41 protein-coding genes, 2 tRNA genes and 1 pseudogene are annotated in these 45,672 nt (G+C 34.8%); 18 read left to right on the top strand and 26 right to left on the bottom strand.

Annotated features, from left to right (window positions below):
• From AACZ92_RS10570 to tsaB, 3 genes are all read left to right on the top strand, one after another.
• Positions 1–976, top strand: a 976-nt coding sequence (locus tag AACZ92_RS10570) for a TolC family protein (protein WP_339700893.1), incomplete at its 5' end; no start/stop codon positions are given.
• 2 nt (positions 977–978) lie between these two features.
• On the top strand, positions 979–2,256 hold the full coding sequence (locus AACZ92_RS10565) for an efflux RND transporter periplasmic adaptor subunit (protein WP_339700890.1): 1,278 nt from the start codon (positions 979–981) through the stop codon (positions 2,254–2,256).
• A 3-nt stretch (positions 2,257–2,259) separates the two neighbouring features.
• Positions 2,260–2,928 (top strand): tRNA (adenosine(37)-N6)-threonylcarbamoyltransferase complex dimerization subunit type 1 TsaB, encoded by a 669-nt coding sequence (tsaB, locus tag AACZ92_RS10560; protein WP_339700887.1) that lies wholly within the window; start codon positions 2,260–2,262, stop codon positions 2,926–2,928.
• Positions 2,929–3,011: 83 nt separating this feature from the next.
• Here tsaB and AACZ92_RS10555 read toward each other — a convergent pair whose 3' ends face one another.
• From AACZ92_RS10555 to AACZ92_RS10530, 6 genes are all read right to left on the bottom strand, one after another.
• Positions 3,012–3,728 (bottom strand): hypothetical protein, encoded by a 717-nt coding sequence (locus tag AACZ92_RS10555; protein ID WP_339700884.1) that lies wholly within the window; start codon positions 3,726–3,728, stop codon positions 3,012–3,014.
• Between the two features lie 351 nt (positions 3,729–4,079).
• A complete protein-coding gene (locus tag AACZ92_RS10550; protein WP_339700881.1) occupies positions 4,080–4,781 on the bottom strand; it encodes a hypothetical protein in 702 nt (233 codons plus the stop codon).
• 28 nt (positions 4,782–4,809) lie between these two features.
• Positions 4,810–5,673: a mechanosensitive ion channel domain-containing protein gene (locus AACZ92_RS10545; protein ID WP_339700878.1), complete on the bottom strand. Its 864-nt coding sequence runs from the start codon at positions 5,671–5,673 to the stop codon at positions 4,810–4,812.
• 6 nt (positions 5,674–5,679) lie between these two features.
• Positions 5,680–7,776 (bottom strand): thioredoxin domain-containing protein, encoded by a 2,097-nt coding sequence (locus AACZ92_RS10540; RefSeq protein WP_339700875.1) that lies wholly within the window; start codon positions 7,774–7,776, stop codon positions 5,680–5,682.
• Between the two features lie 21 nt (positions 7,777–7,797).
• Positions 7,798–7,998: a dodecin family protein gene (locus tag AACZ92_RS10535; protein ID WP_339700872.1), complete on the bottom strand. Its 201-nt coding sequence runs from the start codon at positions 7,996–7,998 to the stop codon at positions 7,798–7,800.
• A gap of 119 nt (positions 7,999–8,117) precedes the next feature.
• Positions 8,118–9,029: a NifU N-terminal domain-containing protein gene (locus AACZ92_RS10530; protein WP_339700869.1), complete on the bottom strand. Its 912-nt coding sequence runs from the start codon at positions 9,027–9,029 to the stop codon at positions 8,118–8,120.
• A 119-nt stretch (positions 9,030–9,148) separates the two neighbouring features.
• Here AACZ92_RS10530 and AACZ92_RS10525 point away from each other — a divergent pair.
• Positions 9,149–10,113, top strand: a pseudogene (locus AACZ92_RS10525) (type IX secretion system membrane protein PorP/SprF).
• On the opposite strand, the gene murI reads toward AACZ92_RS10525, so the two are convergent.
• From murI to AACZ92_RS10485, 8 genes are all read right to left on the bottom strand, one after another.
• Positions 10,110–10,901 carry a glutamate racemase gene (gene murI, locus AACZ92_RS10520; RefSeq protein WP_339700866.1) on the bottom strand — a complete coding sequence of 264 codons (792 nt, stop codon included), beginning with the start codon at positions 10,899–10,901 and terminating at the stop codon, positions 10,110–10,112. The pseudogene AACZ92_RS10525 and the gene murI overlap by 4 nt on opposite strands.
• Before the next feature lie 74 nt (positions 10,902–10,975).
• Positions 10,976–11,485 (bottom strand): OmpH family outer membrane protein, encoded by a 510-nt coding sequence (locus AACZ92_RS10515; RefSeq protein ID WP_339700863.1) that lies wholly within the window; start codon positions 11,483–11,485, stop codon positions 10,976–10,978.
• A 42-nt stretch (positions 11,486–11,527) separates the two neighbouring features.
• On the bottom strand, positions 11,528–12,370 hold the full coding sequence (locus tag AACZ92_RS10510; RefSeq protein WP_339700860.1) for an OmpH family outer membrane protein: 843 nt from the start codon (positions 12,368–12,370) through the stop codon (positions 11,528–11,530).
• A 38-nt stretch (positions 12,371–12,408) separates the two neighbouring features.
• Positions 12,409–14,976, bottom strand: coding sequence for an outer membrane protein assembly factor BamA (gene bamA, locus AACZ92_RS10505; RefSeq protein WP_339700857.1), 2,568 nt, complete (start codon positions 14,974–14,976; stop codon positions 12,409–12,411).
• 10 nt (positions 14,977–14,986) lie between these two features.
• Positions 14,987–15,727, bottom strand: coding sequence for an isoprenyl transferase (locus AACZ92_RS10500; protein ID WP_339700854.1), 741 nt, complete (start codon positions 15,725–15,727; stop codon positions 14,987–14,989).
• Positions 15,728–15,731: 4 nt separating this feature from the next.
• On the bottom strand, positions 15,732–16,424 hold the full coding sequence (locus AACZ92_RS10495) for a DUF6089 family protein (RefSeq protein ID WP_339700851.1): 693 nt from the start codon (positions 16,422–16,424) through the stop codon (positions 15,732–15,734).
• A gap of 100 nt (positions 16,425–16,524) precedes the next feature.
• On the bottom strand, positions 16,525–17,412 hold the full coding sequence (locus AACZ92_RS10490) for an NAD kinase (RefSeq protein ID WP_117158694.1): 888 nt from the start codon (positions 17,410–17,412) through the stop codon (positions 16,525–16,527).
• A 4-nt stretch (positions 17,413–17,416) separates the two neighbouring features.
• Positions 17,417–18,073: an acetoin utilization protein acuB gene (locus AACZ92_RS10485; protein ID WP_339700849.1), complete on the bottom strand. Its 657-nt coding sequence runs from the start codon at positions 18,071–18,073 to the stop codon at positions 17,417–17,419.
• An 87-nt stretch (positions 18,074–18,160) separates the two neighbouring features.
• On the opposite strand from AACZ92_RS10485, the gene AACZ92_RS10480 reads away from it, so the two are divergent.
• The 8 genes from AACZ92_RS10480 to clpX all read left to right on the top strand — a co-directional run bounded on the left by AACZ92_RS10480 (position 18,161) and on the right by clpX (position 26,439).
• A complete protein-coding gene (locus AACZ92_RS10480) occupies positions 18,161–18,874 on the top strand; it encodes a pyridoxine 5'-phosphate synthase (protein ID WP_339700847.1) in 714 nt (237 codons plus the stop codon).
• Positions 18,874–19,638 carry an alpha/beta fold hydrolase gene (locus AACZ92_RS10475; RefSeq protein ID WP_339700844.1) on the top strand — a complete coding sequence of 255 codons (765 nt, stop codon included), beginning with the start codon at positions 18,874–18,876 and terminating at the stop codon, positions 19,636–19,638. Before AACZ92_RS10480 ends, AACZ92_RS10475 begins: the two co-directional genes overlap by 1 nt.
• Positions 19,639–19,732: 94 nt before the next feature.
• Positions 19,733–20,983: an outer membrane protein transport protein gene (locus AACZ92_RS10470; protein ID WP_339700841.1), complete on the top strand. Its 1,251-nt coding sequence runs from the start codon at positions 19,733–19,735 to the stop codon at positions 20,981–20,983.
• Positions 20,984–21,003: 20 nt separating this feature from the next.
• Positions 21,004–22,530 carry a G-D-S-L family lipolytic protein gene (locus AACZ92_RS10465; protein WP_339700838.1) on the top strand — a complete coding sequence of 509 codons (1,527 nt, stop codon included), beginning with the start codon at positions 21,004–21,006 and terminating at the stop codon, positions 22,528–22,530.
• 88 nt (positions 22,531–22,618) lie between these two features.
• A complete protein-coding gene (locus tag AACZ92_RS10460) occupies positions 22,619–22,963 on the top strand; it encodes a phage holin family protein (RefSeq protein WP_339700835.1) in 345 nt (114 codons plus the stop codon).
• A 120-nt stretch (positions 22,964–23,083) separates the two neighbouring features.
• Positions 23,084–24,409 carry a trigger factor gene (tig, locus tag AACZ92_RS10455; protein WP_339700832.1) on the top strand — a complete coding sequence of 442 codons (1,326 nt, stop codon included), beginning with the start codon at positions 23,084–23,086 and terminating at the stop codon, positions 24,407–24,409.
• 83 nt (positions 24,410–24,492) lie between these two features.
• On the top strand, positions 24,493–25,167 hold the full coding sequence (clpP, locus tag AACZ92_RS10450) for an ATP-dependent Clp endopeptidase proteolytic subunit ClpP (RefSeq protein ID WP_117158702.1): 675 nt from the start codon (positions 24,493–24,495) through the stop codon (positions 25,165–25,167).
• Between the two features lie 36 nt (positions 25,168–25,203).
• Positions 25,204–26,439, top strand: a complete 1,236-nt coding sequence (gene clpX / locus AACZ92_RS10445; protein WP_339700828.1) for an ATP-dependent Clp protease ATP-binding subunit ClpX — start codon at positions 25,204–25,206, stop codon at positions 26,437–26,439.
• 90 nt (positions 26,440–26,529) lie between these two features.
• On the opposite strand, the gene AACZ92_RS10440 is transcribed toward clpX, so the two are convergent.
• Positions 26,530–26,715 carry a hypothetical protein gene (locus AACZ92_RS10440; RefSeq protein ID WP_339700825.1) on the bottom strand — a complete coding sequence of 62 codons (186 nt, stop codon included), beginning with the start codon at positions 26,713–26,715 and terminating at the stop codon, positions 26,530–26,532.
• Positions 26,716–26,885: 170 nt separating this feature from the next.
• Positions 26,886–28,400 carry a GH3 auxin-responsive promoter family protein gene (locus tag AACZ92_RS10435; protein ID WP_339700822.1) on the bottom strand — a complete coding sequence of 505 codons (1,515 nt, stop codon included), beginning with the start codon at positions 28,398–28,400 and terminating at the stop codon, positions 26,886–26,888.
• A 44-nt stretch (positions 28,401–28,444) separates the two neighbouring features.
• Here AACZ92_RS10435 and AACZ92_RS10430 point away from each other — a divergent pair, with 44 nt between their 5' ends.
• Positions 28,445–29,239, top strand: a complete 795-nt coding sequence (locus AACZ92_RS10430; protein ID WP_339700819.1) for a DUF2797 domain-containing protein — start codon at positions 28,445–28,447, stop codon at positions 29,237–29,239.
• A 110-nt stretch (positions 29,240–29,349) separates the two neighbouring features.
• On the opposite strand, the gene AACZ92_RS10425 is transcribed toward AACZ92_RS10430, so the two are convergent.
• The 7 genes from AACZ92_RS10425 to AACZ92_RS10395 all read right to left on the bottom strand — a co-directional run bounded on the left by AACZ92_RS10425 (position 29,350) and on the right by AACZ92_RS10395 (position 36,806).
• Entirely contained in the window at positions 29,350–30,366 is a 1,017-nt protein-coding gene (locus AACZ92_RS10425) for a DUF4421 family protein (protein ID WP_339700816.1), read from the bottom strand.
• A 39-nt stretch (positions 30,367–30,405) separates the two neighbouring features.
• The gene (locus tag AACZ92_RS10420; protein WP_339700813.1) at positions 30,406–31,248 is read right to left on the bottom strand and encodes a hypothetical protein; all 843 of its coding nucleotides are present in this window, start codon (positions 31,246–31,248) and stop codon (positions 30,406–30,408) included.
• A gap of 143 nt (positions 31,249–31,391) precedes the next feature.
• Positions 31,392–31,961, bottom strand: coding sequence for a hypothetical protein (locus AACZ92_RS10415; protein WP_339700810.1), 570 nt, complete (start codon positions 31,959–31,961; stop codon positions 31,392–31,394).
• Positions 31,962–32,173: 212 nt separating this feature from the next.
• Positions 32,174–32,824: a LysE family transporter gene (locus tag AACZ92_RS10410; RefSeq protein ID WP_339700807.1), complete on the bottom strand. Its 651-nt coding sequence runs from the start codon at positions 32,822–32,824 to the stop codon at positions 32,174–32,176.
• 174 nt (positions 32,825–32,998) lie between these two features.
• Positions 32,999–33,343: a hypothetical protein gene (locus AACZ92_RS10405; protein WP_339700805.1), complete on the bottom strand. Its 345-nt coding sequence runs from the start codon at positions 33,341–33,343 to the stop codon at positions 32,999–33,001.
• A gap of 15 nt (positions 33,344–33,358) precedes the next feature.
• Entirely contained in the window at positions 33,359–36,007 is a 2,649-nt protein-coding gene (locus tag AACZ92_RS10400) for an AsmA-like C-terminal region-containing protein (protein WP_339700802.1), read from the bottom strand.
• 67 nt (positions 36,008–36,074) lie between these two features.
• Positions 36,075–36,806 carry a queuosine precursor transporter gene (locus tag AACZ92_RS10395; RefSeq protein ID WP_339700799.1) on the bottom strand — a complete coding sequence of 244 codons (732 nt, stop codon included), beginning with the start codon at positions 36,804–36,806 and terminating at the stop codon, positions 36,075–36,077.
• A 104-nt stretch (positions 36,807–36,910) separates the two neighbouring features.
• Here AACZ92_RS10395 and folK point away from each other — a divergent pair, with 104 nt between their 5' ends.
• On the top strand, positions 36,911–38,038 hold the full coding sequence (folK, locus tag AACZ92_RS10390; protein ID WP_339700896.1) for a 2-amino-4-hydroxy-6-hydroxymethyldihydropteridine diphosphokinase: 1,128 nt from the start codon (positions 36,911–36,913) through the stop codon (positions 38,036–38,038).
• 140 nt (positions 38,039–38,178) lie between these two features.
• Here the strand turns inward: folK and AACZ92_RS10385 are convergent, their stop codons facing one another.
• Positions 38,179–38,718, bottom strand: a complete 540-nt coding sequence (locus AACZ92_RS10385; protein WP_339700796.1) for an RNA methyltransferase — start codon at positions 38,716–38,718, stop codon at positions 38,179–38,181.
• A 155-nt stretch (positions 38,719–38,873) separates the two neighbouring features.
• Between AACZ92_RS10385 and mutS the strand changes: the two genes are divergently transcribed.
• The 3 genes from mutS (at position 38,874) to AACZ92_RS10370 (ending at position 41,791) form a co-directional block, all read left to right on the top strand.
• Positions 38,874–41,498, top strand: coding sequence for a DNA mismatch repair protein MutS (mutS, locus tag AACZ92_RS10380; protein WP_339700793.1), 2,625 nt, complete (start codon positions 38,874–38,876; stop codon positions 41,496–41,498).
• 95 nt (positions 41,499–41,593) lie between these two features.
• Positions 41,594–41,666: transfer RNA gene (locus AACZ92_RS10375), tRNA-Gly, on the top strand.
• A 39-nt stretch (positions 41,667–41,705) separates the two neighbouring features.
• Positions 41,706–41,791 (top strand) — tRNA-Leu (locus AACZ92_RS10370).
• A gap of 96 nt (positions 41,792–41,887) precedes the next feature.
• On the opposite strand, the gene AACZ92_RS10365 is transcribed toward AACZ92_RS10370, so the two are convergent.
• On the bottom strand, positions 41,888–42,379 hold the full coding sequence (locus AACZ92_RS10365) for a hypothetical protein (RefSeq protein WP_339700790.1): 492 nt from the start codon (positions 42,377–42,379) through the stop codon (positions 41,888–41,890).
• Positions 42,357–42,479 carry a hypothetical protein gene (locus AACZ92_RS10360; RefSeq protein ID WP_339700787.1) on the bottom strand — a complete coding sequence of 41 codons (123 nt, stop codon included), beginning with the start codon at positions 42,477–42,479 and terminating at the stop codon, positions 42,357–42,359. Before AACZ92_RS10360 ends, AACZ92_RS10365 begins: the two co-directional genes overlap by 23 nt.
• Before the next feature lie 547 nt (positions 42,480–43,026).
• On the opposite strand from AACZ92_RS10360, the gene AACZ92_RS10355 reads away from it, so the two are divergent.
• Positions 43,027–45,672: Ig-like domain-containing protein (locus AACZ92_RS10355; RefSeq protein WP_339700784.1), on the top strand; the 2,646-nt coding region annotated here is incomplete at its 3' end.

Here is a 45,672-nt window from a genome sequence, read left to right as displayed (position 1 = left end):
TTCTAAATTAGCAAGCCAGTATCGTTTAGACAAAATGAAAGACGATATTTCCTTAGCCGTGGCAAATGCTTATTTACAAGTGTTGCTTAATAAGGCCAACCTAGAAGTGGCAAAAGCTCAAAATGAAGTTACTTTACAGCAAATAGAGCGTACTAATAACTTAGTAGATGCCGGAACGCTGCCAAGAGGTGATCTTTTAGAAATACAAGCTACAGATGCAGGTGAAAAGCAACGAATAGCCGAAACTGAAAATATTGTGACCATTTCATTGATAAATTTGGCACAATTGCTTTTAATTAAAGATTACGCAACGTTTGATATTGCCGATGAAGGATATAATATCGTGGGAGACGAAATTATTGAAAAACCGGTACAAGAGGTAATCAATGCTGCTGAAGAAAACCGAAATGAAGTTAAAATAGCTCAGAAAAATGTAGAGTTGGCAGAGAAAGATTTACAACTAGCACGTGGTGCTTATTATCCAACGCTTTCGGCCTTTTTCGGATATAATACACGGTATGCAGATAATGATTTTCTAAACCGATCTTTTACAGACCAATTATACCAAAACGATGGTCTAGGATATGGGTTGCAGCTAAACGTACCTATTTTAAACGGGTTTTCAACAAGAGGCAGTGTAAACAGAGGTAAAATTAACCTAGAACGTAATAGATATCAACTGGAGCAAGCTAAATTAGATTTAGAGTCTAATGTCTATCAGGCATATGTAGATGCTAAAGGAGCTCTTAAAGCTTATGAGGCTTCTTTGGTGGCATTAGAATCTCAAGAATTGGCATACGATTATGCAAAAGATAGATATGATGTTGGCTTAACGAATGCTTTCGATTTTAGTCAATCTAAACTTCGGTACGATAATGCCAGTATTGAAGTGAACCGAACCAAATATGATTATATTTTTAAATTAAAAGTATTGGAATTGTATTTTGGAGTTTCAGCTACTGAATTAAAATTCTAACTATGAAGAAAAAAACCATCATTTGGATTGTTGCTATTGCTGTGCTGCTAATTATTTTACTTCTAGTAGGTAAAAAAGCAGGTTGGTTTGGTAAATCAGGCAATTTTAAACAAGTTGAAATTACTAAAGTTGAACCCATCGATATTGCTGAAACCGTTGCAGCTACTGGTAAAATACAGCCAGAAGTAGAAGTGAGTTTATCTTCTGAAGTTTCTGGAGAAATCATAGAACTTCCTGTAAAAGAAGGTCAACAAGTAGAAAAAGGAGATTTATTGGTGAAAATTAATCCCGATTTAATTCAGTCTGCCCTAAGCCAATCGCAAGCAGGATTGCAAAACGTTCGAGCGCAGCTGTCACAATCTGAAGCAAATCTGAAAAATGCGGAAGCCACCTATAACCGAAACAAAACTCTTTTCGAAAAAGGTGTAATTTCAAAATCAGAGTGGGATCGTTCAGTTGCAGATTACGAAGTTGCACAAGCTAACAAACAAGCGGCCTATTACAGTGTGCAAAGTGCTGCTGCAAGTGTAAAACAATCTAGAGATAATTTATCTCGTACCTCGATTTATGCGCCAATGAGCGGTACTATTTCAAAACTAAGCGCCGAGTTGGGAGAACGTGTTGTGGGTACGGCACAAATGGCTGGTACTGAGATTATGCGTGTAGCTAACCTTAGTAATATGGAGGTTGAAGTAGATGTTAATGAAAACGATATTGTAAAAGTCTCTGTAGACGATTCAACCATTGTAGAGGTAGATGCTTATTTAAAACGAGAGTTTAAAGGTGTGGTTACTGAAATAGCCAATTCACCCGAGACCGCCTTAACCGCAGATCAGGTAACCAATTTTAAAGTGAAAGTGCGTATCTTACCAAGTTCCTATACAGATTTAACCGAAGGAAAGCCTGAAAGTTATTCGCCTTTCCGACCTGGAATGACTGCAACTGTTGATATTTTAACCAATAAGAAAAGCAATGTAATAGGTGTGCCTATTAGCGCCATTGTTATAAAAAGCGACACTTCGTCAACTAAAAAGTTTAAGGCAAAAGAAGCAACTTCAGATACCGACCAACGGTTTGAATGTGTATTTGTTAAGGACGGAGACGAGGCTAGGCTTAGAGTAATTTCAACCGGAATACAAGATGATAGTAATATTGAGATTACCAAAGGCCTTGAAGAAGGGGAAACGGTAATAACTGGTCCTTACACAACTGTTACTCGATCGTTGGGTAATGGTGATAAAATTGAAGTATCTAAAGAAGAAGAAAATACTGAAAAATAGCATATGGCTACTATTCTGTGTATAGAAACAGCAACAACTAATTGTTCAGTAGCGCTTTCGGTAAACGGAAGCGTTGCTGCTTTTAAGGAAGATAACCCTAATGGGGAGCAAAAAGGATATTCTCATGCAGAAAAACTACATGGATATATAGAAGAAGTGCTAGCGTTCGGAAATGTCTCTAAGAGTAATTTAGATGCTATAGCGGTAAGTAAAGGACCAGGATCTTATACTGGATTACGAATAGGTGTTTCGGCGGCTAAAGGGCTTTGTTACGCCTTAGAAATACCTTTAATTTCAATTTCTACTTTACAATCGCTCTCGCTTCAGGTTAAAGAAGAAGACACATTTGTTATTCCGCTACTAGATGCACGACGAATGGAAGTATACTCAGCAGTATTTTCTTCAGAAGAAAGAATTAGAAAAACTAAAGCTGAAATTGTAACAGAAGACTCGTTCTTGGAGTATATAAATAAGAAGAAAACAATTTTTATTGGTGATGGGGTTTCAAAATTTGAACCTCTTTGTAAACATCCAAACACGATTTTTATTACAGACAAACTTCCTTCAGCAAAGCAAATGGCTCCTCTTTCTGAAAAAAAGTTTAAGACAACTGACTTTGAAGATGTTGCTTATTTTGAGCCTTATTATTTAAAGGATTTTATTACAGGGTAATTCTAAAACCGTTAAAATAAATGTATACAAAAAAGCGGTATCCAATTTATGGTACCGCTTTTTGTATCGAATAAGAGTTAAAGTTATAGTATTGAGTTGAAATAAGTAACAAGTTTTGATAAATCTTGTTCTTCATCAAGATCTATATTTTGCTCTTTAATATATTTTTTAACCTCTTTTTTCTTTTTATTCATTACATCCAGTACCTTAGGTCTTTTAGTGGGAAGCTCATAAAAAGAACCGTCTTTTCCTACTAAATAATAAATTATAGTATTTTCCCATTTAGCAGGTCTATCTTTTTGGTATGAGGTTTCAGCAAAGTAAGGTTCTTTGTATGTGACTGTGGTTTTTTTATAAAGATCAAATTGATTTCCTTCGGTCACAACATTAAAATAGCCTCCTTTTTCTTTTGAACCATTATAGGGCACAAAAACATATATGTCTTGAAATATCTTAACATATATATTTGGGTCTTTAATAAGTGCGTTATACTCTTTAGATTCTTTGCTTTTTGATATCTCTATCTCATCAGCAAGAGCATTATAGCGTAATAAAACGTTTTTGGTTGCCAACTCTTTTCCTTGATAAATATTACCCTTTAGAAAAGTTTCATTTGCATAAGGAGAGCCTTCCATGCTTTCAAACTCTTCTTTAGATACATTAAAAGAGGTATAGAGTTGTTCAACATTTATCTTTGTACTTTGGAGTTTTTGCAAAGCATTTTCATAGCCGCCGACAGGTTCTTGAGCGAAAAGAAATGTACAGCTAATCAAGCAAGTTATTAGTAGATGTTTTTTCATGATTAATATTTTGAATCATTATAAATATACGAATTATTATCTTATTTAGGTGTTTATCTATAATTTGAGTTAAAATATTGCGGATTATGCATCTAAAATGAGGGGTTCCTTTTTACAATTCCTTTCTGTAATTAGATACTATTTTATTTGCTCAAAAGCCCCACTTTTACCCCGATACTTTAAATAGCTTCAGTAATAAAGTTAAACTTAGAGAAACAATTAAATAAGGCTTTAATGGGGTGTTGAACTTTAAATTTGTGTGCTTCACTTAGATTCAACTGTTAATATAAAAGCAAAAAACAAAGCGGTACTTAATGAAAAATACCGCTTAGTTGAGAAAATAGGCTGAGTTTATAATATTGAATTAAAGTAAGTAACTAGCTTTGCTAAATCTTGTTCTTCATCAAGATCAATATTTTGCTCTTTTATATATCTTTTAACTTCTTTTTTCTTTTTGCTCATCACATCCAGTACCTTAGACCTTCTAGTAGGAAGCTCATAAAAAGAACCATCTTTACCTACTAGATAATAGATTTTTGTTTTTACCCATGCTGCAGGTCTATCACTTTGGTAAGAAGTTTCGGCGAAATAAGGTTCTTTGTAAGTAACTGTTGTTTTTTTGTAAAGATCAAATTGAGCTCCTTCAGTCACGATATTAAAATAGCCCCCTTTCTCATTAGAGCCATTATAAGGAACAAATACGTAAACATCTTGAAATATTTTAACATATACATCTGGATTTTTAATGAGTGCATTATATGTTTCAGATTGTTCATGTTTTTTTATTTCAATCTCGTCGGCAAATGCATTATAGCGTAACAGAATATTTTTGTTGGATAATTCTTTTCCTTTATATATGTTTCCTTTTATAAAATTTTCATTTGCATAAGGAGAACCTTCCATACTTTCAAACTCTTCTTTTGAAATATTAAAAGACTCATAACGTTGTTCTGCATTTATTTTTTTGTTTTGAAGATCATAGAGACCTTGGTCTTGTGCCGCCCCCCCAATAGTAATAATTAAAAATACTAATGGTAATATATAATTTTTCATAATAAGTGTTTTAATTAATTTAAATATACTATTTATTATCTTTTTTTGCTATTTGCACAGGATTTAAATTATAATGATGTATATCTCTTTGAGGGAAAGGTATGCTTATTCCGGCAGCTTCTAACCGTGCTTTTCCTTCTTCAAGAGTATGCCATTTTATACCCCAAAAATCCTCATTCTTCGCCCAATAACGCAAAGAGAGGTTAACTGAACTATCACCTAAATCACCCACGACAATCATTGGTTTTTTATCTTCATCTTGCATAACAGTCTCTTGTTCATTAACAAGATTGAGTAATATCTCTTTGGCTTCCTTTATGTTATCATCATAACCTATGCCAAAAGTTAAAGCTGCTTTCCTAATTCCTTGTGAGGAATAGTTGATAATGTTATCATTAGATAATTTTCCATTAGGTACAATGGCTTCTTGATTACCAAAAGTTAGAATACGCGTATTGAAAATAGAAATCTCTTTTACGCTACCTTCTACGCCTTGAGCTGAAATCCAATCGCCCACACGAAAAGGTTTTATCAATAAAATTAAGACTCCTCCAGCAAAATTTGCAAGTGAACCTTGTAAGGCTAGGCCAATTGCCAACCCTGCGGCACCAATAACAGCAACTAGCGATGCAGATTCAACGCCTAATTGAGTTATGACTAACACAAAAAGTAGAATTTTTAATCCCCAACTTATTAAGCTCGCTATAAAATTTTCTAATGTGACATCGTACTCCTTTTTGTCAAAGAACTTACGTACAAATCTGTTGATGATTTTAATAACCCATAGGCCCACAATCAACATTACGATTGCTCCAATTAATGTAGGTAGAAAATCAATTAATTTTTCTCCGTATTCTTCAGCGTATGTTTGCCAATCATTTAGTTTGTCCATGTAATTCTAATTTTTTTTAATTGTTTTAATAGCTTTTTTTATTTCTGAAACAGGTAATTTACACGTGTTGTCAATGCAAACGTATATCAATGTTTCATCTTTTACAAACCTGTTTTGCAATAAAAACAAATTTGATTCTCTTGTACTGCCAGCAAGTAGCATATTAGGCAGATAGTTTTTACTTATTTCTTTTATTTTTTCTAGTGCTTTATCGCCTATAATAACTGTTTCATAAAAGTTTGATTGGTAGTTGGTAAGCAAATCTAACCAATTGGAAAACCCTATTGGGTATGATGATAACTCTTTCAAAACATTGTTTAACATTTGCTTTGCTGTTTTAGCATATCGTTCGTCATTATAGTATCGAGATAATTTAAACAGGTTTTTAGCCATAATGGAATTTGAAGCAGGGATTACATTGTCTCGATATTCAAACAAGCGTGTCATTAATTTATCATCTTTTGATGAAGTAAAGTAAAACATCTGCTTCTCATTATCGTAAAAATACTGGAAGGTATACTCTGTTAGCTTCTTCGAAATATGTAACCAGCTTTCATCTAAAGTAATTTGATGTAAAGCGATAAAAGCCTCAATTACCGCAGCATAATCTTCTAAATAGCCATTAATAGTGCTCTTTCCGTTTTTATAGTTATGAAACAATGCGCCGTCTTCTTGCAGTTGCTTTTCCCTTATAAAATGAGCATTTTTTAAGGCAATGTCTAAATATTCTTTTTTCTGAAATACTTTATACGCATCTACATAGCCCTTTAGCATCATTCCGTTCCAAGAAGTTAGTGTTTTATCATCTAGACGTGGTTTTGGCCGTTTATTCCGGTAGGTGAGTAATATTTGTTTCCAGGCTTTCTTTTTTTTCTGAAGTGTTTCTACTGAAATTGAAAATGTTTCAGCAATTTTGGCATTACTTTTATCGCGAATCAACACATAATTTCCCTCCTCCCATATTCCGAAGTCATTTACATTATAATATGCTTTAAAAATTTCAAAATCTTCTTTTAAAAGTTGCTGTAACTCTTTTTCTGAATAGATATAGTAAGCTCCTTCCTTCAATTGTCCAGATGTGGTTTCACTATCTGCATCCAAAGATGAATAAAAAGCGCCTTCGTCATTAGTAAAGGTTTCTGAAATAAATTGCAATGTTTCTTCAACAACTTCTTTATACAATGAATTTTTAAATTGGGCATATGCTTTACTATACAAACTTACCAGTTGTGCATTGTCGTATAGCATTTTTTCGAAATGTGGTACGTGCCATTTTTGGTCCACACTGTAGCGTGAAAAACCACCGCCCATAGCATCGTAAATTCCGCCATACGCCATCTGGGTTAAAGTTTTTTCTACATATTGCAGTAATGATTCATTGTTATTTTGAACAGCATATCGTAATAGAAATAGATAATTGTTAGGCATCATAAACTTTGGCGCCTGTTTGTAACCGCCAAAACGATGATCGAAATTTCGACTCCATTTATCAATTAAGGAGTTAGTATCAAAATTTGAAAAATCTGTTTCTTCAGTATTCAACTGAATTAGATCCATACTTTTTACGCCCTCCTCTAACCTTTTCGCGTACTCTTCCAATTTTTCCGGAGATTCCTTATATACCTGTTGTATTTGCTGCAACGCTTCAATCCATTGTTCTTTTTTAAAATAGGTTCCGCCCCATACTGGTCGTCCATCAGGTAGGGTAACCACATTCAGAGGCCATCCAGCGCCACCAGTCATTAATTGTACTGCGTTTATGTATATTTGGTCAATATCGGGGCGTTCTTCTCTATCTACTTTAACCGAAATGTAATCTTTGTTCATTACATTGGCCACAGCTAGGTCTTCAAAACTTTCATGCTCCATAACATGGCACCAATGGCAAGCGGCATACCCAATGCTAACAATCATCAACTTGTTTTCGGACTTTGCCGATGCAATCGTTTCTTTATTCCACCCTTTCCAATATACTGGGTTGCTCGCATGTTGCAGCAAGTAGGGGCTAGTTTCGGTATGTAACTGGTTTTTATTTTGTTCCAAACGTATAGTTGTTTGTTTCAGAAAAAAGAAAATACGCTCTTGATTATACCAAAAGCGCATTTGTTTTTTATAAAATGTATTTTAACTTACTTCAAAAGTAATTTTTACATTCACCCTAAATTGAGCTACATCGTCTCCGTTTACTGTACAACTTTGTTCGTTTACGTAAACTGATTTAATGTTTTTTACTGTTTTGCTGGCGTGCTTTACCGCTTTTCTGGTTGCATCTTCCCAACTATTGTCAGAGTTTGCTAACACTTCTATAACCTTTAATACTGCCATAATTTTTAGTTTTTAGATTAGATTACTCAAGATACGTATTTACAGTCGCTTACACTCTCAAATAATCGTTAAAACCTTGTTATAATAGCGGCAAAAGTTGGCTTGTGTATAGTGGAGATTTATCCGTTAATAGCTTCAACAGTTTGTACCCGACCGTTCATCATATCTTTTAGCATCGTTTCAATACCATTTTTTAAGGTAACGGTAGAGGAAGGGCAACCACTACATGCTCCTTGTAAGATTACGCGAAGGGTTTTGGTGTGTTCATTAAAAGAATCGAACGCAATATTACCACCATCACTAGCGACAGCGGGTTTTATATATTCATCGAGAATAGAAATAATTTCTTTATCAATATCTTTCAGGTCTTTATTTGAAATAGATTGTTGTGAAGTTGCTTCTTCTTTTTCCTCTTTCTGAAGAATTTCATCCGTTAACACAGGTTTGCCTTCTTCGATATATTTTCTAATAAATTCGCGCACTTCCATAGAAATTTCTTGCCATTCAGCCATATTGTATTTTAATACAGATACATAATTGGCACTGATAAACACTTCTTTTACAAAAGGAAATGCAAACAATGCTTTTGCTAACGGAGCATGGACGGCTTCATCAATATTTTTAAACTCAAACGTCCCGTCTACCAATGGTTTATTGGCTACAAATTTCATAGCTGCTGGGTTTGGTGTACTTTCAGCATATACGGTAACCGGTACTTTTTTTTGCGTTTCAGCAGCTTCGGTGATAACTTCTTTTCCGCTATTTAGATATTCTGTAATGGATTCAGAAACTTCCTCTTGAACATCTTCCCAAGTTACTATGTCATACTTTTCAATCGCAATAAAGTTTTGAGAAATATAAACAGTCTTCACAAAAGGAAGATAGAATAATTGCTGTGCAATAGGACTTGGCTTTGCATCATCAATATTTTTAAACTCGTAACTGTTGGAACGTGTTAAAAATGAATTGGCTACAAACTTTACAATGCTTTCGTTATTTGTAGGTTCTATAGAAATAGTGTAATTAGACATACAATCTTTTTTTGCAAAATTAAGGAAAGAAAATCAATACACTTAATATATTTGGCGATTTACACTATAAAAACAACTATTTATAAACAATTGTTTTTCAGGTTTTTGGGTTTTCCTTTATGAAGAAATTTTATGCTTTTCTTTTTTTTATCTTTTTATTTCACACTGTTTTTGGCCAAGAGGGTATTCCTGTCTATTCAGATTTTTTTTCAGATAACTATTATTTAATATACCCTTCTAAGCCGCATCATCTAATAAATTTTGGTTAACTGCAAGGCAGCAATGGTTTGGAGAAGAAGAGGCGCCTAATTTACAAACTTTAAGTTTCAATGCACGAGTTGGAGAGCAATCAGGACTTGGTGCGATTATATTTAATAATAAAAATGTATATCATCTGCAAAAAAGTGGATACTTGACATATGCTCATCATCTGCTATTTTCAAGATCCGAAATAGACTTAAATCAATTATCCTTTGGGTTGAGTGCTGGTTTTGTTTAATCAAGTTTAGATGAAATCGAATTTGATATTTCAGATTTTGATCCGGTTATATCGGGATTGTTCAAAGCAGTGCTTATTTTAATATAGATTTTGGTCTTTCTTATAACTTTTTAAATTTTTCCGGACATTTCAAAGATTTGTATACCGAAGAATTTGAATCTGCCAATCAGCGAAATTATCCATTGGGAGGTTCCTATGTCTTTGGAAACAATGCAGACTTATGGAATTATGAGCCTTCTGTTTTGTTTCAGTTAAAAGAACGAACCGGTGAAAAAGGAATTGTTGTAAATTTTAAAGCATACAGAAAAATGAACTTCGGGAAGCTCTGGGGGAGGCGTATCATACCGTCGCGGCTTTGAAAATACTGAATATTTAAACGGGCAAACTATAGAAAATCAAGTGATGCAATACATCACACCAGTTTTGGGAGTAAACTACAACCAATTCTTAGTTGCGTACCTCTATTCATGTCAAATTGGAAATATAAAGTTTAATAATGGTGGCTTTCACCAAATAACACTTGGATATGATTTTCCAATCAAAAGAAAAGAGCCTTATGATTGTGAATGTCCAGCAATTAATTAAAAGTCTAAGGTTTCTACAGTTATCTTTTGGGAATATGCTTTTAATAGGCTTTTTAAAGTTTCAGTTTTAGTGTTGATAAAAAATTGAAGCGTTACTTCTTTGTTACTTTCTTTAAGTAGGCCTTGTTGATGTAATACATGTTGAGTTTGTTTGGCAACCGCTTCGCCAGAATCAATGATCGATACATGGCTAGGCAATATTTTTTGTAACTGTGGTATAAGATAGGGGTAATGTGAACACCCCAAAACCAAATAATCAATATTGGCTGCAACCATAGGGGCTGTGTATTTTTTTAATAGTGTTTCCATTTCATTGGTTGCTAACTCATCATTTTCAATTAAAGGCACCAACCCTTCGCCAATAATTTCTACTACTGAAATTTCCTTGGTGAATTCTTTTGCTGTTTTATGAAATAAGGCGCTACTTAACGTACCTCTTGTTGCTAGGATACCGATGCTTTTATGTTTTGTTTGTAGCGCAGCGGGTTTTATGGCCGGCTCAATGCCAATGATAGGAATATTGTATGTGGAGCGTAATATGTCAATAGCATTTGTAGTTGCAGTATTGCAGGCTACCACAATTATTTTACAGCCCATATTTATTAGAGCTTCTGTATTTTTTATACTTAATGAAACTATTTTGTCCTTTGCTTTGTTTCCGTAGGGAGCATTTTTACTGTCCGCTAAATAAATAGTATTTTCCTTAGGCATTAATTGATGAATTTCTTGCCATATAGAAGAACCGCCAACGCCAGAATCGAAAATACCAATGGGACTGTTTTTGTTCATATATGTAAAAATAAAAACTGCCTACAATATATGTAGGCAGTTTTATAAAAATTTTCAGGAGTAATTAGTATTACTTAGATTCCTAATTCTTTTTTAACATCAATCATAAGGTCTTTACCGTCGGCTAATAGTATGCCGCTACCCGTTGTAGAATCCATTACGTATTGAAATCCTTGAGCACGGCCTACTTTTTGAATTGCTGCACGAGCTTTCTCCAATACTGGCTTTAAGATATCCTCTTGTTTTTTCTGAAGATCTTGCATGGCTTGTTGTCTGTATGACTGGATATTTGACTGCATACCTTGTACTTCTTGAAAACGTTTTTCGTTTTCCTCATCGGTTTTAGTAGCAGCTTCTTGGTCGTACTGAGTCATTTTCGTTTGAAGTTCTTTCGCCATTGCCTTAATCTCAGTATCGTATGTTTTCTGTATTTTATCAAGTTCGCTTTGTGCCGCTTTCATTTCGGGCATAGACTCAACTAAAGCTTGCGTGTCTATGTGTGCAACCTTAGTTTGTGCGTTTACAAAACTTGTAGCTCCTACAAAAATAGCTAAAGCTACCATTACTGATTTTAAATGTTTCATTGTATTAAATTTAAGTGTTATGATTTATTGATTTGTAATTTTTTAATTTTCTTCGTCACCAGTATTGTTTTCCTGGTTGCGTTCTTTTATTCTTTGTTCCCTTACTTCTTGGATAGAGTCTATTCTTTGTTGTCTTTCTTCTAGAATGCGCTGTCTTCTTTGTTCAATTTCAGCTTTTCTAGCATCGCGGATTGAATCACGTTGTTTTCTACGCTCTTCCATCATCTTCTCACGTTCATTCTTTTTGTCTTCAATTTCTTGCTCCCTCTCCGTAACAGCACCTTCTTGTTCTGCACTTAACTCTTCTTTACGCTCTATTTCTTTTTCTTCACGCTTGGTCTGAGCTTCTTCTCTTTTAGCTGCCCGGTTTATACTTCTTAAAACAACATCGCTTATGTCGTTTCGCTCAGCTGCAAACAACATTACTACGTCTGCAGATTTGTCAAAGATAAAATCGTACTTTTTATTTTCGGCGATTTCTTGTACGATATTGAAAACCTGATCTTGGATGGGTTGCACTAGTTGACGCCTTTGTATCATTAAATCACCATTAGGACCAAAACGATCCTGTTGATAATCTAGCATTTCGTCTTCTAGTATTTTTATTTCTTCTTCTCGCTCTTCAATAAGTTCGTTTGTTAATAGAACACGTTCATTGCTTAAATTAAGCTTCATTTGTTCTACTTCTTTGCTTTTTTTCTCGATGTCTTTTTTCCATCGTTGTACTTTTCCTTCTAATTGGGTCGAGGCTTCTTTATATTCAGGAACATTCTCAAGAATATATTCCATGTCTATATACCCAATCCGGGCTCCACGTTGAGCTTGAGCAGCAAACCCAAAACTTAATAAAATGAATGTTAAAAAAAGTAGCTTGTTCGTTTTCATAATCTTTGGTTGTTGTTTAAGAAAATATCGTGCCAAAATTAAAATTGTTGTCCAAGAATAAAGTGTGTTTCCCATCCATTGGGCTGTGTGCCCCCTAGTACAGGGTCAAATCCATACCCGAAATCAATCCCCAATAATCCAAATGCCGGCATAAATATACGTAATCCTACTCCAGCAGATCGCTTAAGCTCAAATGGATTATAATCCCTAAAGCCATTAAAAGAATTTCCACCTTCAGCAAAACCTAATACAAATATAGAAGCAACTTGCTTTAATGTTACTGGATAGCGTAATTCTAACGAAAATTTATTAAAAATGGTATTTCCATCTTGATCGGATAGCGATTGGTTAGGATATCCACGTAATTGTATTACTTCACGACCATCTAAACTAAATGATCCTAGACCATCACCTCCCACGAAAAATCGCTCAAATGGAGGGATTCCTCTTTCTTGGTTATAAGCTCCTAAGAAACCAAATTCAGTACTACTTTTCAATACTAACTTATCGATGAGGTTTGTGTACCAATCTCCTTTAAACTTTAATTTGTAGTATTCAAGAAACTTAAAACGTTCTTGGTCAATATCAGCAATTCTGTTTTGAGCTGCTCTAAAGTCTGAACTAGTTGATGGCACATCAAATAAATCGGCTCTTTCATTTGCTAAGGCATCATAATCTACACCATTAAAAAGAGAGTATGGAGGGGTTAATTTTGCCGTTATACTAAATTCTGAACCGCTAACTGGGTAAATAGGGTTGGTGGCGGTGTTGTTACGACTAAGGCCGATTGTGTAAGCCAAGTTGTTTGAATACCCATCACCAAACGTAAATAATGATGTGTTATAGTTTTGTAAGTTGTAATGCTGAAAACTGATGGCTTGAGATAACTGGAAAAAGTCATCTGGCCATTTTAATCGCTGCGCAATTCCTATGGAACCTCCTGTAATTAAAAAGCTGCGACTTTTATCCACATCTCTATCAGTATAGTCGTAAAAATATTGAATGGTATGAGAAAAAGAAGTGCTTAACTGCACTGGTTTTTTACCTCCCAACCAAGGCTCAGTTAAAGAAAGACTGTAGGTTTGGTAAAAACTACTCGCTTGTGCTCGTAACGAAAGTTTTTGACCATCACCCATAGGTAAAGGCTTGTAGGCGTCTTTATTAAATATGTTACGCAGAGAGAAATTGTTAAACGATAGTCCTAGTGTACCCACAAAGCCGCCGCCGCCGTAACCTCCTTGCAATTCTATTTGGCTGGCTCCTTTTTCAACTACTGAGTATTCTAAGTCAACAGTACCGCTATTAGGGTCCACATTTTTAAAATTAGGAGCTAATTGTTCGGCATCAAAATAGCCTATTTGCCCTAATTCACGAATGGTACGCACCACGTTTCGTTTACTGTACTTTTGCCCAGGACGAGTTCTAAGTTCACGGTAAATTACATGGTCATTGGTTTTATCGTTCCCTACTACGGTTACGTGATCAAAATAAGCCAGTTTCCCTTCACGAATTCTAACTTCAAAATCGATGGTGTCGTTTCGTACGGCTACTTCAACCGGGTTGATTTTTGAAAATAAATATCCGTTGTTTTGGTATAAGTTGGTGAGGTCCTGTGCTTCAGGATCTTCAACATCGGCTATACGTTCTTGGAGTAATACCCCATTGTAAGTTTCGCCTTTTCCAATACCCAATACCTGTCGTAATTGACTATCTGTATAGACACTATTACCGATAAAACGAATATTTCCGAAGTAATACTTATCGCCTTCTTCAACCTTCAGTTTTAGCGCTACATTATTATCATCTTTGGTTATTAAGGTGTCGCTGATAATTCGCGCATCACGGTATCCGCTTGCTTTGTATTTGTCTATAATGGAAACTTTATCCTTTTCAAACCCTTCTTTGGTGTATTTTGAACGTTTGAATAATCTTAGAAAGAATTTTTGTTTGGTTTCTTTCATAGACCTACGCAGTTTTACATCTGAAAACTTCTCATTACCTTCAAACTCGATATCGGAAACTTTTACACGTTCGCCTTTATCAATTTTAATGGTCATATTTTTAGCAATTTCCTGCCCAGTAGAATCAATATGAGGGGTTTGGGAGATAATTACCTGAGTATTGAGATACCCATCTTCTTTGTATTTATTCCTTATTTTATTTTTAGTAGTGGTAAGAAGGTTTTTGGTAATTTTAGTACCCGGGTCTAGCTTGTTTTCTTTAAGAATGTCTTTTTTCTTGCCTTTGCGAATACCTTCTATTGTAACTTCATTTAGCTTGGGAAGTTCAACTATATAAAGCTCTAAATCTGCTTTTTCTCCATCTATATTGGTTACGTAAAAAGCAATATCACTAAAGAGGTTCTGCTCCCAAAGTTTTTTGGTTACAGCACTTAGTTTTTCGCCAGGAATATAAATACGATCTCCAACTTTAAGACCTGTAAAGGCAATTACGGTTTGTTCGTTAAAGCTTTGCGCTCCTGTAACTTTTATATCGTTTATGGTATATTTTTTACCACTGTCCAGATCCCTTTGCTGTGCAGAGAGGGAAAAAACCGTAACTACTGTAAAAAGAACGATACAATATAGTTTTTTGTAGGATTTCAATAATAAGCTTTTATTTAAGTTGTTCACTTGTCTTTCCAAATCTTCTTTCTCTGTTTTGATAATTTAATATTGCTTCAAAAAGATGGTTTTTTCTATAATCTGGCCAAAGGGTATCTGTAAAATACAATTCGGCATAGGCTATTTGCCATAATAAAAAGTTACTGATACGTTGTTCACCGCTGGTTCGTATCAATAAATCAACATCTGGCAAATTTTGCGTGTAAAGATGATTATTTATAACCGTTTCGTCAATATTTTCCGGCGAAATTAGGTTATTTTTAACTTTATGACTAATCTCTTTGATGGTTTTTATAATTTCTTCCCTAGAACCATAGCTAAGAGCTAGCGTTAAGGTCATTCTGGAGTTTTCCTTGGTTATATTAATGACGTCGTTTAATTCACGCTGGGCCTTTTTAGGTAGCGCTTCCAGATTGCCAATGGCATTGAGTTTAATATTGTTGTCTTGGAGGGTTTTTATTTCTTTTTTTAAAGAAGAAACTAGTAGTTTCATCAATAATTCTACTTCTAGTTTAGGTCGATTCCAGTTTTCAGTAGAGAAAGCATATAAAGTTAAATAGGGTATGTTTAATTCAGCACAGGCTTCAACAATTTCACGAACAGCTTTGGTGCCATTTTCATGACCTATGGAGCGAAACAATCCTTTTTGTTTGGCCCACCTACCATTACCGTCCATAATAACAGCCAAGTGTTTGGGTAGTTTGTCTATATCTATTTGTTGTTTTGTACTCATTGGATTAAAAGTTACAATAACATGGTTTTCGGCCAAAGGTAACAGTTAATGTTATCCCAGTAAAAACATACCAATCATCACTATTTGTATTACCGAATTTTAAATTTTGAAAATCTTCTTTGTCATTAACTGGATTACTACCGTCTAGGTCGTCTGTAAAGGTATATCGAGCACCAATTTCAAAACCCAGAACAAACCTATTTGCCAAACTTGTTTTATAGCCCACCACCATAGGTATTGCTACACTTGATGCTCCGCCATAGCTGGTAATAACATCATCACTTGTTTTATAAAGGGAGTCATACCAAAAATAAGTAAGGCCAGTATACAAATAAGGCGTGCTAGCGGGTTTGCCACTGTACATATTAAATTCCCAAAAGGTATATTCCATTCCTACTGAAATTTCACTTACAGTATTTGAAAATGACAAGCCCCTTTGTTGTCTCCGTTCTTGGCTGGAGTCTGCATCATCTCCTTTAATATTAGCGACTAATATAGAGGCTCTAAAGGAGTGTCTTGGACTTCGGTTCCACTTAAAGATACCGCCAAAAGCCAAACTGTTGGGAGCTATGTAATTAGTGCGTCCCACATCGCCTATATAATTAGCGCCGCCAATCATTCCACCTACTTCATAGGTTTGTGAATGTGCTAAAAATGTGGATGTTACTACTAAAATTATGGTCGCGATATACCTCATATACCTTAAAAGTTTGCAAATATAATAATAAACTTCGCTTTATTGGATAATTAGCGAATTACTCTTGGACAGTTAACAAAGTTTACGGCTTTTTATTGTTTTAGTTACGTTTGTCTTCACCCCATAACAATTTTTTTCGGAGCGTTTTAATAAAACTATCCTCGGCTAATTGAACTAGCTTAATGGTGAAAGATGCTTTACTTATGTGAATAGTAGTGTTGTTTTCCAATGTAGCAATACGTGAATCTAAAGAAACTAAATATGATTTTTCCCTTCCTGAAACTTTTAAAGTAAGTTTACTGTCGTCTGGTAAAACCAACGGTCGTGCGTTAAGATTATGTGGAGCAATTGGAGTAATGATAATATTTTTTGCACTTGGTTCTATCACTGGACCTCCACAGCTTAAGGAATAACCCGTAGATCCTGTTGGTGTAGCTACTATTAATCCATCAGACCAATACGATGTAAGATGTTTTCCGTTTACATCGGTTTCCACTTTAATCATGGAAGTTGTGTTTTTTCGGTTTACAGCAATCTCGTTTAGGGCAAAGTTTAAAGTGGGTTTTATTTCTGTGTTTTTTGGAGAGGTAGCAATGGTGAGTAGGCTTCGTTCAGAAATTAAATAATCCCCATCGAGTATTTGAGATAAACTTTGAGTGATTTCTTCTTTTTGAATTGTTGCTAAAAAACCTAATCGCCCTGTATTTATACCAACAATGGGAATATCAAGATCTTTCACAAACGTGACGGATTTTAAAATGGTTCCATCACCCCCGATACTAAAAAAAAGGTCGTAGGATTCATCTAACTCTGTAAAGGTTTCAAAGTTGGAGAAATTCCTTGTAATTTCATTATTCAGATTAATGATGTCTAAGAAATTTTCTTCAATAAAAACAGATACATTTTTATTTTTCAGCACATCAAGAATTAACTGAATGTAGGTTTCAGAATTTTTATGATAGAATTGACCGTAGATACCTATTTTCATCAATTTACATATTTAAATATTTGTCTAAATAGTCAGACCGTTCTTGTAAGTCCTTTAAAAACTTGTCTTCTTCATGATTGCTTATCACCGTGTAATTGTACCTTCTAAATGTTTGCACAATCTCGTTCATACCAGTGTGACCAATTTTAATGGTAGCTTGCATTTTGTCATTCTCAATCTTTGAAACAAAGGCTCCAAAAATTCGGGTTCCATTGCTCTCTACAATTTGGCAAATTTCACTAAAGGAATAATCATTAATTCCTTTTTCAACTACAATAATAGCTCCAGCTTCGTTTAAAAAAGGTGTATTGTTGAATAGGCTCATAATGTCGCCTAATTCATAATATCCTATATAATTGTTTTCTTCGTTTAAAATAGGCATAATATTACTGTTATGAAGCGCAAAAGCCTCTAGTATATCTAGCCAATTAGCGTTTTTTCTAACAAAAAAGCCCTCTAAAGCATATTGATAATCGCTTAGTTTTTTCTCGGTTTCAAAGCAATGAGCATCGGTTTCAGAAACACAGCCTATGTATGTTTCTCCTTTTTTTACTGGAATATGAGTGTAAGTAAGGTTGTTGAAAGCCTTTTGTATATCTTTTATGTTCGAAGAAATATCAAAAGGTGAAACATCGTCCAATATGTAATTCAATGTATCCAAAATAGCTATTTTAAGTGCAAATTACTTAAAATATAAATGGAAAAGCCACCCGAACCTTTGTATTTTTGTTAATCTTAAACTAAGAAAATGACAAAATTAAGCGTAAATATTAACAAAATAGCGACCCTTAGAAATGCTCGTGGCGGCAATATGCCTAATGTATTACAAGTAGCAAAAGATGTTCAGGCTTTTGGAGCAGAAGGAGTCACTATTCACCCAAGACCCGATGAGCGTCACATTCGATATCAAGATGCTTACAACCTTAAGCCTATAGTAACTACTGAATACAATATTGAGGGAAACCCGATCCAGAAATTTATGGATATGGTACTGCAAATTAAACCTACCCAAGTAACGTTGGTGCCAGATTCGGTAGATGCTATCACCTCAAATGCAGGTTGGGATACTGTAAAGCATAAAGATTATTTAGCTGAAATTATTTCAGAATTTAAAAACAAGGGCATTCGCACTTCCATTTTTGTAGATCCTACGTTAGATATGATTGAAGGGGCTGCAAAAACCGGCACCGATAGAATTGAATTATACACCGAAGCGTTTGCTGAAGCATTTGAAAACGGAAATAAAACCGCGGTAAAACCATATGCTGATTGCGCTGCTCTAGCGCATAAGTTAGGCCTTGGTGTTAATGCCGGTCACGATCTTTCCCTAGATAATATTAAATTTTTCAAAGAACAAGTTCCGCATTTACAAGAAGTTTCTATTGGTCACGCTTTAATATGTGAAGCTCTTTATCAAGGATTAGAGCCGGTAATTAAACAATATTTAGAAAAACTGAAATAATGGAAATATTACATTCACAAATAGTAGGAGAAGGAAGTCCTTTCTTAATTCTTCACGGTTTTTTAGGAATGAGCGATAACTGGAAAACGCTCGGCAACCGTTTTGCTGAGGCTGGTTATCAAGTCCATCTTATCGACCAACGAAATCACGGCAGGAGTTTTCACGATAAGGAGCATAGTTATAAAGTTATGGCAGAAGACGTGAAAAACTATTGCGGTCATCACAACCTTGAAAATATTATTTTATTGGGGCACTCTATGGGTGGAAAAACAGCTATGCAGTGTGCTACTGAATATCCAGGATTGGTATCAAAACTTATCGTTGCAGATATTGCGCCAAAACAGTACCCACAACACCATCAAGATATTTTAAAAGGATTAGCTTCTTTAGATTTTTCAGAAATAGAGAGTCGTTCACAAGCCAGTGAAAAATTATCGGAATACGTGAAAGAAAAAGGGGTGCGTCAATTTTTGTTAAAAAACTTATACTGGAAAAATAAAGGAGAGCTAGCATTGCGAATGAACCTTCCTGTACTTACTAAAAATATTGACGAAGTAGGCGAGCCACTAAGTAAAGAAGCGATTTTTAAAGGCGACACTTTATTTTTAAGCGGTGCTAACTCAGGATATATTCAGCAAATAGATGAAATTATAATACACAAGCATTTTCCAAAAGCTAAAATTGAGGCTATAAAAAATGCTGGGCATTGGCTTCACGCAGAAAATCCTGAAGAATTTTATGAAAATGTTATGAATTTTTTATAGTATTGTAAAGGCAATTTGCTATGTATGCATAATAAATTGAAAAAATTGATAAAAATCCATATCGACAATAAATTTAATTTAACTCAAATCAATTATGAAGAAAGTAGTTCTACTGGCCGTATTTGCACTTGCAACGGCAGTAACCTATGCCGGCGGTTATCGTGTTAGCTTGCAAGGACAAAAAGCGCTTGCTATGGGGCACACTGGTGTGGCTGTAGTAAACAGTGCGGAGAGTGTATTTTTTAATCCCGCGGGATTAGTGTATTTAGAAAATAAATTAAGCATATCAGCAGGTGTTAGCGGTGTGTTTTCTACAGTGGCTTATCAAAATGAAGCTCTTGGAACCTATGCTGAAACTGATAACCCAGTAAGTACTCCACTATATTTTTATGCTTCGTATCAAGCAACAGATTGGCTTGCTTTTGGCTTAGGAGTTTATACTCCTTATGGAAGTACGGTTGAATATGAAGATGATTGGGCAGGTTCTCACTTGGTAAACAATATTGATTTACAAGCAATATTCATTCAGCCTAGTGTTTCGTTAAAAGTAAATGATAAATTTAGTGTAGGTGGTGGTCCAATTTACGTAACGGGATCGGTTAATTTTAATCGAAATCTTACAAGATCACTTACAGATTTAGAAGGAAACCGTTCTGAAGTTACTATTGATGCCTCAGGAGTTACTAATTGGGGGTGGACTGCAGGTTTTATGTTTAACCCGACCGATAACTTACGAATTGGTGCTAATTACCGTTCCGAAATTATTTTGGAAGCGGAAGAAGGGGATGCAGATTTTCAAAACGTACCCAATTCACCATTAACGCCATTTGTAGATACGCAGTTCGATGCGTCTTTGCCTATGCCTGCTGAATTAACAGTTGGTTTAAGTTATGAATTTTGTAAAAAATGGACCTTTGCATTTGATTATAACCGAGCTTTTTGGGATGTATATGAATCGCTAAGTATAGATTTTGCAAACCCACAGGTGCCAGATTCTGACAACTTACGTAATTATAAAAATTCATCTTCTTACCGTTTTGGATTACAATATGATGTAACTAAAATGTTTACGCTTCGTGCAGGATATTACTTTGATGAAACTCCGGTTCGTGATGGGTATTTTGCGCCAGAAACTCCAAGAAATGATAGTAGCGGTTATACTGCCGGTCTTACTGTAAATGTTGGTGAACATTTTCAAATAGATGCTTCATTCTTATACTTACACTTTAAAGAAGTTGACGCTTCTTATGACTATCACTTTGATCAAGGTGTTCAAGCTCCTTTTAGGGGAACGTATAAATCTAGCGCCTTTGTACCTGGATTAGGAGTGTCTTACAAACTGTAATTGATAAAAAATTGAAAACAATGAAAAATACTATAAATATATGTTTAGGCTTACTTGCCATTGGGTTTGTAAGTTGTGAACCAGAATTTGAAAACCCTGTAAATGAAGAAGGGTTTTATGATAGCGGAAGTGCCAATTTTTCTAATTTTGTAGCAGTTGGTAACTCGCTAACGGCCGGTTTTGCCGATAATGCGCTGTATATTACAGGTCAACAAAACTCATACCCAAATATATTAGCAGGACAATTTGAGTTTGCAGGTGGAGGTGATTTTACACAACCATTAATGAGTGATAATTTAGGAGGTTTACTTTTAAATGGAACTCAAATAACAGATAATCGTTTGGTGCTTTCAGTAGGTGCAGATGGTGAAAGAGCTCCTGTAATTTTAGAAGGAAATCCAACAACCGAAATTACAAGTGGCCCAACAGGACCCTTTAATAATATGGGAATTCCTGGTGCTAAAAGTTTTCATTTAGTTGCTCCAGGTTATGGTAATGCCGGTGGAATTTTATCAGGTGCTGCAAATCCATATTACGCACGTATTGCAACAAGTGGTAGCGCAACTGTAATTGCCGATGCTGCTTCTCAAAGCCCAAGCTTTTTCGCACTATGGATTGGTAATAACGATATTTTAAGTTACGCTACTTCTGGAGGTGTTGGTGAAGATCAAACTGGAAATATAGACCCAACAACTTATGGTCCTAATGATATAACCGACCCTAATGTATTTGCTTCTGTATATAGCCAAGAGGTTGACGCATTAGCAGCAAGTGCTTCGGGAGGGGTGTTAATTAATATTCCTGATGTAACATCAATTCCTTATTTTACCACTGTTCCAGCACAAGCTATTCCATTGGATGCTGCTACGGCTGGTGCTGTAAGTGCTCAATTTGCACAATATAATAATCAGGTGTTACCTACTTTAGTAGGGGCAGGGATCATTACACAAGAAGAAGCAAACGCTAGAATGATTAGCTTTTCTGCAGGGCAAAATTTCCCAATCATTACTGATGATGATTTAACCGATGTTACACAGATTTTAATTGCACAAGGTTTACCTGCTGGTACAGCAGAATTGTTAGGGCAACTACGTCAAGCGACTAATGATGATTTAATAGTACTTCCAGCTTCTTCTATTCTTGGTACTACGCCAAACCCTGATATACCAACTAATGTTGTAGGGGTTTCATTGCCATTAGGTGATGAGTTTGTTTTAACAAGTGTAGAGCAATCTCGTGTGGCTACAGCTTCAGCGGCTTATAATGCCACTATACAAGCTATTGCTAGCGCGAATAACTTAGCTTTTGTAGATGCTAGAGCAGCCTTAAGGCAAGTAGCTCAAGGGGGTGTTGTATATAACGGAGGGGTTTTAACTTCTGCTTTTGCAACTGGTGGTGCTTTTTCATTAGATGGAGTTCACCCAACACCTAGAGGCTATGCTTATACAGCAAATGTTATGATAGATGCTATTAATGCTCAATATAATGCAACAATTCCTAAAGTTGAAATAGGAAATTATGCCACTATAACACTAGCTAACAACTAGTAGGTATAGATATTTAAAATTAGTTATTTTAAAAAACCGTTTCAGATTTTTCTGAAACGGTTTTTTTATCTTTATAAAAACAAAAAAGATGAATACACTCTTAAAAATCCTATTAACGGCAGTAGCAGTTGTAGTACTTGCAAAAATTCTTCCTGGTGTGGCAGTTGAGGGCTATCTCTCCGCTATTATTGTAGCGATTGTTATTGCTTTACTTCGTTTTATCGTAAAGCCGATCCTTATTGTTTTAACCCTGCCAGTTACCATATTGACGTTAGGGCTATTCTTATTGATTATTAATGCAATTATAATTCTAATGGCCGATTGGTTTGTGAGCGGTTTTGCTGTTTCAAACATTTGGTGGGCTCTGTTATTTAGCTTATTGCTTTCATTTTTACAGTCGGTTTTGTTTTCGCTTTTGAATACAGAAAAATAACCAATTGAAATACAGCTCATACTATTTGTTAGCTTACTGAAATTGTCTTATTTTTGCAACCCGAAATTTTAAGGAAAAAGGAAAAGACAAAACGACCCTTCGAGGTAAATTTTTCAGAAAATGAACATTACAAAAAAAGACATTGATAATTTAAATGCTGTACTTACAGTAGAAATTTCAAAAGACGATTATTCAGACAAGGTAGAATCCATTCTGAAAAACTATCGTAAAAATGCCAATATTCCTGGTTTTAGAAAAGGTCACGTACCGATGGGAATGGTTAAAAAGCAATACGGTACAGCAATTTTGGTTGAAGAAGTAAACAAGCTACTTCAGGACAATTTGCATAAATATTTAACCGAAGAAAAGCTAGACGTATTAGGAAACCCAATCCCTAAAAACGAAAAAGAGGTAGACTGGAACGAAGAGGATTTTACGTTTGAATTTGATCTAGGCTTAGCACCACAATTTGATGTGGATGTAAAAGGTAAAAAGGCCATCACACATTACAAAGTTCTTGCTGATGATAAAATGATCAACAACCAAGTTGAGACTATTCGTAAACAATACGGAAAGTTAATAGCTAAAGATACAGTTGAAGACGGCGATGAAATTACAGGAACGTTTACCTCCGATGAAAAAGGTATCGACAATCCAGCTACTTTTAGCACCGAAGATATAAAAGGAAAAAAACAATTAAAAGCTTTAAAAGAAGCTAAAATTGGTGATGTTATTACCTTAAAAACAAAAGGACTTTTTAATGACGATCACGATAACCAAAAGCAATTAGGTGTTTCTCATGAGGATGCACACGGTTTGGATATAGAAGTTGATTTTAAAGTAGAAGAAATCAATACGCGTGAAATGGCAGAGCTAAACCAAGAGTTTTTTGATAAGCTTTTTGGTGAAGGTGTTGTTACTTCAGAAGAAGAATTGAAAGCGAAAATTAAAGAAGACGCTGAAAAGCAGTTTGAGCAACAAAGCGATCAGAAATTATTGAACGATGTTGTTGAAAATTTAATCGAAAACACAAAATTCGATCTTCCTGATGAGTTTTTACAGCGTTGGATTCAAGTTTCTGGTGAAAAACCAATGACTGATGAAGAAGCAAAAGCTGAATACGAGCGAAGCGAAAAAGGATTACGTTATCAATTAATTGAAGGGAAAATACGTAGCGAAAACGAAGCGTTACAAGTTTCTTTCGATGAGCTGAAAGACCACAGTAAGCAAATGATAAAAGCACAGATGGCTCAGTTTGGGAATACAAATCCGAGCGATGAAGAACTAGATGGTATTGCAGCGCGTATCCTTAGCAATGAAGAAGAAGTAAAACGTATGACTGAACAGTTAAATACGACTAAGATGCTTCAGTACTTCAAGGAAAACGCAAAACTAAAAGAAAAAGAAATTTCTTACGACGACTTCATAAAAGAAGCGTCTAAGTAATTCAGTAAAAAAAAGGTATCTTTAGGCGTTGAATATATGGGTTCAACGCCTAATTTTGTTTAAAGAAAATACATAAAAAATTTATGGACTACGGAAAAGAATTTAAAGACTTTGCTATAAAAGATCAAGGAGTAAGCAGTTTGTATTACGATAAAATTGTAAGTAGTATGAATCCTGTAGGCCTTACCCCAAATATTATTGAAGAACGCCAAATGAATGCAGTAGCAATGGACGTTTTTTCACGTTTAATGATGGATCGTATTATCTTTCTTGGTACAGGTATAAGTGACCAAGTTGCTAATATAGTGCAAGCGCAATTGTTGTTTTTAGAAAGTACAGATGCTTCAAAGGACATTCAAATTTATATCAACTCACCAGGCGGCAGTGTATATGCTGGTTTAGGTATTTATGATACCATGCAGTTTATAAAACCAAACGTGGCTACAATCTGTACAGGAATGGCTGCTTCTATGGCTGCTGTACTATTGTGTGCAGGTGAAAAAGGAAAACGAAGTGGGTTAACTCACTCTCGGGTAATGATTCACCAACCATTAGGTGGGGCGCAAGGGCAAGCTAGTGATATTGAAATTACAGCTCGCGAAATTATTACGTTAAAAGAAGAGTTATATAAAATCATCGCTAAACATAGTGGTCAAGATTACGAAAAGGTATATGAAGACAGTGATCGTGATTATTGGATGAAGGCAGATAAAGCATTAAAATACGGTATGATCGATGAGATTTTAACTCGTGGATAAATAAACATTTGATTACTAAATTTGAAAAAAGACAATATGTCGAAAGAAGAAGGATTAGAATGTTCCTTTTGTGGACGAAAAAAAGCCGAAACCAGCCTGCTCATCGCCGGTTTGGATGCACACATTTGTGACCGCTGTATAGAACAAGCGCATGGTATTGTGGTTGAAGAAGCCTTACACGCTACAAATAATGAAATTTCTAAAGATGTGATGCTAAAAAAGCCAACTACTATCAAGTCTTTTTTAGATGACTATGTAATTGGACAGGAGAATACTAAAAAAGTGATGTCTGTTGCGGTATATAATCATTACAAGCGTTTATTACAGCCAAAGACTGATGATGATATCGAAATACAAAAAAGTAACATCATTATTGTAGGAGAAACCGGTACTGGTAAAACCCTAGTAGCTAAAACAGTAGCAAGGATGTTAAACGTGCCTTTGGCAATAGTAGATGCAACTGTTTTAACTGAAGCAGGATACGTTGGTGAAGATGTAGAGAGTATTTTAACTCGTTTGTTGCAAGCCGCCGATTATAACTTAGAAAAAGCCCAAAACGGAATTGTATTTATTGATGAAATAGATAAAATTGCTCGTAAGAGCGATAACCCATCAATAACACGTGATGTTAGTGGAGAAGGAGTGCAACAAGCTTTATTAAAATTGTTGGAAGGAACTACCGTAAACGTGCCACCAAAAGGAGGTCGAAAGCACCCAGATCAGAAATTTATTGAAGTAAATACAGAAAACATCTTGTTTATTGCAGGAGGAGCTTTTGATGGTATTGAAAAGAAAATTTCAAAACGATTAAATCTGCAAGCGGTTGGTTTTAGTGCTTCTAAAAAGGAAGACTCTTTAGAGCGAAATAACCTGTTACGATATATTATCCCTAAAGATTTAAAAGACTTTGGTCTTATCCCAGAGATAATTGGTCGTCTCCCGGTATTAACGTATATGAATCCGTTGGATAAAGGAGCTTTACGAGCTATTTTAACCGAACCTAAAAACGCCATTGTTAAACAATATGAAAAATTGTTTGAAATGGACGAGATTGAATTGGTGATTACCGAAGAAGCACTTGATTTTATAGTGGGTAAAGCTGTAGAATATAAATTAGGAGCTAGAGGATTACGATCATTATGCGAAGCTGTCTTGACAGATGCAATGTTTGAGTTGCCAGGAACTGAAACGAAAGAATTACACGTAGATAAAGAATACGCTGAAGCGAAACTAAACAAATCAACCATTAAAAAGTTGAAGGCGGTTTCTTAAACTTTCAGAGTACATATTAAATTGAAAAAGCCCCGAAGAAACTACGCTTCGGGGCTTTTTACTAACTTAAACTAATCTAATGTAAATAATTTATGGTGTTGCAATAACAGTTTTGTTCTTCTTATGAAGAATTTTTTGCTGCATCACTTCTTTTTTGTTTTTTAAGGTATAACCAGCAACTTCATTTCCATTTTCTTTAGCAGAAACTGCTGTCGCACAAGATGCGGTTGAAAGGATAAGAAATGTTCCTAATAATATAAATGCTAATTTTTTCATTGTTGCTTATTGAGCTATTAATTTGAGACAAACGTACTCTGTAAGAAAAGTATTACCAAAAATTTTAGTTGAACGGAGTCAGAAACTCGTTAAAAAACACGCTGTTTTTCAAGTTTCGATTAAGTGTAAAAAAGCATCGATTTATGACACGAATAAAGGAGGTAAAATAATTAACTGTTTAAAGAAAGAAGCTCTTCTAAATACCCTCTGGAGTTTGAGAGTCGAGGGACTTTATGCTGCCCTCCTAATTTGTTTTTATTCTTTAACCAATCATAGAACAATCGTTCACGTGCGCAATGAATAGTTGGAGCTTTGAGGGTTGTGTTGTTGTTTCGCTTTGCCTCGTAGTCGCTATTTACTTCTTGAAGTGCTTTGTCTAATAGTTGTGAGAAAAAATCAAAGTCTTCTGGTGGGGTTTTAAATTCGATAATCCATTCGTGTGCTCCCTTTTCTTTGCCCTCCATAAAAATAGGGGCGGCGGTATAATCTACAATTTCAGTTTGAGTAAGGTGGGTAGCTTTTCGTAAGGCGGCTTCCGCATTTTCAATAATCAATTCTTCCCCAAAAGCATTGATGTGGTGTTTGGTTCGCCCTGTTACTTTAATTCGGTATGGATTTATAGAAGTAAACCGAATGGTATCACCAATTTTATAACGCCATAATCCAGCATTGGTGGTAATAATAATAGCGTAGTTTTGGTCTTTCTCCACTTCACTTAGGGGAATCACTTTTTCTTCAGGAGTTCCATAACTATCCATTGGGATGAATTCATAAAAAATGCCGTAGTCAAGCATCAACAACAATTCATTACTGCTATTTTGATCTTGAATGGCGAAAAATCCTTCCGAAGCATTATAAATTTCATAATACCTAAATGAATCTCTTGGTAATAATTTTTTATATTGATCTATATAAGGATCAAAGCTAACTCCTCCGTGAAAATATACTTCTAGGTTTGGCCATATTTCAAACAAATTTTCAGTACCTGTTTTTTCTGAAACAGCATGAAGTAAAACCAACATCCAAGAAGGTACACCAGCAAGGCTAGTTACTTTTTCGTTAATGGTTTGGTTTACAATAGCGTCTAGCTTGGTTTCCCAATCACCCATTAAAGAAACTTCATTGCTTGGGGTACTACTAAACTCAGCCCAAAAAGGCATGTTGTCTATTAAAATAGCTGAAAGATCTCCGTATACCGTTCCATTGTCTTTGTAGAGTTCTTTGCTGCCACCAAGACGTAGCCCTTTTCCCAAAAACAGTTGAGAATCGGGGTTATTATTCAAGTACATGCATAACAAATCTTTACTGGCGGCATAATGACAATTTTCTAATGACTCATCGCTTACTGGAATAAACTTGCTTTTTGCATTTGTAGTTCCGCTACTTTTAGCAAACCATTTAATAGGTTTAGGCCAAAAGATGTTTGTTTCGCCTCTTCTGGCTCGTTCAATGCGAGCTTCGTTGTCTTCGTAGGTGGTAACAGGAATCCGGTTTGCAAATTCTCTGTAAGTTTTTATAGAACTAAAGTCATATTCTTTACCAATTTCTGTATGTTTCGCTTTATCTAACAAGCTGTGTAATAGTTCTTCTTGTACCTCCACAGGGTATTTTAGAAACAGGTCAATTTGATGAAACCGTTTCTTTAAAAACCAGGAAGCAATGGAGTTTACTATGGGGATTGGCATATTTTGTCCTATCTTTAAAGCATAAAAATAACAATTTTCTTTTTATGAATTACGAAGGTGTGCTAACTAAAATGAAGACTGAAAATGGATCGCCAATTCAGTACTACTTAGTGTTTGAAAATGACTTCCTCAATGTCAATCAATTATTGAATAAAAAGGTATCCATAAACTTTCTGAAATTTCAATGCCTTAACTGTGGTTTAGAAAAGAAAATATATCGCCAAGGGTTTTGTTACGACTGTTTTTATGAAATTCCGCAGGCTGCAGATTGGATTATGAAACCCGAATTAAGTACCGCTCACTTAGATAAAGAAGATCGTGATTTAGAATACGAAAAAAGCGTGCAATTAAAACCTCACATTGTCTACTTGGCAAACAGTAGTAATGTAAAAGTAGGAGTAACCCGAAAAACCCAGGTGCCAACTCGATGGATTGATCAAGGTGCGCACGAAGCAATTGAAATTGTAGAGGTACCTAATCGCTATCTGGCAGGTATTACCGAGGTTGCTTTAAAAGAGCACGTAGCCGATAAAACTAATTGGCGAAATATGCTTAAAAATGATATTAAGGATGAAAACTTAGTGGAATGGCGAAATAAGCTGCAACAATATATTCCCGATGAAGCTAAGGAGTATTATATAGAAAATAACTCTGAGACAAATTTAGAGTTTCCAGTCTTGCAATATCCCACTAAATTAAAAAGCCTTAACTTACAGAAAACCCCTTTTTATGAAGGCGTTTTAAAAGGGATAAAAGCGCAATATTTGATTTTTGAAGATAACACTGTTTTTAATGTACGAGGGAATGAAGGGTATGTGGTTGAAATTTTAATTGGTTGATTTTTATTAAATGTTAGTGGTTATTCTTGATAAAAAAATACAGTTATAAATTATAAAACTCTATTTCAACGGTTTGGGTATAAAGCATAACACTTCGACAGTTGTTCGTTTTATATACCCAATTTACTTTCTACTATATCCATTATTTGCACCATTTTTTTTGGAGCATCAAACCGATAGCCTATATGAAATTCTAAAAATTGTTGATGGTCGTCAATTCTAAAATTGGTTTCTATGTTGTGGTAAAATGAATTAAAACTTGCCATCACGCCAGTAAAAATTTTCTTTGTATTGTATCCTATAGCCAATGTAATTTCAGTGCGATAATTAATTCCATCTAATGTAGAATTTGGCGTACCATCTTTAAAACCTGATGAGTGAACATTACTATAGCCTATGCCTCCATAGATTCCACCAGAAACCATAAGAGACTCTGTTAATGTCCAATTATAAAAATAAGATGGTCCAGCGACTAAATCAATATACTCATCTATGCCGTTACTATCGTCTTTAAATTGTGTGTAATAATAGCTAATTGTAGGTACAAAACTCCCCGAGCTTTTACGTTGCCACTCAGTCTGCCCAAAAATTGATCTAAATGAGAAGTTAGGGTTAAAACTATAAGCTGAAGAACCACCAATTTTTAAAACCTTCAAATCTGGAAAAATGATATTATTCTCTTTTGCAAAACCAAAATCTTTAGACTCAATAAAAAAACCTTTTGTTTTTGTAAATTCAAGATTCTGTATCCATTTTTTTATATAAAACCTTGTAGCTAGATTAAAAAAGTTAGTTTTTCCATTTTTATCATCATCATTATTAAATTTTATAAATGTTGGCGTATAACCTATATCAATTTCAATAAAGCGAAATTGTAAGGAAAAAGTTGAATTTATTTGTTGATTGGGTCTAATAACCGCGCTTAAATCATCTTCTTTACTTCTTAGCTTAAACGCATTAAATTTGTCACTCATCGCTACTCGAAAAGTAATTGCATCTTGATAGGTAATAATAGTACTTTTATTTTGCGATATACTATCTAATGCTTGGGCATGGAAATCTACTAGGACACTCGATAAAAATAGTATGATGCAAATTGCATGGTGTGAGAATCCTTTCAAAATCATTGTTAAGTAATGGTGTTTAATGATATCTTATTTTCTCGTTTATTTTTTAAAGAGTGGTGACCTTTTAGCTAGATAATTTAAGGTTACTTTATATGCATCTTCTGTTTGCCAAAAGGAATCGTGATCCTGGCTGAAAATATTATCCCCGTGATCGTTGTAGATATTCATGTTTATAGTTGTGGCATAGTCATCGGTACTTTTTCCATATGTGCTCGCAGATGCATTAGATTTTGCTACGCCCCAGATATTACCAATTTTATCTGTTCCTACTTTACCTTTCTGCTTAGAGTTTGCTGTGGTACTAGAATAAGTTGAAGTGCCTGTTTTTTCTACCGAAACTGTACCTTGTATTAAATATTCTACGCTTAAAATATTACACAATTCTCCCATGGTAAAACTATTAACGTTATCGTTTTTCACACCAGCTTTCGCTAATAGGGTGTTGGTTGTGTTAACGTCTTGATACTTTAATGTTAAGGCTTTGCCTTTAAAGATAGAGAAAGTTTCCCGTTGTATTTTCTCTGTCATTGCGCTAGACCCTCCTTCTTGATTTTTAATATAGGCAAATGGCAGTACGGCTACCTTGTTGTGGCGGTTTTCGGTGTTAGACACTGTTTTTTTAATGTCCTGCGCGTTGTTTACAAATTGTATTCTTCCAGAAGAAAAAGTAATTTTAGCTACATCTTTCTTGGGGACGGTATACTGAACGGTTTCGTTTTTGTAGATAAATTTAAAATCGTCATTTTCTACAGCATTTACAGTTCCTACCATCTCTTCACCGTTGGTTTTTAAAATGATATCACTTTGGGCAGAGACGATTGATGTAGTAAGTATAAAAAGTGTTATTGTGAAAAAAAATGATTTAGTAAATAGCTTTTTCATAAGGGTAAATTTTTAATTAAAGAAAGTATGATATTTAATTTTGTTTAGTGAAATTATAAAAAATAACAACAAAACCGATGCTGTAATTAATTTTACTTAAAAATTAATCTGAAAAACCATGTATTACTCAATAGATTTTAAAATCACGTTTCAATATTAAATAACCTTAATATAAATGAGAATTCATAGGCGATAAACAAAAGCACCAGAATCTTATGAAAAAGCGGGTTACTAATTTTAATCGCCAAAAGGCATAGAAGAATGTGGCTTATATTTCGAATGTAATATTCAGTATTAGTAACCAAAAAGTAACTATCGCCTTTTAGATAGGTGTCGATAAAATCTGCACCAAAAGTTAATGCCAGTATTGCAAAAAACCAACTTTTTCGAGAATAAAAATAATCTTTATAATCTTTATAATCATTTAAATCCTCAGGGTACAAAATTGCACAAAGCACAAAATACATAAGTATATAACAGATTATAAATAGATAGTTTAAAAAATACCACTGTTCGATAGTTTTTAAATTAAATTCCCACCACCAAAAGTGAATCATTAGTAAAAAAATATAAAAAACCCAAAGCAGATGAGCACCATACGTTTTTTTTCGATTGGGATGTTGTATAAAACGGACAGACCCTTTAATTAAATGAGTTAAACCAAGACCGAGTATAATAGCGATAACAGATTTTACATGTATAAACTCATTCATAGTGTATAGCTTGTTTATTGATAAATGGTTAATGATGGAATTTCATAGATTATAAAAAGTAATGTTTATCAATTACTTATAAAACTATATAAAACAAGTTGATTGCAATTTAAAAGTAAACGTTAAATTTAAATATTCACGTTTATTTAGTGAGATCAAATTTTATTTGATTTACAACAGAGTTAAATATCATTTTTTATAAATTATCGTTTTTATTCGATCAACATCCTAATAAACTGAACCACCGATCCAGCAACCAAAGCTGTGCCAATAATATTATAAACCAAAGGATGTTTTTTCTGCTTCCGTTCCTTAAGTTTATCACTCATTCTTCCGTAGTAATACAAGGTAATAACTTTTCCAAAGAAAATACCGGCAAAGAAAAGGATGAGGTTTAGTAAGGGGCTAAATTTTGAAAGAGAAAACAGATAGGTATTTGCAACTGTGATTAGCAAAATCCAAAAAATTAGGGCTGGCGGATTGATAAGTGCTAATAAAAACCCTTTCCAAAAGTTTCCAATTTGCCAAGTTTCAGATAACGGATTTTGAAAATCTACTTTAAAACGTTCTCGAAGTAAAACTAACGTCCCAATTATAAAAAAGATAAAAACAATAGCATATTGTAACCAGCGGTTTTCTTCAAAAAAATCAGTAAATATCCGGCTGTAATTCAGGGCGATAAATGATAAAAAAACGCTGCCTAGCCCAGCGCCTAGAGTGATGCGAAATCCTTTTTTAAAAGATTGCTCCAAAGTTGTTGTCACCACAGCAATATTTGATGAACTTGCAGGAATAGCGCCTAAGCCGGAAGCTAAAAATCCGGTTAGGAGAAAAATTAATAACATAAGGATATCATAAACCATGAAAAGATTTTTGATTGCGTTAAATATAAAGCAAAACTTTAGAGTAGCAATTAAAAAGGATACTTATAAAAGTAACCCCCAGTCAATTGCTTAGAATTGTTTATAGTTTCTAGTTAAGCTGAATTTTGCTTTACTAGCTTTTAATATCTCTAGTGGTTTTACTAATATCCGTTATTAATTTTTAACGTACTTAGATTGAAAAATAGAGTCTTTCGGGCTTTTTAAATATAGCGTGTCATTTTTATTACTGAATTTATAATCTAAAGTAGATGTCGTTTGTGGACTTACGCTTTCTCCAGCAGTTCTTTTAATATATAGTTTGCCATTGTCCATTTTCCAAGCATTAACAGAGTGTAGTCCAAACTTATCAATTATAAGCGAATCTTTGTAAAAGTGCATTGCTGTTTTATTGTGCATCGTGGTAGAGTTCCATTTTCCTAAAACAGTTTCTTTATCGTTATTCATAGAACAACTTGTCAACAAAATAAAAAACAGTGCTATTGTTGTGAGTACTTTCATAATATTTCTAAATAATTAATTTCTTTGGTTTGTGGTATCTTTTTTCTTGCCACCAAAAATACCACCTAAAATATCTTTTACAACTTTACCGGTGTTTTTTTCCGTTTCGGAGTCTGTTTTTGTTGTGTCTTTATCTTTATTTCCTCCTGAAATTAAATCTCCCAAAATATCTTTTCCTTTATCTTTCAATTCCTGTTTTTGTTTTTCAACAAGACGTTGGGTAAGCTCGTTAATTGCGGTTTTTGTATTTACAGATATAGAAGGACTAGTAAGAGTGCCAGTGATACCTACAGGGATAGAAACCGAAACGTTATCCGCATTCTCAGGGTCTAGTTTAGCCAATAATTTGGAGACATCACCACCTAAGTATTTTCCTGGAACATCAAGTTGAGCACTGTAATTAATGCTTTTGTCTAGACCGTGGCTTCCACTAACGGCAACATCGATACCTTTAACATCAAAATTGAATGGTTGTACTTCAATATTCCCGTTGTTAAATTTTAAAACGGTACTAACATCACGTAAACTAAGACGGTCTAAATTCAGAAAAGAAACTTGGTCGCCTAACTTTGAAAGCAAAGGCATTTGTTGTTTATCAACTTCAGCTGTTAAAATTTGTGCGACAGCATTTCCAGCTAAGGTGGAAAGTTTGGGGGTTAACTCTTCTGTTAGTTCTCCATTTAATTTCAGTTTTGTATTTAAATTACCTTGTAAGGCTTTAGCAATAGGCGCTATATATTGAAGCATATCTAGACTTTGAAACGATTGCTCAATATCTATTTTGCTTAAATCCAAATCCATTGCAAAGGTTGGTGTTTCATTTTTTGTTGAAACATTTCCGCCAAAAGCTATATTTCCACCAAAAATATTGGAAGTGACGTTGCTCAGCGTAGCCGTTTCGTTTTTAATGGTCGCTGTTCCTTTTACATTGGTTAAATTCAAATTATCATACACCACTTTGTTTGCTGAAAAGTTAAGTGTAGCATCTAGAAAGTCAGGAATTTTAATAGCTTCTTTTGTAGCTTTATTTTGTGTGTTTGTTTCTTCTTCAGAAGAAGAAGTTTCAGCTTTTTTATTGCCTGTTTCCGAAGCCATAAAATCGTTAACATTAAACGTGTTGGATTGAATGTTGAACGTACCTTTTAAATCTTGTTTCCCCATAATCCACGGAATTAGATTTTGCATCGTTCCAGTTGCCGAAACATCCGTTTTTCCTGTGGCTGCTTTAAACTCATTTAACTTTATATTGCCAGGAGTAAAAGAAACGGCAGCGTTGGCAATTTTTAATTCGTTATTAAAAGCTGCATCGTTGTAATTAAAACCAGACAAGCTCGCCGTACCCGAACTTTTAATATTTTGGTATTGTTCTTTCTCTATGGACTGCATATCGAAATTGGTAGTAACATCTGCTTTAAAAATACCGCTGAGGTTTTGTTCCATTTCAATAGGGGCTATTTTTTCTATGTTAGCCAAATTGATAGCTCCTTTAAGCGCCATATTCACTAGAGCATTTTCAGTTAGGTTTTTAATACTTCCGTTTGCTGAAAAGACTTCGTTGTCAATTTTAAAGGTAAGACCGCCAATGTTAACGTATGTGTCTTTCATCAAGCCAGTTTCATTTTTTAAAACGGCATCGATATGAATATTTTGAACCGCTTTTGGCAAGTCTGGGTATTTAAATGAGGCATTATCACTTTGTATGCTTATATCCATTTTCGGGATGTAGGTGTCATCAATTACTCCTTTCAACATTCCGTTTACAGAAAAGTTTCCGGTGGTGGTGACGCCGTCCAAATTTTTCACATACTCTTTTGGGATAACTGCCAAGAAATTTTTAAAGTCTGAAGACGGGGTTTTAAAGGTTAAATCGATCTCATTGTTGTTTTCGTTTACTTTTACAAAGCCATCGAAGGTAAGGGGTAGCTCGTTTATTTTAGCTTCATTTTCAAGAAAAGTGTATTTCTGGTTTTTTAAATCTAATTGAAAATCAGCGTTTAACGATATGGTGTTGTCCTTTAAATATTCAACATCATCTATTTTAAAAGACACTAACGCATTGGTTTGTGTTTCTAATTCTGAAACATCTAGGGAAAAATCACCGGTTCCTTCGTGGTTCACATCTTTTAAGATTAAAAACGTCTTGGTTGCTTCATCTAAATAATTGATGCGCGAATCGTTAACTTCATACTGTTGAAGGTCAAAAGTAAATCCTTCAGAAGTTTCAGAAGATTCAGTTGTTTCTGAAATTGGAGCACTCTCATCTTTTATGGCAATATCATAATTGGCGTTGCCAAGAGAATCTACTTTAATATTGATAAGCGCTTCGTTTAATTGCAACGCATCAACAATTATAGGGTCATTTCCGCTTTTAAACAATTGCGTAATGCCCATATCAAGTTTGATTGATTTTCCCTTTGCCAACGTATCGCCCTCAAACGGAGCTTTGTTTACTACGCTAAAGTCGTTAATTACCACAGCAGCATCTGGAAAGCTTTTAAATAAGCTCAAATCCATATCATTCCATTCAACTGTTGCGTTGAGGTTTTGGTTGATGTTTTTCTTCAACAACTTTTCTAAAGAACCCTTAAATAGAAAAGGGGCTGCTATGAGTAGTAAAACAAAGACTACTACTATAATTACTGCTATTTTTAAAAACTTTTTCATAAGTATGATTATCAATTTGTGGCTTCGATACATTCTTCGTTCCTCAGAATACTCAGCCACCTTTTGTCTATATTCTATTCTCTATATTCTTTTTCTCTTCTCCATACATTTCAATCTCTTCTCCCATTTTCAATCCAAATCGTTTCCGTAGCGCAAAAACTGAGGCGTATAATAAGGGTGTGTCACAGGCGGCGACCAATACTTTAAATAAAAATCCGCTTAACAATAAACCGCTAAACAGTGCCCAATCAATTTTTCCGAAGCTGCACAGTAAAAATAAAACGGTGAAAGTATCTATAAACTGTGAGAAAAAGGTTGAAAAGTTATTTCGTATCCATAAATGTTTTCCTTTTGTAAGACGTTTCCAAAAATGAAATATTTGTATGTCTATATATTGTGCGAATAAATACGCTAACATCGATGCCAATACTGCTATTGCGGTGGCACCAAAAACTTTATCGAAAAGGGCATCGTCTATCGGGCTCCAATCCGTCGCTGGGACAGCAGCCGAAGTATAGATAATCAATAAGGAAAAGAACGAAGCAAAAATTCCGGCAGTAACCACTTGATTCGCCTTTTTCTTTCCGTAGACCTCACTGATAATATCGGTAATTAAAAACGTGATCGGGTAGGGAAGTATACCTACGGAAATTTCGAAGGTGTAGATTCCAAAAAAATCCCAGTAAAAGAATTTCTGAAATATTAAATTGGAAACCACCAAGGAAGCAATAAATAAAGCGCCTAAAATCAAATAGATGCGCTGTGCCGATAAAAGGTCTTTTCGTTTTTGTATTTCCACGTATTCTTTTAAAAGAACAAAAATAATGGTAGGTATTTTTCTTTTCCTTAATTTCGTCTTAAATTAGTGAGACTACAATATTTTTAGACAATAGAATATATCCCATCAAACCACTTCAAAACATATACTTATCCCTAGGAAGTAACCTAGGTAACAAATTTGAAAACCTACAACAGGCTATCGATTCAATTTATGAAAACGTTGGTGCCGTTGTTAAGATTTCCCCTGTTTATAAAACGCCGGCAATGGGTTTTGAAGGTGATGATTTTTTAAATTGTGCCATTCACATTCAAAGTTCACTTTCACCTACTAAGGTATTAGAAACCATTCTTTCAATAGAACTGAAAATGGGCAGAGAACGGAAAAAAGTAGGTGAGTATATGTCGCGGCCTATCGATATTGATATTTTGCTAATCGATAATTTTGTAAAAGAGAGTGGTAAACTTACAGTTCCACATCCTGAAATGCATAACAGAAAATTTGTATTGCAACCACTGGCCGATATAGATGCACAAATGGAACACCCCATTTTTCAGAAAAAAATAATAAAACTTTTAGCTGAAACTACAGATACAAGTCAGTTGGAAAAACAATCCAAGTGGTTGGTAAACCCGAAAAGTGATTACGATATTTCAACCTTTAATTACATTGCTATTGAAGGAAATATTGGTGCGGGTAAAACAAGTCTGGCCACGCAGATGGCAACCGATTTTAATGCGAAACTGATTTTAGAACGGTTTAAGGACAATCCTTTTTTACCAAAATTTTATAAAGACCAACAACGGTATGCGTTTCCGTTAGAGATGTCTTTTTTGGCAGATCGGTATCAGCAATTACTGGAAGATATTAAACAGTTCGATCTTTTTAAAGAATGCGTTATAGCAGATTATGATGCTTATAAATCACTAATTTTCGCCAAAGTTACCTTAGCTGAAGAGGAATATGCTTTATACAAAAAGCTCTTTCATTTAATGCATAAAGAGTTACCTAAGCCCGATGTGTATATTTATTTGTATCAAAATACAGAGCGTTTGCTGGAAAATATAAAAAAACGAGGTAGAAAATATGAGCAAAGTATTGAAGCGGATTACTTGAAAAAGATAAATGATGGCTACCTAGAGTTTATAAAAAATCAACACGACGAGAGCATTAAAATAATTGATATTTCCGAATTGGATTTCGTAAAAAATCGAAAAGATTATTTGGCAATTTTAAAGCAGATTGTTGGGTAGTAAATCGGTGGTTTCGATACATTTTAACGAAGTTAAAACACTCAATCACCTTACTTTAGTTATTTAATAATTTAAAAGCTAAAAAAAAAGAGGTGGTTGAGTGTTTCACCAAAGGTGAAATTTATCGAAACCACCGGTGTTTATTCCTGCTTCAGTTTACTGAAAAAATCCCAAACAACAACCCCTACACTTACCGAGATATTTAAAGAATGTTTAGTGCCGTACTGCGGAATTTCAATCACCGCATCACTTGCTGAAACCACTTTTTGTTGCACGCCTTTTACTTCATTGCCAAAGACCACAGCATACGTCATTTCTTTCTGAAGTGAAAAATCTTCTAATGAAATAGAAAGCTCTGCCTGTTCTATGGATGCTACAAAAACACCGTCATTTTGTAGTTTTTCAATGACTTCGGTGGTGCTTTCTGCATATTCCCACTCCACACTATCGGTAGCACCCAAAGCCGTTTTTTGAATGTCTTTATGCGGTGGTTTTGCAGTGATGCCGCACAAGTAAATTTTCTTCACTAAAAAAGCATCGGCTGTACGGAATACAGAGCCTATATTATTTAGACTTCTAATATTGTCTAGAATAATTATAAGTGGTGTTTTATCGGCTTCTTTAAATTCAGAAGGAGAAATGCGTTCTAGTTCGCTGTTTTTAAGCTTTCGGTTTTGCATAACGTTCTTTTTCTTGTAAAAATAAGAAATATAAAACCCTTTTTCGCTTATTCAGATTTTTGATTCTTTGTTAATAAAACCCAACAACTTGTAGGGTTGAATTTTATGGAAAACAAAGCTGTTTTGCTATTTTTACATACTATTATTCAAAGATTATGGCTAAGAAAGTGACCCCATTAATGAAGCAGTACAATGCCATCAAGGCAAAGCATCCCGATGCGTTATTATTGTTTCGAGTAGGGGATTTTTACGAAACGTTTGGAGAGGATGCTGTGCGAGCAGCCAAAATTTTAAATATAACCTTAACGGCTCGAAATAATGGCGGTGATAATATAGAATTAGCGGGTTTCCCTCACCATTCATTAAATACCTATTTACCAAAATTAGTAAAAGCTGGTTGTCGGGTGGCTATTTGCGATCAGCTGGAGGATCCCAAGCAGACAAAAACTATTGTAAAAAGAGGCGTAACCGAATTGGTAACACCAGGAGTGTCGCTTAACGACGATATCTTAGAGTCTAAAAGCAATAATTTTTTAGCCGCTTTACATTTCAATTCCCCTGAAAAAGACAATTTAGGGATTGCTTTTCTAGATGTTTCTACAGGGGAGTTTTTAACTTCGGAAGGAAACATAGAATACATTGATAAATTACTTCAGAATTTTAACCCTTCTGAAATCCTCTTCAGCAAACAAAAAAGAAAGCAGTTTTCTGAAGCATTTGGCGACCAATATCATACCTTTCATTTGGAAGACTGGGTGTTTCAAATAGATTATACAACCGAAACGTTAAATAAACATTTCAACACAAATAACTTAAAAGGTTTTGGTGTTGATCACCTACAAAGCGGAATCATTGCGGCAGGAGCTGCATTGCATTATTTAGATGAAACACGGCACAACAAACTACAACACATTACCAAAATTGCCCGTATTGCTGAAGAAGAGTATGTGTGGATGGACCGCTTCACCATCCGAAATTTAGAGTTGTACCATTCCAATCAGCAAAATGCGGTAACCTTGTTAGATGTTATAGACAAGACCATTTCGCCTATGGGTGGACGCATGTTAAAAAGGTGGATGGCACTTCCGCTTAAAAACAGTGACGCTATTAATCGCCGTCACGAAGTGGTGAGTTTTTTGCTCGATAATAAGGAGGTTTTAACTCGAATTCAGCAATATTTAAAAAAAATGGGCGATTTAGAGCGCCTTATTTCTAAAGTTGCAACTGGGAAAATAAATCCGCGGGAAGTGATTCAGCTTAAAAATTCATTGGAAGCAATTATCCCAATAAAATCTGAGGCCTTACAGGCCAAAAATGAATCCATGCAGGTTATTGGCGAACAATTAAATGACTGCGAATTACTTCGGAAAAAAATAAAAGAAACACTTGTCGAAGAATCTCCGGTCAATATTTTAAAAGGAAGTGCCATTGCTGAAGGGTTTTTAGAAGAACTTGACGAACTCCGAAACATTGCGAACGGCGGAAAAGAATATTTAGACGATATGTTGAATCGCGAAGCAAAACGTACGGGGATTACCTCCCTAAAAATTGCTTCAAACAACGTATTTGGCTATTATATTGAAGTACGGAATACGCATAAAGATAAAGTGCCCGAGGAGTGGATACGTAAACAAACCTTGGTAAGTGCCGAGCGGTATATTACGGAGGAATTGAAAGAGTACGAAGCCAAAATATTGGGCGCCGAAGAAAAAATTCTAGTGTTAGAGCAAGAGTTGTTTGGTAAACTAGTAGAGTGGATGTTACAATTTATTGGTTCCGTACAACAAAATGCAACATTAATTGCCGAATTGGATTGCCTTTGTTCCTTTGCGGGCCATGCTTCAACGCATAATTACACGCGTCCATTATTAGATGATAGCTTAGATCTAGATATTAAAGAAGGCCGTCATCCAGTTATTGAGCAACAATTACCACCAGACAGCCCGTATATTGCTAATGATGTTTTCTTAGATAGGGAAAACCAGCAAATTATAATGATTACTGGTCCCAATATGAGTGGTAAATCGGCTATTTTACGACAAACTGCTTTAATAGTATTGTTATCTCAAATGGGGAGTTTTGTTCCTGCAAGAGCTGTTAGAATGGGGTGTGTGGATAAAATTTTCACCCGGGTAGGAGCGAGTGATAATATTTCAATGGGCGAGTCTACTTTTATGGTCGAGATGAACGAGACGGCTAGTATTTTAAATAATATTTCAGAAAGAAGTTTGGTGTTGCTTGATGAAATTGGTCGTGGAACGAGTACGTATGATGGTATTTCCATCGCCTGGGCGATTAGTGAATATCTACATGAGCATCCATCACGAGCAAAAACCTTGTTCGCTACGCATTATCATGAGTTAAACGAAATGACGGAAACTTTCGATCGTGTTAAAAATTATAATGTTTCGGTAAAAGAATTAAAAGACAATGTGCTTTTTCTTCGGAAATTAGTTCCAGGCGGTTCACAACACAGTTTTGGTATTCACGTAGCAAAAATGGCCGGGATGCCACAAGCTGTTATTAATCGGTCTAATAAAATATTAAAACGACTAGAACGCTCACATTCTTCAGAAGAGTTAACCGAAGAGATGAAACAACTTTCAAAAGATGAAATGCAGTTGAGTTTCTTTAAATTGGACGATCCTTTGTTGGAAGAATTGCGTGAAGAAATATTAGATATTGATATTGATACACTTACGCCGGTTGAAGCCTTAATGAAGCTCAACGAAATAAAGCGTATGTTGCAGCGAAATGCATCGATAAAAATGAAGAAATAAAAAACTCTATAAATTTTTTAAAAATAGCTTTGCTTTTAGGGTAAAAGTTTTAAATTTGCATCCGCTTATATAAGTAAGCTTAGTTCTTTAAAAACGCGAAAATAGCTCAGTTGGTAGAGCGCCACCTTGCCAAGGTGGAGGTCGCGGGTTCGAATCCCGTTTTTCGCTCAGTATCTTTTTAATAAACTAAAAGAAAAATATACCAATGCTGAAGTGGTGGAATTGGTAGACACGTTGGACTTAAAATCCAATGAGCAGAAATGCTCGTACGGGTTCAAGTCCCGTCTTCAGTACAAAAGCCTTGTCATTTATGACGAGGCTTTTTTGGTTTTATATAGTAAGTAGTATGTGGAAGGTTTAAAAGAAACTCTAAAAAATAATTAGTAGATTTATAGATCGTCGCTCAGAAGCTTTTTAATTTCATCATCGACTTCTTTTTTAAGTCCGTCGTCATTGTTGCTTTTCTTTCCTGCAATGTAAGATATATATATAAGAAGAATTAAAATTGGAAGAATGATTGGTAAGGAATACCAAAAGTCAAACTCATCAATATATTCAATTTTGTAGTTAATAACTCCCGATAGTTGAAAGAGAAACATAGTAAAAGGAATTAAAATAGCGTATTTCCACCAATTTTTTGAGGTTAAAAACCAAATTCCTGTAAGAAGAACAAAGGTTGATTTAGTAGCAAGGGCGTGAAGATATACTTGAACGCTTCCAAAGCCTCCAGGTGTAATGGTTCCAAAAAACGTGTCCCATTCTTCTCCACCTTTTGGGGCTAACTTATAGAAATAAAATAAAAAAGGTGTTGCTACCAAAAATATAGTTAACAACACCCCGTTTATAAAAGTTCGTTTTTTATCCGTTAGGCGGGATTTCATATTCTGATTTGTCGAGTTGCTGCTCATCTGTTGCTAAAGATTCTGGGGTACAACTTGCTGCAAGCGCAAGGACTGCTAAAATAAACATAAGTTTTTTCATGATGTATAGTTTTTAAGTTAAATTCTGATACAAACATACAGGGAAATACTTAAAAATCTAATAGTCAAATAAATATATGTTTTTCTTACATTTGTAGGTTAACTATTTAATAAAAATTTTTTATATCGGTCAAAATTAGCTAAATATTCGCTAAAAAGCATTTTAAGGAAGATTATAAGTTTATATTTAACATATAATTAACTTTTTTAAAATGGTGTTTATTCTGCTCAGTATCAATTTTTTTACTCTCCATCCGTTTTAAATTTATTATTAAATATCCTTTTTAAAAACCGGTTATTTTTTATTTACGTAAATAATAAAAAGTTAATAAAATTTGATGTATTTTTTTTAATCACTACAATTTTGTATTTTATCTATATAAAACTACGTTTCATCTACACTAATTAATCGCCTAACTGTTTAAAGTGTTAATTTTTACGATTAAATGTAGTTTTGTTCAAATTTTGGTTACACCATATAAATATCTAAACTAATCCCTTAAATCTAAGTCCTTGCTTATGAAAATATTTACTCCTCAAACACTTAAATGGGCTACATTTTTTTTCTTTTTTTCTTAGGAATTAATCTAGTTTTTTCACAATCAACACCCCGATTTGGTGCCTCTCAAGGAAGAACTTTACTGTCAGGTACTGAAGGCGCTGAAGGTTCAAGATATCTTTTTCAGAATGTTGTTACCAATGTTGATGGTACTGGTATAGATGTAGATGCTGTCTTAACGATTTTAGATTTAAACAATATTACGGTAAGCTCTGTCGATAGTAATGTTGGCCTTGATGATCGATTTGAACCACAAACACAAACAACTTCAGCCGGAGGATATGTAGAGTGGGAATTCCGCTTTGTACGTTCTGGTACGGCTAATGCTACTAGCAATGGGGTGCCAATTTTAATAGATTCTTATACATTAGAAGCAATTGATGTTGATGGAGAAGAGTTTTTTGAGGTACTGGTTCCTGAATCTTATACCATAGAGGGAGGGGTTAGTCCTACTCCAGCGGGTTGTCCACAAGGTTCAGGTGCTACAAATAATAATATTGGATGTCCGTCTTCTTTACAGGTTTCTACAAATGGAGACTTTACAAGATTTTCAAGTGGTACAGATTTCTCTGCTGGAATTCGTAAAGAAAGAACTGAGTATATAGCTTCAGTTCAATATAACAATGTAAGTAGACTTGTCTTTCGAAATGGTCAAAATATAGTTGGGAATGTAAGGCAAAACTCTGTAAGCTTTTTAGGGGAGGTAGATTTTGTTGTAGAAAACGAAGTGCAAGAGAATACGTCTCCTGTTGTGGTTGACAATACACCTAATTATATGCCTAAGAACACGAGCATTTCAGTTAATGTATTAGACGGTTCATCCGATGCAGAGAATAATATAGATTCAAGTACTGTACTTTTAATAGACCCAAACGACTCTAACAATGTAGGGCGTTTGGGGAGTCCATTAACTATACCTGGGGTTGGTACATATACTGTAAACAGCCTAGGTGATGTTAGTTTTGTTCCGGTCTCGGGATATGTGGGTAATGCAAACGTAAACTTTAGAGTTCAAGATAGAGCTTTAGCCTCTTCCAATTTAGCTACTTTATTTATTTCTGTACAAGAGGATTCAGATAATGATGGAGTATCAAATAATAATGATTTAGATAATGATAACGATGGAATTTTAGATAATGAAGAACTGGCTTGTGCAGAAAATACGAATCAACTAATTTGGAATGATCATTATGTAGAAGGCAATACTTCAACAAGTGGAGAAGATCCTACTGTGGCAACTGCAAACCCACCCCTTTCTTTTAATGGAGTGGATGTTACTCTAAATAGAACAACTAATACCACCGGAAACTGGAGGATTAATTCTAATTATGTTCCTTCAGGGTATACTTGGTTACAAGCAGCAATTAATGAGGGGAGATCTGTGCATACCTTTAATTTTTCAAAAGACGTTTATAACCTTTCATTTACAATTTTAGATATAGATACGGGGTCTAACTTTACAGATGAAGTTTTTTTTGAAATCACCTCTAATGGAGCTCAATATATAATGACTCCTTCAGATTATACATTAGGTGCTAATATTTCAAGAACTGATAATAACACATTTACGGGGGGTGGTACTGATGAAGATTTACAAATAAATTTAACGGTACCAGTTACTTCAGTAAAAATAACTTATAGGCAAGTTGGTCCTACCCCTAGTAGCAATCAAGGTTCAGGGATTAGTGATCTTACATTTTGTGTTCCAGTTGATACAGATTTAGATGGTACTCCAGACTATCTCGATACCGATAGTGATAATGACGGTTGTTTTGATGCTGATGAAGCTTATGACGATGTTGATGCAGACTCTAATAATGATGGTACCTATGGCGATGTTGTGGATTCATCAAATGTGAATAGTGACGGGACAGTACAAGGAGCAGGATATCTAGGTACAAATGCAGGTGTTACTACGGCAATTAATATCTCAATTGACACTGAAGCGGATGATGAAGATGTAACCGAAGGAGAAACCGCAACCTTTTCGGTTTCAGCCTCAGCATTAGAAGCTTCAAGCTTTACAAATGGAACGCCAAACTATGATACTGAAGCCAATAGTGGTTTACAATACCAATGGTATGTAAATAATACAATTATTAATGGAGAAACGAATGCGACCTTATCACTTGCAAATGTAACTCCTGTTATGGATGGAAATATCTATAAAGTAGAGGTGAGTCATAATGACAAAGTTTGTTTTGAAGAATCTCAAGGAACATTGAATGTAAATGGTTCCCCAATAGCAGTTGATGATACATATAACATCAACGAAGACAATCAAGTAACATTAAATCCTTTAAATTTAGATAGTGACCCTGAAGGAGATATCTTATCAATTACTTCTATAAATAATATAACCTTAACTCCCGGAACAGCTCAATCAATACCTGTATCCAATGGCGTAGTAGAAGTAGATTCAGCAGGGAATATAATATTTATCCCTAATGATGACTTTTTTGGACAGGTTACATTTCCATATGAAATATCTGATGGAAACGGAGGAACTGATTCTGTAAATCAAATTATAAATATTGCATCTGTTAATGATTTGCCTTCACCCGTAGACGATGACTATACAGTGGCAGAAGATGAGAGTATTGAGTTACTACCTTTAACGGGTGACAGTGATTTG

The organism is uncultured Marixanthomonas sp., assembly GCF_963974425.1.
Classification (GTDB): Bacteria; Bacteroidota; Bacteroidia; order Flavobacteriales; family Flavobacteriaceae; genus Marixanthomonas.
Note: the sequence above shows the minus strand (reverse complement) of the source record. Positions and strands in the feature narration are given on the sequence as shown.

Excerpts from the sequence above, each read along its gene's own strand:
- AACZ92_RS10565 (WP_339700890.1), top strand. The coding sequence starts at position 979 with ATGAAGAAAAAAACCATCATTTGGATTGTTGCTATTGCTGTGCTGCTA.
- tsaB (WP_339700887.1), top strand. The coding sequence starts at position 2,260 with ATGGCTACTATTCTGTGTATAGAAACAGCAACAACTAATTGTTCAGTA.
- AACZ92_RS10555 (WP_339700884.1), bottom strand. The coding sequence starts at position 3,728 with ATGAAAAAACATCTACTAATAACTTGCTTGATTAGCTGTACATTTCTT.
- AACZ92_RS10550 (WP_339700881.1), bottom strand. The coding sequence starts at position 4,781 with ATGAAAAATTATATATTACCATTAGTATTTTTAATTATTACTATTGGG.
- AACZ92_RS10545 (WP_339700878.1), bottom strand. The coding sequence starts at position 5,673 with ATGGACAAACTAAATGATTGGCAAACATACGCTGAAGAATACGGAGAA.
- AACZ92_RS10540 (WP_339700875.1), bottom strand. The coding sequence starts at position 7,776 with ATGCGCTTTTGGTATAATCAAGAGCGTATTTTCTTTTTTCTGAAACAA.
- AACZ92_RS10535 (WP_339700872.1), bottom strand. The coding sequence starts at position 7,998 with ATGGCAGTATTAAAGGTTATAGAAGTGTTAGCAAACTCTGACAATAGT.
- AACZ92_RS10530 (WP_339700869.1), bottom strand. The coding sequence starts at position 9,029 with ATGTCTAATTACACTATTTCTATAGAACCTACAAATAACGAAAGCATT.
- murI (WP_339700866.1), bottom strand. The coding sequence starts at position 10,901 with ATGAACAAAAACAGTCCCATTGGTATTTTCGATTCTGGCGTTGGCGGT.
- AACZ92_RS10515 (WP_339700863.1), bottom strand. The coding sequence starts at position 11,485 with ATGAAACATTTAAAATCAGTAATGGTAGCTTTAGCTATTTTTGTAGGA.
- AACZ92_RS10510 (WP_339700860.1), bottom strand. The coding sequence starts at position 12,370 with ATGAAAACGAACAAGCTACTTTTTTTAACATTCATTTTATTAAGTTTT.
- AACZ92_RS10500 (WP_339700854.1), bottom strand. The coding sequence starts at position 15,727 with ATGAGTACAAAACAACAAATAGATATAGACAAACTACCCAAACACTTG.
- AACZ92_RS10495 (WP_339700851.1), bottom strand. The coding sequence starts at position 16,424 with ATGAGGTATATCGCGACCATAATTTTAGTAGTAACATCCACATTTTTA.
- AACZ92_RS10490 (WP_117158694.1), bottom strand. The coding sequence starts at position 17,412 with ATGAAAATAGGTATCTACGGTCAATTCTATCATAAAAATTCTGAAACC.
- AACZ92_RS10480 (WP_339700847.1), top strand. The coding sequence starts at position 18,161 with ATGACAAAATTAAGCGTAAATATTAACAAAATAGCGACCCTTAGAAAT.
- AACZ92_RS10475 (WP_339700844.1), top strand. The coding sequence starts at position 18,874 with ATGGAAATATTACATTCACAAATAGTAGGAGAAGGAAGTCCTTTCTTA.
- AACZ92_RS10470 (WP_339700841.1), top strand. The coding sequence starts at position 19,733 with ATGAAGAAAGTAGTTCTACTGGCCGTATTTGCACTTGCAACGGCAGTA.
- AACZ92_RS10465 (WP_339700838.1), top strand. The coding sequence starts at position 21,004 with ATGAAAAATACTATAAATATATGTTTAGGCTTACTTGCCATTGGGTTT.
- AACZ92_RS10460 (WP_339700835.1), top strand. The coding sequence starts at position 22,619 with ATGAATACACTCTTAAAAATCCTATTAACGGCAGTAGCAGTTGTAGTA.
- tig (WP_339700832.1), top strand. The coding sequence starts at position 23,084 with ATGAACATTACAAAAAAAGACATTGATAATTTAAATGCTGTACTTACA.
- clpP (WP_117158702.1), top strand. The coding sequence starts at position 24,493 with ATGGACTACGGAAAAGAATTTAAAGACTTTGCTATAAAAGATCAAGGA.
- clpX (WP_339700828.1), top strand. The coding sequence starts at position 25,204 with ATGTCGAAAGAAGAAGGATTAGAATGTTCCTTTTGTGGACGAAAAAAA.
- AACZ92_RS10440 (WP_339700825.1), bottom strand. The coding sequence starts at position 26,715 with ATGAAAAAATTAGCATTTATATTATTAGGAACATTTCTTATCCTTTCA.
- AACZ92_RS10435 (WP_339700822.1), bottom strand. The coding sequence starts at position 28,400 with ATGCCAATCCCCATAGTAAACTCCATTGCTTCCTGGTTTTTAAAGAAA.
- AACZ92_RS10430 (WP_339700819.1), top strand. The coding sequence starts at position 28,445 with ATGAATTACGAAGGTGTGCTAACTAAAATGAAGACTGAAAATGGATCG.
- AACZ92_RS10425 (WP_339700816.1), bottom strand. The coding sequence starts at position 30,366 with ATGATTTTGAAAGGATTCTCACACCATGCAATTTGCATCATACTATTT.
- AACZ92_RS10420 (WP_339700813.1), bottom strand. The coding sequence starts at position 31,248 with ATGAAAAAGCTATTTACTAAATCATTTTTTTTCACAATAACACTTTTT.
- AACZ92_RS10415 (WP_339700810.1), bottom strand. The coding sequence starts at position 31,961 with ATGAATGAGTTTATACATGTAAAATCTGTTATCGCTATTATACTCGGT.
- AACZ92_RS10410 (WP_339700807.1), bottom strand. The coding sequence starts at position 32,824 with ATGGTTTATGATATCCTTATGTTATTAATTTTTCTCCTAACCGGATTT.
- AACZ92_RS10405 (WP_339700805.1), bottom strand. The coding sequence starts at position 33,343 with ATGAAAGTACTCACAACAATAGCACTGTTTTTTATTTTGTTGACAAGT.
- AACZ92_RS10400 (WP_339700802.1), bottom strand. The coding sequence starts at position 36,007 with ATGAAAAAGTTTTTAAAAATAGCAGTAATTATAGTAGTAGTCTTTGTT.
- AACZ92_RS10385 (WP_339700796.1), bottom strand. The coding sequence starts at position 38,718 with ATGCAAAACCGAAAGCTTAAAAACAGCGAACTAGAACGCATTTCTCCT.
- mutS (WP_339700793.1), top strand. The coding sequence starts at position 38,874 with ATGGCTAAGAAAGTGACCCCATTAATGAAGCAGTACAATGCCATCAAG.
- AACZ92_RS10365 (WP_339700790.1), bottom strand. The coding sequence starts at position 42,379 with ATGAAATCCCGCCTAACGGATAAAAAACGAACTTTTATAAACGGGGTG.
- AACZ92_RS10360 (WP_339700787.1), bottom strand. The coding sequence starts at position 42,479 with ATGAAAAAACTTATGTTTATTTTAGCAGTCCTTGCGCTTGCAGCAAGT.